Origin of the sequence: Thalassotalea loyana (genome assembly GCF_030161435.1) — a bacterium.
In the GTDB taxonomy this organism is placed as follows: domain Bacteria; phylum Pseudomonadota; class Gammaproteobacteria; order Enterobacterales; family Alteromonadaceae; genus Thalassotalea_G; species Thalassotalea_G loyana.
In genome coordinates, this window is the sequence record NZ_BSSV01000007.1 from 115,343 (window position 1) to 173,013 (window position 57,671).

54 protein-coding genes and 7 tRNA genes (1 of these 61 cut by a window edge) are annotated in these 57,671 nt (G+C 40.1%); 24 read left to right on the forward strand and 37 right to left on the reverse strand.

Annotation, left to right across the window (positions count from 1 at the left end):
• From QQK05_RS14880 to QQK05_RS14895, 4 genes are all read left to right on the forward strand, one after another.
• Positions 1-520, forward strand: the final stretch of a protein-coding gene (locus QQK05_RS14880) for a Lon protease family protein (protein ID WP_284299998.1). It extends 1,874 nt beyond the left edge of the window; only the last 520 of its 2,394 coding nucleotides appear in the window; its start codon lies off the left edge, out of view; it ends in the stop codon at positions 518-520.
• Positions 521-824: 304 nt separating this feature from the next.
• Positions 825-2,588 (forward strand): DEAD/DEAH box helicase, encoded by a 1,764-nt coding sequence (locus QQK05_RS14885; RefSeq protein WP_284300000.1) that lies wholly within the window; start codon positions 825-827, stop codon positions 2,586-2,588.
• 274 nt (positions 2,589-2,862) lie between these two features.
• Complete coding sequence (gene hppD / locus QQK05_RS14890; RefSeq protein ID WP_284300002.1) at positions 2,863-3,906, forward strand: 4-hydroxyphenylpyruvate dioxygenase; 1,044 nt, start codon at positions 2,863-2,865, stop codon at positions 3,904-3,906.
• Positions 3,907-4,040: 134 nt separating this feature from the next.
• Positions 4,041-4,319 carry a peptidylprolyl isomerase gene (locus QQK05_RS14895; protein WP_284300006.1) on the forward strand — a complete coding sequence of 93 codons (279 nt, stop codon included), beginning with the start codon at positions 4,041-4,043 and terminating at the stop codon, positions 4,317-4,319.
• Here QQK05_RS14895 and QQK05_RS14900 read toward each other — a convergent pair.
• The gene (locus tag QQK05_RS14900; protein WP_284300008.1) at positions 4,316-4,483 is read right to left on the reverse strand and encodes a DUF2897 family protein; all 168 of its coding nucleotides are present in this window, start codon (positions 4,481-4,483) and stop codon (positions 4,316-4,318) included. The two genes, QQK05_RS14895 and QQK05_RS14900, sit on opposite strands and share 4 nt — an antisense overlap.
• A gap of 195 nt (positions 4,484-4,678) precedes the next feature.
• On the opposite strand from QQK05_RS14900, the gene QQK05_RS14905 reads away from it, so the two are divergent.
• Entirely contained in the window at positions 4,679-5,839 is a 1,161-nt protein-coding gene (locus tag QQK05_RS14905) for a methyl-accepting chemotaxis protein (protein ID WP_284300010.1), read from the forward strand.
• A gap of 79 nt (positions 5,840-5,918) precedes the next feature.
• Here QQK05_RS14905 and QQK05_RS14910 read toward each other — a convergent pair whose 3' ends face one another.
• Together QQK05_RS14910 and QQK05_RS14915 are read right to left on the reverse strand one after the other, a co-directional pair.
• On the reverse strand, positions 5,919-6,965 hold the full coding sequence (locus QQK05_RS14910) for an agmatine deiminase family protein (RefSeq protein ID WP_284300012.1): 1,047 nt from the start codon (positions 6,963-6,965) through the stop codon (positions 5,919-5,921).
• A 12-nt stretch (positions 6,966-6,977) separates the two neighbouring features.
• Positions 6,978-7,574: a PilZ domain-containing protein gene (locus QQK05_RS14915; RefSeq protein WP_284300014.1), complete on the reverse strand. Its 597-nt coding sequence runs from the start codon at positions 7,572-7,574 to the stop codon at positions 6,978-6,980.
• A gap of 223 nt (positions 7,575-7,797) precedes the next feature.
• Here QQK05_RS14915 and QQK05_RS14920 point away from each other — a divergent pair, with 223 nt between their 5' ends.
• From QQK05_RS14920 to QQK05_RS14930, 3 genes are read left to right on the forward strand one after another with little or no spacing between them, the layout of a single operon-like run.
• A complete protein-coding gene (locus tag QQK05_RS14920) occupies positions 7,798-9,024 on the forward strand; it encodes a lipoprotein-releasing ABC transporter permease subunit (protein ID WP_284300016.1) in 1,227 nt (408 codons plus the stop codon).
• Positions 9,017-9,709: a lipoprotein-releasing ABC transporter ATP-binding protein LolD gene (gene lolD, locus QQK05_RS14925; RefSeq protein WP_284300018.1), complete on the forward strand. Its 693-nt coding sequence runs from the start codon at positions 9,017-9,019 to the stop codon at positions 9,707-9,709. The genes QQK05_RS14920 and lolD overlap by 8 nt, the downstream gene beginning before the upstream one ends.
• 5 nt (positions 9,710-9,714) lie before the next feature.
• On the forward strand, positions 9,715-10,971 hold the full coding sequence (locus tag QQK05_RS14930; protein ID WP_284300020.1) for a lipoprotein-releasing ABC transporter permease subunit: 1,257 nt from the start codon (positions 9,715-9,717) through the stop codon (positions 10,969-10,971).
• A gap of 45 nt (positions 10,972-11,016) precedes the next feature.
• Here QQK05_RS14930 and QQK05_RS14935 read toward each other — a convergent pair whose 3' ends face one another.
• On the reverse strand, positions 11,017-11,532 hold the full coding sequence (locus tag QQK05_RS14935; protein ID WP_284300022.1) for a DUF2062 domain-containing protein: 516 nt from the start codon (positions 11,530-11,532) through the stop codon (positions 11,017-11,019).
• Positions 11,533-11,555: 23 nt separating this feature from the next.
• Here QQK05_RS14935 and QQK05_RS14940 point away from each other — a divergent pair, with 23 nt between their 5' ends.
• The 8 genes from QQK05_RS14940 (at position 11,556) to QQK05_RS14975 (ending at position 21,301) form a co-directional block, all read left to right on the forward strand.
• Entirely contained in the window at positions 11,556-14,054 is a 2,499-nt protein-coding gene (locus tag QQK05_RS14940) for a DNA internalization-related competence protein ComEC/Rec2 (RefSeq protein ID WP_284300024.1), read from the forward strand.
• Between the two features lie 58 nt (positions 14,055-14,112).
• Positions 14,113-15,894 carry a lipid A export permease/ATP-binding protein MsbA gene (gene msbA / locus QQK05_RS14945; RefSeq protein ID WP_284300026.1) on the forward strand — a complete coding sequence of 594 codons (1,782 nt, stop codon included), beginning with the start codon at positions 14,113-14,115 and terminating at the stop codon, positions 15,892-15,894.
• 5 nt (positions 15,895-15,899) lie between these two features.
• Positions 15,900-16,922 carry a tetraacyldisaccharide 4'-kinase gene (gene lpxK, locus QQK05_RS14950; RefSeq protein ID WP_284300028.1) on the forward strand — a complete coding sequence of 341 codons (1,023 nt, stop codon included), beginning with the start codon at positions 15,900-15,902 and terminating at the stop codon, positions 16,920-16,922.
• Positions 16,923-16,954: 32 nt separating this feature from the next.
• The gene (locus tag QQK05_RS14955; RefSeq protein WP_284300030.1) at positions 16,955-17,134 is read left to right on the forward strand and encodes a Trm112 family protein; all 180 of its coding nucleotides are present in this window, start codon (positions 16,955-16,957) and stop codon (positions 17,132-17,134) included.
• A gap of 5 nt (positions 17,135-17,139) precedes the next feature.
• Complete coding sequence (kdsB, locus tag QQK05_RS14960; protein WP_284300032.1) at positions 17,140-17,910, forward strand: 3-deoxy-manno-octulosonate cytidylyltransferase; 771 nt, start codon at positions 17,140-17,142, stop codon at positions 17,908-17,910.
• Positions 17,911-17,920: 10 nt separating this feature from the next.
• Positions 17,921-18,586, forward strand: a complete 666-nt coding sequence (locus tag QQK05_RS14965; RefSeq protein ID WP_284300034.1) for an SDR family oxidoreductase — start codon at positions 17,921-17,923, stop codon at positions 18,584-18,586.
• A gap of 20 nt (positions 18,587-18,606) precedes the next feature.
• Complete coding sequence (locus tag QQK05_RS14970) at positions 18,607-18,957, forward strand: MGMT family protein (RefSeq protein ID WP_284300036.1); 351 nt, start codon at positions 18,607-18,609, stop codon at positions 18,955-18,957.
• A 166-nt stretch (positions 18,958-19,123) separates the two neighbouring features.
• Entirely contained in the window at positions 19,124-21,301 is a 2,178-nt protein-coding gene (locus QQK05_RS14975; protein ID WP_284300038.1) for a S46 family peptidase, read from the forward strand.
• Positions 21,302-21,352: 51 nt separating this feature from the next.
• On the opposite strand, the gene QQK05_RS14980 is transcribed toward QQK05_RS14975, so the two are convergent.
• Positions 21,353-22,246: a LysR family transcriptional regulator gene (locus QQK05_RS14980; RefSeq protein ID WP_284300040.1), complete on the reverse strand. Its 894-nt coding sequence runs from the start codon at positions 22,244-22,246 to the stop codon at positions 21,353-21,355.
• Between the two features lie 134 nt (positions 22,247-22,380).
• Between QQK05_RS14980 and QQK05_RS14985 the strand changes: the two genes are divergently transcribed.
• A complete protein-coding gene (locus QQK05_RS14985) occupies positions 22,381-23,364 on the forward strand; it encodes a quinone oxidoreductase family protein (protein ID WP_284300042.1) in 984 nt (327 codons plus the stop codon).
• 74 nt (positions 23,365-23,438) lie between these two features.
• Here the strand turns inward: QQK05_RS14985 and QQK05_RS14990 are convergent, their stop codons facing one another.
• From QQK05_RS14990 to QQK05_RS15020, 7 genes are all read right to left on the reverse strand, one after another.
• Complete coding sequence (locus QQK05_RS14990; RefSeq protein ID WP_284300044.1) at positions 23,439-24,794, reverse strand: FAD-dependent oxidoreductase; 1,356 nt, start codon at positions 24,792-24,794, stop codon at positions 23,439-23,441.
• 1 nt (position 24,795) lies between these two features.
• The gene (gene kynU, locus QQK05_RS14995; protein ID WP_284300046.1) at positions 24,796-26,067 is read right to left on the reverse strand and encodes a kynureninase; all 1,272 of its coding nucleotides are present in this window, start codon (positions 26,065-26,067) and stop codon (positions 24,796-24,798) included.
• Positions 26,068-26,070: 3 nt separating this feature from the next.
• The gene (locus tag QQK05_RS15000; RefSeq protein ID WP_284300048.1) at positions 26,071-26,934 is read right to left on the reverse strand and encodes a cyclase family protein; all 864 of its coding nucleotides are present in this window, start codon (positions 26,932-26,934) and stop codon (positions 26,071-26,073) included.
• A 5-nt stretch (positions 26,935-26,939) separates the two neighbouring features.
• On the reverse strand, positions 26,940-27,476 hold the full coding sequence (locus tag QQK05_RS15005) for a 3-hydroxyanthranilate 3,4-dioxygenase (protein WP_284300050.1): 537 nt from the start codon (positions 27,474-27,476) through the stop codon (positions 26,940-26,942).
• Positions 27,477-27,479: 3 nt separating this feature from the next.
• Positions 27,480-27,905 (reverse strand): RidA family protein, encoded by a 426-nt coding sequence (locus tag QQK05_RS15010; RefSeq protein WP_284300052.1) that lies wholly within the window; start codon positions 27,903-27,905, stop codon positions 27,480-27,482.
• A 208-nt stretch (positions 27,906-28,113) separates the two neighbouring features.
• A complete protein-coding gene (locus QQK05_RS15015) occupies positions 28,114-29,559 on the reverse strand; it encodes an aldehyde dehydrogenase (RefSeq protein WP_284300055.1) in 1,446 nt (481 codons plus the stop codon).
• A 7-nt stretch (positions 29,560-29,566) separates the two neighbouring features.
• A complete protein-coding gene (locus QQK05_RS15020) occupies positions 29,567-30,355 on the reverse strand; it encodes an SDR family oxidoreductase (RefSeq protein ID WP_284300057.1) in 789 nt (262 codons plus the stop codon).
• Positions 30,356-30,541: 186 nt separating this feature from the next.
• On the opposite strand from QQK05_RS15020, the gene QQK05_RS15025 reads away from it, so the two are divergent.
• Together QQK05_RS15025 and QQK05_RS15030 are read left to right on the forward strand one after the other, a co-directional pair.
• The gene (locus tag QQK05_RS15025) at positions 30,542-31,327 is read left to right on the forward strand and encodes an alpha/beta fold hydrolase (RefSeq protein ID WP_284300059.1); all 786 of its coding nucleotides are present in this window, start codon (positions 30,542-30,544) and stop codon (positions 31,325-31,327) included.
• 4 nt (positions 31,328-31,331) lie between these two features.
• Positions 31,332-32,270 (forward strand): tetratricopeptide repeat protein, encoded by a 939-nt coding sequence (locus QQK05_RS15030; RefSeq protein WP_284300061.1) that lies wholly within the window; start codon positions 31,332-31,334, stop codon positions 32,268-32,270.
• An 82-nt stretch (positions 32,271-32,352) separates the two neighbouring features.
• Here the strand turns inward: QQK05_RS15030 and QQK05_RS15035 are convergent, their stop codons facing one another.
• Both QQK05_RS15035 and tpx read right to left on the reverse strand, forming a co-directional pair.
• Positions 32,353-32,799 (reverse strand): Hsp20 family protein, encoded by a 447-nt coding sequence (locus QQK05_RS15035; protein ID WP_284300063.1) that lies wholly within the window; start codon positions 32,797-32,799, stop codon positions 32,353-32,355.
• Between the two features lie 272 nt (positions 32,800-33,071).
• Positions 33,072-33,737, reverse strand: coding sequence for a thiol peroxidase (gene tpx / locus QQK05_RS15040; RefSeq protein ID WP_284300065.1), 666 nt, complete (start codon positions 33,735-33,737; stop codon positions 33,072-33,074).
• Between the two features lie 156 nt (positions 33,738-33,893).
• Between tpx and QQK05_RS15045 the strand changes: the two genes are divergently transcribed.
• Positions 33,894-34,955, forward strand: a complete 1,062-nt coding sequence (locus QQK05_RS15045; protein WP_284300068.1) for a response regulator — start codon at positions 33,894-33,896, stop codon at positions 34,953-34,955.
• 33 nt (positions 34,956-34,988) lie between these two features.
• Positions 34,989-35,951, forward strand: coding sequence for a sensor domain-containing diguanylate cyclase (locus QQK05_RS15050; RefSeq protein WP_284300070.1), 963 nt, complete (start codon positions 34,989-34,991; stop codon positions 35,949-35,951).
• 67 nt (positions 35,952-36,018) lie between these two features.
• Here QQK05_RS15050 and QQK05_RS15055 read toward each other — a convergent pair whose 3' ends face one another.
• The 8 genes from QQK05_RS15055 to QQK05_RS15090 form a co-directional block, all read right to left on the reverse strand.
• On the reverse strand, positions 36,019-37,656 hold the full coding sequence (locus tag QQK05_RS15055) for an amidohydrolase (RefSeq protein ID WP_284300072.1): 1,638 nt from the start codon (positions 37,654-37,656) through the stop codon (positions 36,019-36,021).
• A gap of 88 nt (positions 37,657-37,744) precedes the next feature.
• Positions 37,745-39,271, reverse strand: coding sequence for an apolipoprotein N-acyltransferase (lnt, locus tag QQK05_RS15060; protein WP_284300074.1), 1,527 nt, complete (start codon positions 39,269-39,271; stop codon positions 37,745-37,747).
• A gap of 15 nt (positions 39,272-39,286) precedes the next feature.
• Positions 39,287-40,165, reverse strand: a complete 879-nt coding sequence (locus QQK05_RS15065) for an HlyC/CorC family transporter (RefSeq protein ID WP_284300077.1) — start codon at positions 40,163-40,165, stop codon at positions 39,287-39,289.
• Between the two features lie 30 nt (positions 40,166-40,195).
• Complete coding sequence (ybeY, locus tag QQK05_RS15070; RefSeq protein WP_284300079.1) at positions 40,196-40,654, reverse strand: rRNA maturation RNase YbeY; 459 nt, start codon at positions 40,652-40,654, stop codon at positions 40,196-40,198.
• Between the two features lie 4 nt (positions 40,655-40,658).
• Positions 40,659-41,762, reverse strand: a complete 1,104-nt coding sequence (locus QQK05_RS15075) for a PhoH family protein (protein ID WP_407704896.1) — start codon at positions 41,760-41,762, stop codon at positions 40,659-40,661.
• Positions 41,763-41,785: 23 nt separating this feature from the next.
• Complete coding sequence (gene miaB / locus QQK05_RS15080) at positions 41,786-43,231, reverse strand: tRNA (N6-isopentenyl adenosine(37)-C2)-methylthiotransferase MiaB (RefSeq protein ID WP_284300081.1); 1,446 nt, start codon at positions 43,229-43,231, stop codon at positions 41,786-41,788.
• A gap of 125 nt (positions 43,232-43,356) precedes the next feature.
• Positions 43,357-46,071 carry a ligand-binding sensor domain-containing protein gene (locus tag QQK05_RS15085; protein WP_284300083.1) on the reverse strand — a complete coding sequence of 905 codons (2,715 nt, stop codon included), beginning with the start codon at positions 46,069-46,071 and terminating at the stop codon, positions 43,357-43,359.
• Positions 46,072-46,111: 40 nt separating this feature from the next.
• On the reverse strand, positions 46,112-46,564 hold the full coding sequence (locus QQK05_RS15090) for a hypothetical protein (protein WP_284300085.1): 453 nt from the start codon (positions 46,562-46,564) through the stop codon (positions 46,112-46,114).
• 133 nt (positions 46,565-46,697) lie between these two features.
• Between QQK05_RS15090 and QQK05_RS15095 the strand changes: the two genes are divergently transcribed.
• Positions 46,698-47,390 carry a 2OG-Fe(II) oxygenase gene (locus QQK05_RS15095; RefSeq protein WP_284300087.1) on the forward strand — a complete coding sequence of 231 codons (693 nt, stop codon included), beginning with the start codon at positions 46,698-46,700 and terminating at the stop codon, positions 47,388-47,390.
• Between the two features lie 94 nt (positions 47,391-47,484).
• A complete protein-coding gene (locus QQK05_RS15100; protein WP_284300089.1) occupies positions 47,485-48,669 on the forward strand; it encodes an FAD-dependent oxidoreductase in 1,185 nt (394 codons plus the stop codon).
• Positions 48,670-48,685: 16 nt separating this feature from the next.
• Here the strand turns inward: QQK05_RS15100 and QQK05_RS15105 are convergent, their stop codons facing one another.
• The 13 genes from QQK05_RS15105 to QQK05_RS15165 all read right to left on the reverse strand — a co-directional run bounded on the left by QQK05_RS15105 (position 48,686) and on the right by QQK05_RS15165 (position 54,527).
• Positions 48,686-49,378, reverse strand: a complete 693-nt coding sequence (locus QQK05_RS15105; protein ID WP_284300091.1) for an aspartate/glutamate racemase family protein — start codon at positions 49,376-49,378, stop codon at positions 48,686-48,688.
• An 81-nt stretch (positions 49,379-49,459) separates the two neighbouring features.
• Positions 49,460-49,534, reverse strand: a tRNA-Gln gene (locus QQK05_RS15110).
• Between the two features lie 55 nt (positions 49,535-49,589).
• Positions 49,590-49,674: transfer RNA gene (locus QQK05_RS15115), tRNA-Leu, on the reverse strand.
• Positions 49,675-49,683: 9 nt separating this feature from the next.
• Positions 49,684-49,760: transfer RNA gene (locus QQK05_RS15120), tRNA-Met, on the reverse strand.
• A gap of 66 nt (positions 49,761-49,826) precedes the next feature.
• Positions 49,827-49,901 (reverse strand) — tRNA-Gln (locus tag QQK05_RS15125).
• A 52-nt stretch (positions 49,902-49,953) separates the two neighbouring features.
• Positions 49,954-50,028, reverse strand: a tRNA-Gln gene (locus QQK05_RS15130).
• A gap of 40 nt (positions 50,029-50,068) precedes the next feature.
• Positions 50,069-50,153: transfer RNA gene (locus QQK05_RS15135), tRNA-Leu, on the reverse strand.
• Between the two features lie 10 nt (positions 50,154-50,163).
• Positions 50,164-50,240, reverse strand: a tRNA-Met gene (locus QQK05_RS15140).
• A 239-nt stretch (positions 50,241-50,479) separates the two neighbouring features.
• Positions 50,480-50,827: a DUF3718 domain-containing protein gene (locus tag QQK05_RS15145; protein WP_284300094.1), complete on the reverse strand. Its 348-nt coding sequence runs from the start codon at positions 50,825-50,827 to the stop codon at positions 50,480-50,482.
• A 430-nt stretch (positions 50,828-51,257) separates the two neighbouring features.
• Complete coding sequence (gene ychF, locus QQK05_RS15150; protein WP_284300096.1) at positions 51,258-52,349, reverse strand: redox-regulated ATPase YchF; 1,092 nt, start codon at positions 52,347-52,349, stop codon at positions 51,258-51,260.
• Between the two features lie 20 nt (positions 52,350-52,369).
• Positions 52,370-52,960, reverse strand: a complete 591-nt coding sequence (pth, locus tag QQK05_RS15155; protein ID WP_284300098.1) for an aminoacyl-tRNA hydrolase — start codon at positions 52,958-52,960, stop codon at positions 52,370-52,372.
• Between the two features lie 17 nt (positions 52,961-52,977).
• Entirely contained in the window at positions 52,978-53,595 is a 618-nt protein-coding gene (locus QQK05_RS15160) for a 50S ribosomal protein L25/general stress protein Ctc (protein WP_284300100.1), read from the reverse strand.
• Between the two features lie 164 nt (positions 53,596-53,759).
• Positions 53,760-54,527, reverse strand: coding sequence for a substrate-binding periplasmic protein (locus QQK05_RS15165; RefSeq protein ID WP_284300103.1), 768 nt, complete (start codon positions 54,525-54,527; stop codon positions 53,760-53,762).
• 171 nt (positions 54,528-54,698) lie between these two features.
• On the opposite strand from QQK05_RS15165, the gene QQK05_RS15170 reads away from it, so the two are divergent.
• Complete coding sequence (locus tag QQK05_RS15170; protein WP_284300105.1) at positions 54,699-55,931, forward strand: sterol desaturase family protein; 1,233 nt, start codon at positions 54,699-54,701, stop codon at positions 55,929-55,931.
• Here the strand turns inward: QQK05_RS15170 and QQK05_RS15175 are convergent.
• Together QQK05_RS15175 and QQK05_RS15180 are read right to left on the reverse strand one after the other, a co-directional pair.
• The gene (locus tag QQK05_RS15175) at positions 55,928-56,944 is read right to left on the reverse strand and encodes an AraC family transcriptional regulator (protein WP_284300107.1); all 1,017 of its coding nucleotides are present in this window, start codon (positions 56,942-56,944) and stop codon (positions 55,928-55,930) included. The genes QQK05_RS15170 and QQK05_RS15175 overlap by 4 nt on opposite strands.
• A gap of 3 nt (positions 56,945-56,947) precedes the next feature.
• Positions 56,948-57,616, reverse strand: coding sequence for a lysoplasmalogenase (locus QQK05_RS15180; protein ID WP_284300109.1), 669 nt, complete (start codon positions 57,614-57,616; stop codon positions 56,948-56,950).
• Positions 57,617-57,671 lie beyond the last annotated feature (55 nt).

Here is a 57,671-nt window from a genome sequence, read left to right on the forward strand (position 1 = left end):
TTTAGGCCACAAATACGGTAAAGACTTTCCTGTTTCAATATCTGCCAATATTGCAATTGAGCAGTCTTATGGTCATATCGACGGTGATAGTGCGTCTATGGCTGAGCTTTGTGCTTTAATCTCTGCTATTACGCAATTACCGATAGAGCAGGGAATCGCAATTACGGGTTCGATTAACCAGCATGGTGAAGTCCAGTCAATTGGTGGAGTAAATGAGAAGATTGAAGGCTTTTTTCAGCTTTGTAACGATCGTGGTTTAACTGGCTCACAAGGGGTCATTATTCCAAGAACTAATATGATGAACTTGATGCTTAATAATGAGGTGATATCAGCCGTTGAACAGGGCAAGTTTAATATTTATGCCGTTGAAGATATTGATCAGGCTTTGGCTATCTTAATGTCTACTGCAGCTGGGGAAATGAACTCAACGCGTCGTTACCCACGTAAATCTATTCATGGTTTGGCTTTAGATAAATTAAAGCAATTTGCTGATATTCTAGAAGGTGGCGACGAAGAATAGCTCACTCAAGCGTTAAAGAATTTTGTAAAGCCAGTGTTAATACACTGGCTTTTTTGATGTTTTTCTCGCTAATTTGGCGAATTTACTTGCAATATTTTTAAATGTAAGTATGATTCGCGCTCCTAATTACCGGTCAGCAAATAATCAACTGGCGAAATAGGGTAATTAGAATTTTCATTGGGGTTATATCCGCCAAATAGACTGTTCCACTAATCAATTCCGTGATTAGTTATGATCCGCGAGGTCTTCAAGGTGGTTTCCTCTTAGGTTTACGCAGGAATATCCTGCCTTGAGAAGACAATTTATGACTGAATCAAACAATGCTCAAGTGAGCTTTGACGCTTTAGGCTTGCCTGAAGTTTTATCATCTGCTTTAAAAACGATGGGTTTCGAGAATCCTACACCGATTCAAGCGATGACAATTCCACCATTATTAACTGGTAAAGATGTACTTGGTGAAGCACAAACAGGTACTGGTAAAACAGCTGCATTCGGTTTACCAGCACTTGCTAATATTGATACGTCAATTCGCAAACCACAAATGTTAGTCATTGCACCAACACGTGAATTGGCGATCCAAGTATCAGAAGCGATTGAGCAGTTTGCTAAAAACATGAAAGGCTTGCGCGTTGCAACGGTGTACGGCGGTCAATCTTACGGCCCTCAATTTGCGCAAATCGAACGTGGTGCTCAAGTGATTGTTGGTACGCCAGGTCGTATGATGGATCATTTACGTCGTAAAAGCTTAAAGTTAGATAATGTTAAGTTCTGTGCTTTAGATGAAGCTGATGAAATGCTGAACATGGGCTTTTTAGAAGATATTGAGTGGATCTTAGATCACTTAAGCGAAGAGACTCAAATGGCATTATTCTCAGCAACTATGCCGCCACAAATTCGCAAAATCGCTAACCGTTTCTTAAAAGATCCTGAGCATTTACGCGTTGCACCAGTTAAGAAAGTAAAAGCTAACATCACTCAGTTAGTTTGGAAAGTGAGTGTATTAAACAAGAAAACAGCATTAGAGCGTGTTTCTGAAGTATTAGACTACAAAGCGATGATCGTATTCGTACGAACGCGTAACGATACGGTTGAAGTTGCAGAGCACCTTGAATCAAAAGGCTTTGCTGCTGCCGCTATCAATGGTGACATGAACCAAGCACAACGTGAACGTACCGTTGACCAATTACGTAACGGCACACTAAAAATCTTAGTTGCGACAGACGTTGTAGCGCGTGGTTTAGATATTCCGAGCATTGATCTTGTTGTTAACTACGATTTACCAGACGATAACGAAGTATATGTTCACCGTATCGGCCGTACAGGGCGTGCTGGTCGTGAAGGTACTTCTATTTCATTCATGCGTCCACGCGAAATGTTCCGTATTCGTCATTACGAGCGTTTAACGTCAGGCAAAGTTGAAGACTTTGAGTTACCTACAATTCAAGAAATTGGTAAGTCACGTATTGAACGTACAAAACAAGAGTTACTTGACGTTTTAGCCAATAATGACATTGCTCAGATGATGGAAATCGTTGAGAAAATGGCTGAAGAGTCAGAAATGTCGGTTGAGCATTTAGCTGCTGCGTTATTACACCTTAAGCAAGTTAAATTACCACTTTGCCCGAAAGAAGATCCTAAACCACGTCGTGAAGCGCGTGATAGAGATGATAGAGGTGGACGTCGTGACGCGCGTCGTGGTGACAGAGATAATCGTGGCGATCGTGGTGAACGCGGTCAGCGCAAGCCTAAAGCAGTGCGAAGCGATGTCGATTGGCAGGCATACCGCCTAGAAGTAGGTAAAGAGCATGGTGCTAAGCCAGGTGATATTGTTGGTGCAATTGCGAACGAAATTTCACTTGATAGTAGCTACATCGGTCAAATTAACTTATTTGAGCGTCATAGCATCGTTCAATTGCCGAAGAACATGCCAAGTAATATCTACAAGAAATTGAAAGGTGTTCGTGTTCGTCGTCAGCAAATAGATATTTCATTATCTGATGCACCTGTGGTAACACAAAAACGTAAGCCACGCGGTGAACGCGGTGATAGACAACGCCGATACAACTAATTTCTTGTAATAGTCACAAGTTTAAAAAGGAGCTGCAAGGCTCCTTTTTTGATCTTAACTCTTGGCTTTTTCTAGTGCCTTTAGATTGGTGTATAAATAAGTTTACAACCCTGTTGTAGGCATTGTAGTGCCTAGCGAGGACTTGTTTAAAATTTAGTAGAGATACATGTAAATTTTGTTATACAAATCAGGTTTTAGGGCTCTGCCGCCTAAGGCTTTTGCTTCTCGGCAATCCTGTTAATAATGCAACTATAATTATTATTAGGAAAAAGATATGACGACAGTGAATAACCCTTTAAAACTTTGTGGTATTGAATTTACCGAGTATGCGACTCCAGACAGCGATTACATGGAGAAGGTATTTTATGGTTTTGGTTTCTCTAAAACGAAAAAGTTAAAAGGCCGTGATGTTGAGTACTTCAGTCAAAACGACATTCACTTCTTACTAAATAAAGAACAAAAAGGCTTTTCACAAGAGTTTGCTAAGTCACATGGCCCTGCTATTTGTTCTATGGGCTGGCGCGTAGAAGATGCTCAGTTTGCGTTTGAGCAAGCGATTGAGCGTGGTGCTAAGTCAGCAATGGAAGCAGAAAATAAATTACCTTACCCAGCAATCTACGGTATTGGCGATAGTTTAATTTACTTTGTTGACAAGTTTGGTGACAAAGGTTCGATTTACAACGATGATTTTGAAGACTTAGCTGAACCTGTTGTTAACAAGGACAAAGGCTTCTTGCGTGTTGACCACCTGACTAACAATGTTTACCAAGGCACAATGGAGAAGTGGGCAAACTTCTATAAAGATGTATTTGGTTTTTCAGAAGTTCGATACTTTGATATCAAAGGTGAGAAAACTGCATTAGTTTCTTATGCACTTCAGTCTCCTTGTGGCTTATTCTCTATTCCAATTAATGAAGGTAAAGGTACGAACAATAACCAAATCGATGAGTACTTAGATGAATACAATGGCCCAGGTGTTCAGCATTTAGCGTTCATTACTGACGACTTAGTGGGGTCGTTAGATCAAATCGATAAAGATATTATCGATACGTTAAACATCGTGCCAGAGTACTACGACGATGTATTCGACCGTATCCCTTGGGTTAAAGAAGATAAAAAACGTATCCAAGATCACCAAATCCTGGTTGATAGCCAAAAAGAAAATAGTTATCTACTACAGATTTTCACGAAAAACATCTTTGGCCCAATCTTCATTGAGATGATCCAACGTGTAGACGACAAAGGCTTTGGTGAAGGTAACTTTACTGCATTATTCAAGTCTATTGAGTTAAACCAAATGGAGCGTGGTGTTTTATAACAAAATACCCACATTGCTTTATAAAAGGGTCAGCGTTATTAAACGCTGACCCTTTTTTGTTATTTTATATTGTTGGTTTGGGACATAAAGGTTTGATAAAATTGACGCATTAAGTGGATTTTAGGTAAATAGTTATGGCGACAGCATGTGCACGACATATTTTGGTTAAAACGCAACAGCAAGCGTTAGATATAAAAAAACAACTAGATAAAGGTGCTGATTTCGGTACGTTAGCTAAGAAATTCTCAACATGCCCATCAAAGAAGAAAGGGGGAGACTTGGGAGAATTTCGTCGAGGTCAAATGGTCAAAGCGTTTGACGATGTTGTATTTAAAAAAGAGGTTTTAAAAGTGCATGGCCCCGTAAAAACAAAATTTGGCTTTCACTTAATTCAAACGATCTATCGTAATTAATCGTCTTTACTCTCTTCGGCTTCAAGTGCCTTTTTACGTGCTTCAACTTTGGCTTTCTGCTCATCAGTTAAATGAAACTTAGTCGCTGACTGTTTGAGCAGTAGAACCCCACTCACGACGGTTCCCAGTACAATAACGATTAGTATTATTTCTTGCCAACTCATTTTGCTCTCTCGTTTAGGTTACTTTTTATGCGTTTGTGATACGTAAGTTTGAAAATTAAAAAAAACACGAACTCAATGATAATTATTGATAGCAATATCGATATATTGCGTGTAACGTATTTCCCATAACGATAATAAAATCTGATTATATGTCTAAATCAGGTTACAAAACTATATCTTTCAGCAGGGTGAACTATGTTAGAACGCTTGAATCTTAAGCTTCTTCTACCACAAGTAATTGTCGGTATTCTACTTATCTTTGTTTTAGCCGTATTTACAGACGCTTCAGTGCTTACCTTAGGGTTAGTATTAGTGCTATTAGCTGTGCAATTTGTTGCAAGTTATATTTGCTCAAACATGTGGCTGGCAGTCCGTTTAGAGCGTCTTAGAAGTTATTTAAATTTAGTAACAAGCACGGAAGAGGCACCAAAAACGCCGCTACGTGATGGTATTGATGACGAACTCGGTCGAATTATTAATCAACTAAGTGCATTTATTGGTAATCTTTCCGATGTGATCAAGGAGATTCGCCGCGAGTCAGAATTATTAAGTTCAGGTTCAACTAAGCTAGCTGAGCAAATGAGTACGTCAACAGACTCTCTAAGCACTACAAGTAATCAAATTGAACAGATGGCAGATTCAATCAATCAAGTGGCAAGTACATCGTCAATTTTGTCAGAAAGTGCTTCACAAGTGAGTGAAACAACCAGTCAAGTGATGGATATCTTAATGCAAGGTACTCAGTCATCAAACACTAGCCAGCACACCATTGAATCTTTCGCTTCAGAAGTTAATGGGATGGCAAATGATATTGCGTTGTTACAAGAAGAGAGTGCCCGCATCGGCTCTGTATTAGACGTTATTCGTGGTATTGCCGAGCAAACTAACTTATTAGCACTGAACGCGGCAATTGAAGCTGCGAGGGCAGGTGAGCAAGGAAGAGGCTTCGCTGTTGTAGCGGACGAGGTTCGAGCGTTAGCTCATAGAACACAAGAATCTACTGTAGAAATTCAATCTATGGTAGAGGGACTACAAGAAAAGTCTACAAATGCAGTAGATGCGATTTCTCGAGGGCAGTCATTGACACAAGAAAGTCTTACGCACTCTCAAGAAGTTGTTAATGCGCTAACTCAAATCGGTGATGTTTTTGCTGAAGTTGATAACCTAACATCGCAAATAGCAAGTGGTACGGAAGAGCAACAACGCTCAACGGCTTCTATCAACGATAATATGGCAGCGATTGTTGATCTGTCACGTGAGATAAATCAAGGCCTGATGTCTGTTAGTGAACACGCTGAAATGCAACAAACAACGGCGAATGAAGTTGATCATACATTAAATCGAATTTGTGTATAAACGCTCTTCGCCAATAAAAAAAGGTCGCTTTACGCGACCTTTTTTTATTGGCAATGATCTATCAAAATCTTCAGAACGATTAATTAAGGTAACCTTTGGGCAATTGCATTGTTAAACAGTGAAGACTACCAAACTGCTCAATGATAGCTAAGCAGTCGATCCCGATGATTTGGCGATCAGGAAACGCTATGGCGATTTTTTCTAAAGCTTTCCTATCATTTTCATCTTGATAAGTTGGGACTAAAACCGCGTTGTTAATGATTAAAAAGTTAGCATAGGTCGCAGGGAGCCGATCTCCTTCACTATTATACTTTGCAGCAGGTAATGGCAAAGGCACGAGGTTAAATTTTTCGCCGTGCTTAGTTTCAAATTGCGTTAATTCTCGCTCCATTAATGTTAGCTCAGGAAAGTGTTCGTCTTCCTCTCGGTAACACTTGGTATACAAAATCGTGTTATTTGGCGCAAAACGACACAGTGTATCGATATGAGCGTCCGTATCATCACCTATTATATCTCCATGGTTTAGCACTAATGCCTGATCTAAACCTAATGTTGTTAAGAGATGTTTGGAAATTTGCTCATGCGTGTAGTTAGGATTTCTGTTTGGGTTAAATATACATTTGGCCGTAGTGAGTAAATGGCCTTGGCCATCGCTTTCAATAGCGCCGCCTTCTAATACAAAATCGATGACTTGATGTGAGTCGAGTTTGATATCTTGATGTTTAAAAAGAGCTTGATTAATTTGGTTATCGAGCGACGAAGCAAACTTATTTCCCCAACCATTGAAAGTAAAATCAAGAGCTTTGATGTCATCAGATGACACTAGAGTAATTGGGCCATGATCTCTTGCCCAGGTGTCATTGGATGGACTGATTATGAAAAGCACGTTGTTACTAACTAAAACATTTGCCTGCGCAAGCAAATGAGTAACATGGTGTTTGATTGAGTCATCATGACAAACAATCACAAGTTTTTGATGTTTAGTAATGGCGATACAAATATCGACAAAAACGGGTTCAACTTTTTCTAGAATAGGTTGCCAATCGGTTTCCTTGTGAGGCCAAGTGAGCATGATCGCATCCTGCTCAATCCATTCAGCAGGCAATGAATACTTATTTTTTGTCATGACTGGTGTTTATTAATCTTGTGGCGATTGTCTTCGCTGCTTTGCTAACGATTGTAACTCTTTTGCCTGGATGTGAAGGCTAGCCCGCACGAGGATGTCCTGATCGACTTCTCTTATCTGTTGAAAAATGACGGTATAAATCGTTCCTGTTTCACTTTGTTCAGCGTCAATTATTTCAGCATGGCTATAGATAGCGACATTCTCTACATCGAGAAATATTTTCAGCTCAATGAGTTGACCCAATTCAAATGACGATTCACTTGTAAACTTGATTCCCGAACCTCCAAATAGCACACCTTTTGCGCGAGCGTCGATATCATCATGTTGCTGCAAAATATAACCAACAAGTAAATCAATTTTACGAGATTGATGTTGAAGGTAGTCGGTTAATTGATTTGAGACGCCACGCATCGATTGAATTGAACGTAAAGCGCTTTGGTCAATTGATGCGTTGTCTGAAGAGAGAAGAAAAGGTACTGGGATTAAGCTTTCAAAGGTTTCTTCACTTACAGGTGATACCAGTGGATTAACGTTAACATTAAACGAATGGGCAATTGAAAAAAACTCTTCAAATTGTGCTAATTTTTCTGATTGGCTTAATTGGCTCATAACTATCCTAATCGCTTTTTCTAACATTATATGTAGATACCACATATCTAGGCTAGTATTTGTTAGCGAATAATAGGTAATTTGCAAGAAACTTCACCACTAAGGGAACTGAGCTAACATTTGGTTATCTAAGCAGAAAATCTATGGTAAGCTCTTTCAAAAATGATCTTGGTTAACCATAGCCAATCAACCACTTTTAACTGACCCGAGCCATTTTAGTTTCATGTTACAACCTGTCAGCCTATTTATCGGTTTACGATACAGTAAAGCGCGCTCAAAAAGTGGCTTTGTATCATTCATTACGTTTTTTTCTATTATTGGTATTTTACTTGGTGTTAGTGCGCTAATCACGGTTGTTTCTGTGATGAATGGCTTTGAGAGTGAACTAAAAAAGCGAGTGCTTGGCATTGTTCCTCACATCGTTTTAAGTAGTGATAAACCAATAGAAAACTATTCAGACCTTATCGAAAAGGCAGTGCAACACCCACATGTTGTCGGGGTTTCTCCTATTATTGAGTCAGAAGCCATAATTCAATCTTCATCGAGTCTAAAAGGCGTGTTGCTAACGGGGGTTTTACCTGTTTACGAAACGAAAAGTATGGTGAAATTAAGTACCGAGTTTGGAGAATTTGAAGCGCTTAATGAACCCGGTTATAACCTGGTTATCGGTCGCTCGTTAGCTCGTCAGCTTAGTGTTAACGTTGGTGATGATGTGCGAATTGTTCTCCCTAATCAAACTCGTTTCACTCCGATGGGAAGAGTGCCAGTACAACGAATTTTCAAAATAGCTGGTCTATTTAATGTGGGCTCTCAAATAGATGACTCCGTTGCCTATGTTCATTTAACGAAAGCAAACCGACTTTTACGAACTCCTATAGATGATGTTACGCAACTTCGATTCTACCTAGACGATGCGTTTGTAGCTCAACAGGTCGTTGACGACTTTGCTAGCGAATTGATGCACTACGAGGTGAAAGTCTGGCAGGAGTCACAAGGTGCTTTGTTTAGCGCAGTAAAAATGGAAAAGCGCATGATGTGGCTGATGCTGAGTCTAATCATAGCAGTAGCGGCGTTTAATATTGTCTCTGCGCTTGTTATGGTGGTTGTTGATAAACAAGGTGAAATTAGCATACTGCAAACTTTAGGCTTGAATCGCTTTGCCATATTAAAAATCTTTATTACCCAAGGCATGGTCAATGGCTTATGGGGTACGGCACTCGGCACAGTATTAGGGGTAATGATTACTTTTAATATTAATGATCTACTTGCATTAATGAACATCAACCTATTTGGTGCCGCATATGGTAGTCAACAGCTTCCTATTTTATTTCAACTCAACGACTTAGCATTCATTGTTATTGGAGCACTTACATTGACGTTGCTTGCAACCTTGTATCCAGCATACCGTGCCTCTAAAACAATGCCTGCGCAGGTATTAAAACATGAATAACGTATTATCTTGTCAGTCTTTACATAAAGAGTACGTGCAAGGACAGAACGCAACAAGCGTGTTGCAAGATCTCAATTTGACAGTGTCTGAGGGCGAGCTGGTTGCCATTGTTGGGCGTTCGGGTTGTGGTAAAAGTACCTTTTTGCATATTGCGGGGGCACTTGATAAACCATCTAGCGGCCAAGTATTGATTAATAACATCGATATTCATCAGCTAAGTGAAAAACAACAGGCAAAATTTAGAAATGAACACCTGGGTTTTATCTACCAGTTTCATCATTTGATGATGGAGTTTAGTGCTGAGGAAAATGTTGCCATGCCGCTATTGATTGCCGGCGTTTCACCTAAACTCGCAAGAGAGAAGGCACAAGATATGTTAACCAAAGTAGGGCTTTCACATCGATTTGAGCATCGACCAGCTCAGCTTTCAGGTGGTGAACGACAGCGTGTTGCGATTGCTCGTGCGCTTGTTAATGAACCTTCATTAGTGCTTGCTGATGAGCCGACAGGGAATTTAGATTCTGACAGCGCAGAACAGATTTACCAATTATTGCTCAGTTTAAATGAAACATTAAAAACGAGCTTTGTGATTGTCACGCATGATTTATCGCTAGCGAGCAAAATGCATCGTCAGTTGAGTTTAAAACACGGCCAGCTAACTCCGTTGACACTCGAGAAAGGTTAACCTTGATGGCGAATTCTTTTAGTTATTTTCTTGCTAAGCGCTATTTGTTTAACCGTCATCAAAGTGGGTTTGCCTCCTTTATTTCAGCGTCTTCAACACTTGGCATTATGCTCGGCGTTTGTGTACTGATTGTCGCCTTATCGGCAATGAATGGCTTTGAACGTGTACTTGCACAAAAACTTCTGTCTATCGTCCCTCATGGTGAGCTGATTAATGTGGAAAGTCCGATGAGTCGATGGCAAGACAACATTAATACTATGGTTGAACACCCAAATGTTGTTGCTGGCGCTCCTGTTATTAAGTCGCAAGCTATGCTTCAGAAAAAAGGCGAGTTAAAAGGTGTTGAGTTGCGCGGTGTCGATATCATGCTTGAACAACAAGTTTCAGACATTGCTGAGTATATCAATGCAGGGGAGTGGCAAAAGTTATCGCAAGAAAACGGTATCGTTATCGGACAAGGTATTGCGGATAAACTAAATTTGTCTGTAGGTGACAATGTTCAATTGCTGCTTTCTAAGGTTAATTCAGGCAAACTTTCACATAAGTTTCCTGCACCAGCAGTTTTCAATTTAACGGTAGTAGGAACATTTAGATTTGGTGGTGTTATTGATGATAGTTTGGCATATATTAATCTTGCCCAAGCTCAGTCATTTTTAGATCTCCAATTAACTCAAGTTCATGGTTTACGTTTAAAAGTAGATAGTATATTTAATGCGCCGGGTATTATGCGCCAAGCGGCAAACCAGTTGACACGAGATTATGTGTATATTTATGACTGGACACGAACGCAAGGCCATTTGTTCGCAGACATACAATTAGTTAGGGCAGTGATGTATTTGGCACTTTCTATGGTTATCGCTGTGGCGAGTTTTAATATTGTCTCAACACTGATTATGGTGGTGAACGAAAAACGAAGCGATATTGCGATCTTGATTACCATGGGAGCTAGTGCTCGAACAATTATGAGTTGCTTTATTTTACAAGGATTGAGTAACGGTATCATTGGCACATTGCTTGGCACTGGTTTAGGTATATATTTAGCTGATAATCTAACAAATATTGTGCGTTACTTCGAATCGTTATTCGATACTCAGTTTTTATCTGGCGATGTGTATTTTATTAATTACATTCCAAGTTACATCCAATCGCAAGATGTTATTTGGACGGTGTTGATTGCCCTGACAATGAGTTTAGTTGCTACTATTTACCCAGCCTGGAGAGCGACAAAAGTCTCCCCTGCACAGGTACTTGGTCAATCGTAAACGTATAAAAAAGCCTAACGTGATGTTAGGCTTTTTTGTTTTAAGCTATCTGCGTGCGTCTTGTCGCTTCTTCCATTCCTTTGCGACTGAGTAGCGCCAAAGGCCATGAATACCAAAATAACCAATAATGCTAAAAACGATGGCTAGTACGCCACAGCCAACTAAAAAGGCAGGCCCAATGGTTGATAAGCTATCAATGACCCATTGCCATGATGCCTCGAATTTAAACTCTTGTTTAGGCGCATTCATGATGACCGCACCTACCACATAACATGCATAAAATATTGCTGGCATTGTTATCGGGTTGGTTATCCAAACAATAGCAACCGATAATGGTAAATTGGCATGTACTATAATGGCTGTACCAGCCGCTAAAATCATCTGAAATGGAACAGGGATAAACGCGAAGAATAAGCCAATAGCAAAAGCTCTGGCTACACTGCGACGATTTAAGTGCCATAGATTAGGGTTGTGTAAGAAGTCACCAAATACCTGCAAATGCTTATTGTTGCGAATGGTATTATGGTCTGGCATGAAGCGCTTAATTGTCTTTTTAGGCATAAATAAAACGGATTTAAATCACTATGGATAGGTGGTTAATTAGTTTCATACAGGGAGCATTATTGTCCCTATTTTTCACTTCACAACCAAGTGTTTTTTACATTAACGTGTTTATTATACTTGGTTTATTGTGTTTGTGTTTAAAAAAACTGCGTTTCATTGGCGCAATTTTATTAGGTGTGAGTTGGGTTCATTATCATGGTGTAGTGTATAACGACATATATCAGGTGAACCAGATGGAGAAACAGTCTGTTTCGCAGGCTGCAAAGCTTATTGAGTTCGAGGTTGTTGATATCCCACAAATCAAAGCTGCAAGCATTAAATTTGCCGCTGAAATTACTGTGATGGATGGTCAAACATTAAAGGAGCCGATATTCGCTCGATTGACATTCAGTCATAAATATTTACCTCAATCTTCTGTCAGAGAATTTTCATTTCAGCAAGGACAACATTGGCGAGTAAAAGCAAAGCTTAAGCCAGCACATGGTGTAGCAAATCCAGATAGCTTTTCGTATCAGCGCTGGCTTAGAGAAAAGGGTTATCACGTTACCGGGTATATATACTCAAAGCCGCAAGCGTTACCGCTTTTGTTGGATTCCGATATTAGTTTTCGCCAACAACTTTTCAACCAAGTCAATCGTTCTCTTGAGCACAATAACTATCGAGGACTGGTTTTAGCACTAGGGTTTGGCGAGCGGTACGCAATTTCAAAACAGCAATGGAGCGTATTGCAGGCGACGAATACGAGTCATTTGATCGCAATATCAGGTCTACATATAGGTTTGATTTTTGGTTTTTCTCTTTTGTTATTGTCTTTACTCGCGCGAGTATGTGTCATTTTGTTGGGAATAGGCCTTAAGACTAGCAGTTTATCCTTGTTGACCCATGCCAATATCAGAATACTATTACTGTCATCCGCTTTGTGTTGTGCGGCGTTTTATGCCTATTTAGCAAACTTTTCAATGCCAACAATCAGAGCGTTGATTATGTTATGCCTATATGTCAGCTCGGTAATATTTGCCTATCAAATGACGAGAACTCGTCTGCTTTTATTAACGGTAAGTATTATTCTATTGATTGAGCCGTTAGCTTTTATTAGTCCTAGTTTTTGGCTCTCGTTTATCGCTGTTAGTACAATATTTCTAGTGCTTTGGCGATCTGAAAACTGGCGCATTACTTTTAGTGAAACCATCTCAAGTCAATTAATGACGCGTTATCCACATCAATCAACAAGTGGCAGACATGTGAAGATAAAGCAGTGGACCTATGCACTGAGTAGCGCGTTGTTTATTCAACTCGGTCTCAGTGTGCTGCTGATGCCTGTGACTGCTTTACTCTATCAGCAGGTCTCGTTAAGCAGTATTCCAGCAAATTTAGTTGCCGTGCCATGGATGAGCATTTTTACCATCCCTTTGGTGCTATTAAGTATTGTCGAGGCTGTCGCCAGTGGTTATTTGAACGCTGACTCAATTCGAATTTTAGAGTGGTTAAGCACAGTGTCTCTAAAGCACATTTTTTCATATCTTAGCTGGCTCGCATCTTATGAATATATGCGCTGGCCAATAAGTGAAACGACATGGCTTATACTCACAGTTTGCATCGTCATAATTTTAGGCCTTTGTCTCTCTAAAAGGGTTACAGGCACATTATCTGTTGGTGCCTTAGCGATGGTGGTGTGGGTTGGAGGCCTATTATTAGCGAACGTGAATCAAGGGAGTTGGCAGGTACGAGTGTTCGATGTTGGTCATGGGTTAAGTGTATTGATAGAGCGAAATGGCAAGGTCATTCTCTACGATACAGGAGCAGGATTTCCTAATGGCTTTAGTTTTGCTCAAGCGGCTATCCTCCCACATTTAACAGCAAAAAAGATTCAAACAATTGATTATTTGGTGTTAAGTCATAACGATAATGATCATCAAGGTGGCTATGCGGAGTTAGCCAATCGTGTTGAGTTAACCCGAGTATTGTCCTCCTATCCGGTACCGCTTTTGAAATCACAGAAGCCAAGACCCAAATTACTATCGTGCAATCACTCTTTCCAGGCTGCTTGGCAAGGGTTGTCGATTGAGATTCTATCGATTAAATCGGAGCAATCAGGTCATAAATCACCAATGAGCGACAACGATATGTCATGTGTAATTCGAATCGGAGATGGTAAACAATTTATTTTGCTACCAGGAGATGTGACACATAAAGTTGAGTCTATGCTAGTGCGTACTCATGAAAACAAAATAAACGCAGATGTGCTTATTGCACCCCATCACGGATCAAAAACGTCATCTACAGTGAAATTTATTGATGCCGTATCGCCGCAGATTGTAATTTTTAGCACTGGCCATTTAAATCGCTGGAATATGCCCCATAAACAAGTTAAGGAACGCTATCAAAAGCAAGGTATTTCTATGCTAAATACAGCTGATGTAGGAAGTATCTTGATAACGTTTAGTCAGAAACATGGTAGCAATCCGATCTCTATTGAGACGCAACGCCAAGATGAAAGACCATTTTGGATTTTTAATTAGTTGGTATCACCATAATTTAGCGTTAAAATAATCGCTTATCGAAAAATTGAGACAATAAATGCGAACAACTCAGAAAGCTGCGCCTGATGCGGTAAAGCAATTAGAAAAAACAAACCAGCATTCAGAAGACACTTTTAAACGCCTCTTAGGGTATATGAAGTCCTATAAAAAGGGCTTCATCGCTGCTATTTTGGGCATGTTAGGGTATGCGGCCGTCGATAGTTTTGTTTTCGCTCAATTACAGCCGTTAATTGATGAAGGTTTAATGGGCAAAAGCCCAGGTTTTATGAAGTGGGCGCCAATATTCGTGGTGGTTATGTTTATCCTGCGTGGTGCATTTCATTTTATTGGTAACTATTGTTTAGCCTGGGTTGGTAACCATGTTGTTACTGACTTACGTCAAGAGCTGTTTCAGCACATAATTTCTATGCCAGTGAGTTATCACGACAAAAACTCTGCGGGCACGTTAATTTCAAAGATTACCTACGATACCGAACAAGTGCTGACAGCGTCGAGTAAAGCGTTGTTAACCTTGGTTCAACAAGGCGCGTTTGTGACCGGTTTGTTGATTGTCATGTTTTATAATTCGTGGCAACTTTCTGCTATTTTTCTAGTGTTAACGCCTGTTATTGCTGTTGTTGTAAGCGCAGTTTCTAAACGATTTCGAGCAATTAGTAAAAATATGCAAGACACGATGGGAGAAGTTACCACAGCGTCTGAACAAACAATCAATGGACATAAAGTCGTTTTAACATTCGATGGCCACAAACGAGAGAGTGAACGTTTTTCAGCGGTGAATAGACGAAATCGTCAGCAGCGTATGAAGATGGTTGCAACGAAATCAGCAAGTGTGCCCGTTATTCAAATTATTGCCTCTTTTGCATTAGCATTCGTTCTTTATTTTGCCAATACAGAATCGATGAGAGAGTCGCTAACGCCCGGCAGTTTCACTACTGTTATTACCTGTATGGCAATGTTATTACGTCCATTAAAGCTGTTAACAACGGTAAATAGTGAGTTTCAACGCGGTATCGCGGCATGTGCCAGCATTTTTCAGGTGTTAGACGAAGAGACAGAAAAAGATTCAGGCACAAAATCTATCGAGCGTGCAAAGGGTAACGTGAGTTTTGACCGTGTTAACTTTACCTACGATGGGGAAGATAAACCTGCGTTAAAAGATATTTCCTTTGACGTATCTCCAGGGCAAACCATTGCATTGGTTGGGCGTTCTGGGTCAGGTAAATCGACACTGAGCTCTTTATTACTTCGCTTTTATCAAGCTGATCAAGGTAACGTGCTAATAGATGGCGTTGATATCAATGAATATCGCTTACATGATTTACGTCATCAGTTTGCTTACGTGTCTCAACAAGTTGTTTTGTTTAACGATTCAATAGCTAATAACATTGCCTATGGTAAGCCTAATGCGACTGAAGAAGAGATCATCGCTGCAGCAAAAAGTGCCCATGTGTGGGAGTTTGCTGAAACCTTGCCAGATGGTATTCACAGTAATGTAGGCGAAAATGGGGCGCTGTTATCAGGTGGTCAAAGACAACGTGTGGCGATTGCTCGGGCAATTTTATGTGACGCACCGTTTTTAATCTTAGATGAGGCGACGTCTGCACTCGATACTGAATCGGAAAGACATATTCAGGATGCGTTAAATACGTTGCAACAAAACAGAACATGTTTGGTGATTGCACACCGCTTATCAACAATTGAAAATGCAGACAGTATCTTGGTGCTTGAGCAAGGTGAAATTATTGAACAAGGTAATCATCAAGAGTTAATTGCGCAAGATGGTGCCTATGCTCAGTTACATAAGTTGCAGTTTGGTTGATCTCAATGCGATTAATTGAGCGCGTATGGTTTGAAAAGCACCCAGCACGTTTTGTATTGGTGCCATTGTTGTTTCCCTTGTCGGTATTATTTTATGTTATCACTAGCGTAAGAAAATATGCTTACAAAACAGGGCTTGTGTCACACTTTCGAGCAAATGTGCCTGTTATCATTGTTGGAAATATTGGTGTAGGTGGTAATGGCAAAACGCCAATAGTGCTTTGGTTGGTTGAACTACTCAGAAAAAGAGGTTTTAAACCAGGTGTAATCTCGCGCGGCTATGGGGGTAAAGCGCCTTATTATCCTTATTTGCTTGATGATAACTCACAAGTTCAGTTTAGTGGCGATGAGCCATTTTTAATCTTTCAACGCACAAAAGTGCCTGTTTGTGTTGGTGCGAATCGCCAGCAAAGCATTGAGAAACTGCAAGCGAGTGGTTGCGATATTATTATTGCTGATGACGGGATGCAACATTATAAGCTAGGGCGTGATATTGAAATAGCCGTTGTTGATGGTAAAAGACGTTTCGGTAATGGTTTATTGTTGCCAGCTGGCCCGTTACGAGAGCTACCTAAGCGGTTAGCAACAACAGACTTTGTTATTTGTAATTCTGGAGAATCACATATAAATGAAGTCCCAATGTCTCTTGCGCCAGGCTATTTTGTTAATTTAATGACGAACGAAAAGCTATCAATCAAAGCGTTCAACGAAAAATACCAGACGGTTAATGCAATCGCAGGGATTGGCGCACCAAAGCGATTTTTTGACACCTTGACGTCAATTGGCGTACAAATAAACGAGAGCAAAGGCTTCGTTGATCATCACCAATTTCAAGCTGAGGATTTTAGTCAATTACCAGAGCCACAGTTACCATTACTGATGACAGAAAAAGATGCTGTTAAATGCAAAGATTTTAATCTAGCGCATGCATGGTACTTAACTGTTGATGCAAAATTACCTGATTCATTTAGTCAATCGCTGCTTGAACAAATAGCGCAAATAAATACGCACAGCAGTGATATACTTTAACCAAATAAATAGACCGATATAAAGAGATTATTATGGCGTTTGATACACAACTTATGGATATTCTTGCTTGCCCTGTTTGTAAAGGGAAACTTGATTATGACAAAGAAAACCAAGAGCTAATTTGTAAGTTTGACCGACTGGCTTATCCAATTGAAAAAGATATTCCGGTATTACTAGAGAATGAAGCTCGTCGATTAACGCAAGAGGCATAATAATCATGTCGTTTATCGTAGTCGTTCCAGCGCGTTATCAATCAAGTCGATTACCAGGAAAGGTACTGGCTGAAATCGCCGGCAAACCAATGATCCAATGGGTTGTAGAAAAAGCAAAAGCAAGTGGTGCAAAACAAGTTATTGTTGCAACGGACAATGAGCAAGTCGCAAAGGTAGTCGAAGGTTTTGGTGCTGAGGTATGCAGAACACGTGAGGATCATCAGTCAGGGACCGAGCGTTTAGCAGAGGTCGTTGAAACATATAACTTCGATGATGATCAAGTGATTGTGAATGTTCAAGGTGATGAGCCTTTTATTCCGATTGAAAATATTGCGCAAGTAGCGAGTAATTTAGCTAACCAAACGCAAGCTCGAATGGCGACGCTGGCGATGCCGATTGACGCCGTTGACGAAGCCTTTAATCCTAACGCAGTTAAAGTTGTCACTGATAAAGATGGCTATGCGTTGTATTTTTCTCGCTCCACTATCCCATATGATCGCAATGCGTTTCTTGGTAAAGATACTGTTGATAGTATTGGCGATTTTTATTTACGACATATTGGTATATATGCATACCGTGCCGGGTTTATTAAAGATTATGTGAGTTGGCCTGCGAGTGAGCTTGAACAAGTGGAGTCATTAGAGCAGCTAAGAGTGTTGTGGCAAGGTGAGAAAATTCATGTTGCGCCAGCCAAAAAACGCTTGCCTGTTGAAGGTGTTGATACACCAGAAGACCTAGAAAAAGCACGTACTTTTGCCAAAACACTTAACTTATAAGGGCTCAGACATGACAAAACATGTAGTAATTACAGGTGCAAATCGTGGCATTGGATTGGCAATGGCAAGTTGCTTTAAGTCACTAGGTTACAAGGTAACTGGCGTTTGTCGACAGTCGAGCGAAGCATTAAATACTATTGCTGATAACGTTATTGCCACGATCGATGTTGCAAATGATGCTGATGTTAGCCGTTTATCTCAGTCGTTGAGTGGACAGCCTATCGATGTGCTTGTCTGTAATGCAGGGGTATTGCGAGATGAAGGTTTAGGTGATTTAAACCTATCTACAATTCGAGAGCAATTTGAAGTTAACGCGCTAGCACCGATTAATATCGTTGATAAGTTATCATCGTCGCTTGCTGATGGGGGCAAGGTCGCTATGATCACCTCCAGAATGGGGTCAATTGCTGATAATGGTTCTGGTGGGCGTTATGGCTATCGCATGAGTAAAGCCGCGTTAAATGCTGCTTCAATGTCTTTAGCTCGCGATCTCGCTGAGCGTCAAATCGCCGTAGGTATATATCATCCAGGTTATGTGCAAACGGATATGGTTGGAGGTCGTGGCGATATACCTGCAAGTGAGGCTGCGAGTAGGCTCACTGGGTTAATTGACAATTTAACTATGTCAGAGTCCGGAGTGTTTAAACACTCAAACGGTCAGACGCTTCCTTGGTAGTTAGCTAATCTATATTTACGATGAAAGAGAGTTATCAGCGAATTTGGCAAACAATCCAAGCGATACCCGCGGGAAAAGTTGCAAGTTATGGCCAGATTGCTGATTTAGCTGGGTTGCCAGGCCGGGCTCGACTTGTCGGCAAAGCGTTGAAGTCAACAGATGATGGACTATTCAATGGCTTGCCAATTCCTTGGTATCGTGTTGTTAATTCTCAAGGTCGTATCTCGTTGCCAGCTGGATCTCCTGAGTATGATAGGCAAGTTACAGCGTTACAGGATGAACAGGTTGTCGTACTTAATGGCAAAATCAAACTTAATGAGTTTGGTTGGCAACCTGACTTATCTGAATTACTTTTCTCACTCAAATTCTAAATTTAATCAAATTTTACAAAAAAGTGCTGTTAACAATATTTTAACGTGCTGATTTGTTATATTATCTCAAGCGTTTTTACATTCTAATTAAATTACGTTATTAAAACGCGTGATAAAAATAAGAAGACCAAATCTTTAAATGGATTTACATTCAGGAAAATTTACTATGTTAAACAAAAGATTGATTAAGGCGTTGTCGGTAACGTCCTTGCTATTTGCTGGCGCAGTGCAAGCTGACGAAGGCATGTGGCAACCACATCAACTACAAGAAATAAGTGGCAAACTAAAAAAAGCTGGGCTTGATTTAGATCCAACGCAAATGGAAAACCTAAATCAGTTTCCAATGAATGCAATCATCAGTCTAGGTGGCTGTACTGCATCATTTCTTTCTGACGAAGGCTTAGTGGTAACAAACCACCACTGTGCTTATGGCTCGATTCAATATAACTCTACCGAGAAAGATAATTTATTAGAGCAAGGTTTTGTTGCTAAAACTAAAGCTGACGAACTTCAAGCGGCTCCTGGCTCACGAGTTTATGTGACTGAGTCACTGACGAACGTTACTGATAAGATTACTGGTTCAATTCCAAGTAACGTGGAAGGACAAGCATACTTCAGTGCAATTGAAAAAAATGAAAAAGCGTTAGTTGCAGCGTGTGAAACGTCTCAAGACTATCGTTGTGAAGTCTATAGCTTTCATGGTGGTTTGGAGTATTTCTTAATTAAACAACTAGCGATTCGCGATGTTCGTTTAGTTTATGCTCCACCAAACAGCATTGGTAAATTCGGTGGTGATACAGACAACTGGATGTGGCCACGTCACACTGGTGATTGGGCATTTTACCGTGCGTATGTAAACAAAGATGGTCAGCCTGCTGATTACTCAAAAGACAATGTTCCTTTCAAACCAAAAGCATTTTTAAAAGTTAATGCAAGTGGTGTTGAAGAAAACGATTACGTGATGGTACTTGGTTACCCAGGTCGCACAAATCGTTACCGTATTGCGCAAGAGGTGGAGAACCAATTCAATTGGGTGTACCCAACAGCAAAACGCTACCGTGAAGAGTACATTGACATCATCAAGACAACTGCACCTGCGGGCAGTGAAGCAAGAATTAAGTATGAAAGCACGTTAGCAGGTTTGGCTAACTACGCTAAAAACTACGGCTCGATGATTGAAAGTTTCCACAAAGGTAACATGCTTGAGCGCAAGCAAGCTGAATTAAAAGATTTACAAGCGTGGATCAATGCATCTAAAAAGCGTAAGAAAAAATACGGCAAAGCGTTAACTGAGTTAAATGAATTAATTGCTCAGAGCCAAGAAAATCAGCAGCGTGATTTAATTTTAGCTTACATTGGCCGTACTAGCATGATGGGTGTTTCAAAGCGCCTATTACGTTTAGCACATGAAAAAGCGAAACCAGATGCAGAGCGTAAGCAGGGCTACCAGGAACGTGACATGAATCGTTTCACTCAAGGAATGAAACGTGTAAACCGTCGTTATGATGCTGAGGTTGATAAAGCGGTACTTAATCACTTTTTAGCACAATATGCCCAATTCCCTAAATCTGAACGTAATGAAACATTTGATAAGTTCTTCGGTTTAGATAAAGCATTTGACGCTAAAGCACTTGCTGCCAAGCTTGATATGATGCACAGCAAAACTTCGTTAGATGAAGAAGCGGTTCGTTTAGCGTGGATGGACAAGTCAGTTGAAGAGTTCAAACAAAGTGATGACCCATACATTCAGTTTGCTGTTTCTCAATATGAGAATGATCGTAAGCGTGAAAAAGCGGCAGAAGAGTTAGCAGGTAAATTAGCTCAAGCGCGCCCGCAGTTTATGGCTGCTATGATTGCCTACAAGAAAAGTAAGGGTGAGCCAGTATACGCGGACGCTAATAGCTCGTTACGTATTACCTACGGTAACGTTAAGGGCTACTCTCCACAAGATGGTTTAACTGCGACTCCGTTTACCACATTAGAGGGTATGTTAGCTAAGTATGTTGCTGGTGACGATGAGTTTGATTTATTCGAGAACATTCGTACAGCTATCGCTAACAAAGACTATGGTAAGTATAAGCGTGAGAGCCTAGGCTCAGTTCCTGTTAACTACCTATCAACGTTAGATATCACGGGTGGTAACTCTGGTTCACCAACGTTAAACAGCAAAGGCGAATTCGTTGGTCTTGTATTCGATGGTGTATATGAGTCGATTATCGGTGACTGGGATTACGATACTAAGTTAAACCGTGCGATACACACTAGCGTACCGTTTATGCTTTGGACAATGGAAAATATCGACGGTGCTCAAAACATTGTTGATGAAATGACGATTGTTAAATAAAGTGAATTAACACGAATATTAATAAAAGAGCAGCTTGTTAGCTGCTCTTTTTTATTTAGTATTTTCTTTGTAATAACGGTCTTTGATGTAGGCGATAACATGTTTTATTTGACTCTGTGCGTGCCTCTTACCTAAGTAATATGCGTACATTTTTCTGGTTCTAGGTGCAAAACCTTCAATTGTTAATTCTATTACATCTTCATTGTTGACCATTACTTTGGGCAACATTGCAATACATTGTCCTTTCTCGACACTATGAAGTGCTAGCCCTAAATCATCAACGGTTAACTTTTTATTAGGACTTATGAGTTGTTCTCTATTGGTAACATCATGTACAGCCCAATGCGTTATAGGGTTGGATACCACTGCGGGTAAATTTGCAATTTCTTCGATAGAGAGTGCTGTTGATTGCAAATCATGTTTTTCAAAGAGAGATTGATGGCAATAAAAGCCATAAGGAATGTCCCAAAGCGGTATAGCTATTGCGCTAGAGTCTATTAGCGGGCCCACCCTAAATGCTAAATCAATATCATCTTTTATTAAGTTTTTATTGTCATTAGATAGTGATATATCAAGTTCAAGCTGTTGATGAGTAGAAACAAAATCAATTAACCATGCCCCCAGAAAGTCGATACCAGCCCTCACTGGCATTGAAACGCTTAACTTCCCTTTGAATGTCACTTCATCATCAATAGCAATAACAATAGATGCTTTAATGTTATCGATATGCAGCACCGTTTCTTCATATAGCGCTTGCCCTCGAGAAGACACTTGGACATCTCTTGTTGTGCGGTGCAATAACGTTAATCCTAAATTATTCTCAAGTGCTTCTATTCTTCTACTCACCGTGCTGTGAGGTACTGAAAGTTTCTCCGATGCTTTCTTTAAACTTCCTGTTTCAACAACAGCACAAAAGATAACAATATCATCGAGTATTCTTTTCATAAGCAACCATCAATTTTTTCTTTATTATTCCAATTATGGGATTGTGTTGTCCAGTATTGCTCATTTTTTCTTATTTATCACAGCGCTATGATTACCTCGTTGAAGTTAAAAATTAAACGTGTATGGAGCGTATTATGAAAGCAGTTTTGTTAGAGCAAACCGGTGGGGTGGAACAGCTAAAGTGGACAGATGTTGAATTACCCAAGCCTAGGCTAGGTCAGGTTTTAGTAAAGGTTGAAGCTGCACCAGTAAATTTTATCGATACCATTATTCGAGAAGGAAATATGCCGCCAGGTATGATGCCTAACTTACCATTCATATCCGGTGTTGAAGGAAGTGGCATTGTTGTAGATAGTAATGGAACGGATTTACAAGAAGGTGAAAAGATTGCATTTTTGGGACCTATTGGCGCGTCTATGTACGCACAATATACGGTTGTTGATGCAAACAAACTGATTGTTCTTGATAAATCTACAGATTTGATCGAAGCCGGCGCTATGCCAGTGACTTATTTTACTGCTTATCATATGTTGCATAATGTGGTTCGCGCTGAAGCCGATAAGTATGCTCTGGTATATGCGTCCACAGGTGGCGTTGGTACGGCTCTCATCCAATTAGCGAAAGCGGCTGGTGTGAAAGTTATCGCGCTAGACAGGAAGGATGAAAAAGTTAAACAAGCGTTAGACCTTGGTGCCGATTATGCGTTTAATTCTACAAAAAATTGGGTTGATAAAGTTAAGGAAGTCACGAATGGAAAAGGCGTCAATTATATTTTTAACCCTGTCGCGGGCGATACCATAAAACAGGACTTAGACGTGTTAGCAACACTTGGTCATATTGTAATTTTTGGCTTTCTCGCAGGGGTGGGCGAATCTAATTTACAAGCAGAAGCTGTCAACCATTTTGGCAAGTCGCCTACCATTACGTACTCAGAAATTTATGCAACGTACTTTAATCAATTCAGTACAGTTAAATCATCATTAGAACGTGTATATCAGCTGTTAGCGCAAGGCAAAGTTTCACCTGTTTATTCGACAATGCCAATTGCCGATGCAAGTGAAGCTCATGAGCTATTACAGTCGGGGAAGGTCATGGGTAAAATTGTACTTGTTCCATAATATCGACAAAATAGAGCAACACTAGTTGCTCTTTTTGATCTGACATATATTAACGAAAGAACAAGTTAACATAATTACAAAAGGCCATGCGTTGACAGATATTGGCTTGCCAAATCCTTTGTAAGTGTTACACCTTGCTGTTGAGCTTCGTCAATTTTAGCAAGCATAATCTTGTGGGTTTCACCTAACTCTTGTGCTGTAGAGTAGGGCATAGCACCAAACATAACCATCGCATATCGAGGCGTAAATTGTTCAGGAAACCATGATTGGAGTTGATGTGCGATCGCTTTTTGCCGGATAAAACTCTCCTTTGCAACGCTCGAACGCATCTCGATATAGTTTTCTAACGCCATATCGGCAATTGCATTAGCATTCGGTTTACGAAGAGATTCTGTATTGCTGAAAATCGTTTGCCAATCGGCGTTATTTTCTGAAGATGGGACTTGTATGAGTAAATCAAAGCAGTCTTCAAAACCACAATTCATTCCTTGACCATGGAATGGAACGATTGCATGCGCCGCATCACCCAGTAATAAAGCTTTGTCTTGGTAATGCCATTGTTGGCAACGAACAGTAGCCAGATTTCCCGTTGGGTTGGATTCGAAATCTCCTTCTAAATTATTGATAAGTGGATAGACATCAGGGAATTGTTGTTTGAAAAAATCGTGAATTTTCGCCGGTGTCGTAAGCGCTTCAAAGCTTTGTTCACCGATTTTTGATAAAAATAATGTTAGCGTGAAACTACCATCTAAATTAGGCAATGCAATTAACATGAAGTCTTCGCGAGGCCAAATGTGCAAAGCGTTGACTGCCAGCTTGTGTTGTCCTGAACTGTTTGGCATAACACATAGTTCTTTATAACCATGACCCAGCTGCTCGACATTGACGTTCTCTCGATTCGTTGTTTTTTCGGCTATTGCCTCTCTAAGTACCGAGTTTGCACCATCGGTCCCGATAATTCTTTCAAACCTCTGATTTGGTTGGCTTGATGAGTTAAAGGTAATAATGCCGGTATCTAAATCAACTTGCTTAACTCTATGCTCGAAATGCAATGCCACATTAGGTAATTTTTCTGCTTCATCAAGTAATAACGCATTTAGTTGGCCGCGAGAAACAGAGTAAATTACATCGGCATCTTTAATGCCATAGGGCTGGAATTGCTCTTGCTCTCCAATGATATGAACCATGCGGCCTTTCATTTCGATCAGTAGTGGCATAACTAAATCAAGCACACCTTGCTGTTCGAGTGCTTTCATGCCGCGATTAGCAAGAGCCAAGTTAATTGACCTTCCTGCTGATATATCGCTTTTTCGTAAATCTGAACGAGACTCGTAAACGGTTACTTGATAGCCTTTTTTTGCCATTCCCAATGCGAGTAGCGAACCAACGAGGCCAGCACCTATGATTGTAATTGACTGATTGTTTGACATCTTAATTCTCCAAACAACGTTTTAAAATCTGCACAAAATGGTAGACATCACAAAAACTGTTATACAACGGCACAGGGGCAAAGCGCATAACATTTGGTTCTCGCCAGTCTAATGTGACACCGTTCTTTTCCAAGGCATTAAATAACGCTTTACCATCGAGGCCTGTTTTAGTCACCATCAACGATAATTGACAGCCTCGCTGTTGTGGATCCATTGGCGTGATAATTTTCATGTCATTACTTAGCTCGTGTGTGAGCAAGTCAACCGCATATTGCGTTAGCTTTATCGATTTTTCACGAAGTGGTCTTAGCCCTCCGGCCATTGCAAATGTTTCAAGTGATCCTCTAATAGCAGCTAGCGACAAAATCGGTGGGTTGGATAGTTGCCAACCTTCTGCCGTAGGAATAGGGATGAATTTATTCTCCATTTTGAAACGGCTTTGCTTGTCATGTCCCCACCAGCCGGCAAAGCGGTTTATTGCCGGATTTTGGCAATGTTTTTGATGAATAAAGCAACCTGCAACTGAGCCAGCACCAGAATTAAGGTATTTGTAGCTGCACCAACAGGCAAAATCTACTTGCCAGTCGTGCAGTGATAACTCGATATTGCCAGCTGCGTGAGCCAAATCAAAACCAATCGTTATGCCGTAACTGTGGGCAATTTTTGTGAGTTTTTCGATGTCTAATACTTGCCCCGTGTAATACTGAACGCCAGGCAATAAGATTAACGTAATGTCTTGATGGTTTGTCTCAAGTAGCGCTTCAAAGTCTTCGATATGAAGCAATTCGTCTTCTCTTGGTTGCCACAGAATTAAGTCGCTCTCGTTAAAACCATGATGTTTCAATTGAGAGCATACAGCATAGTGATCTGACGGGAATGCATGATCCTCAATCAATATTTTACGTTTATGTTGGTTTGGTTGATAGAAACTTACCATCATCAAATGTAAGTTCGCCGTTAGTGAGTTCATCATGACGACTTCTTCTTCAAGCCCTCCCACTAACTCTGCACTATGTTTAGTGAGAAACTCATGATACGGCAACCAAGGGTAATCACCTTCAAAGTGACCTTTGACACCGTACGACTGCCACGCATCGAGCATTTGGATCACGTTCTCTCTAGCTCTTTGGGGCTGAAGCCCCAACGAATTTCCGGTGAAGTAATACTCTGGCTCACCATTGGCTTGTTTAGGAATACTAAATTGAGCGCGCATGTGTTTAAGGGGGTCTTGGTTATCAAGCGCCTGTGCAAAAGTTAACGTTGGTTCAAACATGCATTACTCCTTAAATACTGCAGTAGAAGATTGGGCTGAGGCTTCGGGTTTAAACAAAGTGGGGCGAGAGGGTGCAGCATCATTAACAAACGCAGGGGTTTGAAGAGAGATGAAGTAAAAGCCATCGGTAATAGAACTCTCGATGTAGGCGAGTTCTGTAATTGTGCAGTTTGCGCGGGTTTTGTTGTTTACTACACGCATGCCTTGTTCGACTTGCCAAAAAATATGATGGTTATTTAAAAGACCATTGTCATGCATTTTGTCAATAGATGGCATATCAACCACCAGATGTTCGACACCACGCGCAAGGATATACTCGATTGCAGACGTTGTTAAAAATGCATTTGGAGCATCTTCACTGTATCGCTGATAACGTTTGGCTGCATTGTTTGGTAACGTTCGAATGATCAATGAGGTTAGTTCACTATCATGTATATGATCAAGGTGATGCGCCAATTGCGATTTTGTTATCACCACGTCATTTTCTGCATAATCGACAACGTAGGGCTCTGACTGTAAGAGCGCGTTTTGTGGTGCTATTGTGACTAACGATACAGGGATCAAAAGCGGGGGGGCTAATTGGTCGATTGTGGTTGTTTGGTTATCGTCTATATGACAGATATGACCAACCGTTTCGGTATGAGTGCCATTGCAGTGTGGGTTAAACGATAGCACATTGACATTGCAACTACCTGATTGTCTAGTGTCGCCGATAAAACCGTCAACTGACATTGGCGTTCTTAGTGCAGGTTCAGCATCAAAATGGTTTGGTTGATGCTGATTGAAGTCAAGCGTTATCGCAATACTCTTACCCTGATTTAGATCCACCTTATAATATTTGTCATTATGCGTAATATTAATTTTCATGAGGATCACTTACGGAATTTATCGGGTGTTTCAAAACTATAACCACATTGTTTACAGGTTGCGTGATCGTGATAGAAACGCTGGAATACTTTAGGTAAGTCTTCTTCTATGTTCGCCAGCGCAAAGCTTTCTCGATACATTTGGGAAGCACAATCTGGACAATACCAATGAAGTTCATCAAGTTGATTCGCCAAACGCTTTTGTTCGACAACCATACCGATTGAGCCTTCAAAACGTTGTGGTGAATGTAAAACTTTTGGCGGTAAAAGAAATAGCTCACCTTGCTTAATAGCAATGTCTTTAAACAAAGCTTCGTTATTGGCATCGCGCTCAATGACTTTCAATATCATTTCACCCTCTAGTTGATAAAACAGCTCTGGCGTTTCGTTGTAATGATAATCGGTACGGTTATTCGGGCCACCGACGATCATTACAATAAAGTCATCCTGCTCAAAAACTTGTTTATTACATACTGGGGGCTTCAAATATTCACGATGTTCGTCTATCCACTGATTGAGATTTAATGGCATGACATAGGACATGAGCTACTCCTTAATATGAGCGATACACTTAAGTTCAATCGCAATGGGGGTTGGGAGTTTATTAATTTCGATTGTTGTCCGGCAAGGCTGATTGTCGCTAAAATATTGCGCATAAACCTTATTGTAGGTCGCAAAATCCTCATCCATATTCGTTAGAAATACCGTGACATCAACAAGGTCCATCCAACTTGCATTTGAGGCTTCCAAAATTGTTCTAACGTTTTGAAATACACTATGGCATTGCGTTTCAATGTCGTAATTAATGATGTTGCCATTGGTGTCTAACTCAACACCAGGAATGTCCGAAGATGTTGCACTTCTCGGTCCTACACCTGATAAAAATAGTAGGTTGCCCACTTGCTTAGCATGTGGATAAAGCCCAACAGGCTTAGGTGCCTTATTGGTATTGAAGGTTTTGCTGTTTGTCATAATTGTACTCGTTATTTGAAAACGATGAGAGTCACACCCAACAGGGTGATAAATTTTTATGTTTATTCGAATTAATCAATAGGCAAGGGCGGTGTTAAGCGGGGCTCCACTTACAACCAAGGGGGCTAGCGAAAATAGCCCCAGAAGATTTAAATTTATAACAAGTAACACTCATAATAAGTTAGTACTGTCGTCTTTTTTTTATACGTTATGTGTATTTTATACACACGTTTTTGGTTTCCGTAAAGAACCTCATTGCTTCTTCACCACCTTCTCGCCCTAATCCGGAGTTTTTCATACCACCAAATGGTGTTCTGAGATCACGATGAAGCCAGCAGTTTATCCAAACAATACCTGTTTTTAACTGCTCTGCCGCGATATGGGCTGTATTAATGTTGGTCGTCCAGACTGTTGATGCCAGTCCATAATCATTATCGTTAGCAAGAGATATTGCTTCTTCTAGTGTGTCGAAAGGCGTCAACGTGACAACGGGGCCAAAAATTTCTTGCTGATTACACGCGTGTTTCGCCGACAGTCCTTCTATCACTGTTGGTTGCATAAAGTAACCATTTTTTAGTGAACCGCTCAGTGTGGCTTGTTCGCCACCTGCAAGTATTTTGGCACCATCATGTTTGGCAAGCTGGACAAAACTCAGTATTTTTTCAAGATGGACTTTTGATACGATGGCACCCATCATTGTGGTCGGGTTTAACGGATCCCCAGGAACGAGTAGCTTGGCTTTTTCTATAAGTGCAGATTTAAACTTTTCATATAGATCACGCTGTATATAAAGCCTTGATGCGCATAAACAGATTTGCCCTTGATTGGCAAAAGAGGCACGAAATACTTCATTTAATGTCTGCTCAAAATCACAGTCGTTCATAATTATTGCGGGATTTTTGCCACCTAATTCTAACGAGAGCTTTTTGAATGTTGGTGCTAGCGAAGTAGCGATTTGAGCTCCAGTTTGCGTGCCTCCAGTAAAAGATATTGCACTAATGTCGGGATGTTCACAGATTAGTTTGCCGATATCTTGCCCTTTACCATGTAATATCGATAAAACGCCATCAGGCAGCCCTGCTTGCTGACATAGCATGGCAAAAAGGCTTGCGGTTTTTGGAGTCACTTCGGAAGGCTTGGCAATCACACAATTACCCGCCGCAAGTGCAGGGGCAATTTTCCACGTAAATAAATATAAAGGTAGATTCCAAGGGCTAATACAACCGACAATCCCCAAGGGTTGTCTGAGGGTGTAATTTATTGCATTACCAGCCATTTGATGTGACTGGCTTGCAAATTGGCTGGAAGCTGAAGCAAAAAACTTGAAATTACTTGCTGCGCGAGGAATATCAACAGCACGGGCAACACTGATAGGTTTGCCATTATCAATAGATTCCGCCTCAGCCAGTTGCTCAAGATTTTTTTCAATCAGTTGCGCAATCTTGTTTAGGATGTCACTCCTTTGCTCACTGGCCATATTTGCCCAGTCGGCTTGAGCCTCTTTGGCTGCAGCGATGGCTATTGATAGGTCATTTTCATCACTGTTCGGTATTTTCCCGTAAACTTCTCCCGTTGCTGGCGATATATTATCTATGTAGTGTGCGGAAATTGGTGGGCATAATTGACCGTTAATAAAGTTATCAATTTTATCCATTTAGCACCTATAAACAGCTTGTTCGACCACCATCTACTGGCAGGTTTATTCCGGTAATATACCCAGCACTCGGTGATGCTAGAAAAGTTACCGCATTCGCAAACTCTTCGGGGTCGGCAAATCTATTCATTGGGATTGTTGCTTTTTCGTTTAAGGTTGCTTGCTCAATAGTGATATTTTGTTTTTTCGCTTTTCCAGCAATAATGGCATCGAGTCGAGCAGTCGCAGTTGCACCTGGCAATACGTTGTTCACAGTAATATTGAATTGACCCAGCTCGTTAGCTAGAGTTTTAGCCCAACTAGCGACTGCACCGCGAATAGTGTTGGAAACACCTAGGCCGTTTATTGGTTGCTTTACAGAGGTTGAAATAACATTGATTATTCGACCATAACCTTTTTCTTTCATTGCTGGGGTAACAAGTTGCGCAATATTTTGATTATTGATGACATGCTGCTCAAATGCTTGCGCAAACAAATCAGGTGCGCTTTGAGTCGCTAGTCCGGGAGCTGGCCCGCCAGTGTTATTGACTACGATATCAAATGATGAAATGAGATTTAAATGCTCAGCCAGTACTTGTTTCACTTGCTCTGGATTTGAAAAGTCAGCAACAATTACATGATGTTGTTGCATGAAGGTAGTGTCTAACTCTGCTTTGACTTGTTGAAGTGATTCTTCGTTCCTAGCAAATAAAGTAACGTTGGCTCCATGCTTTGCTAATGTAATTGCGCATGCTTTACCTATTCCTTGACTCGCACCGCACACTAGCGCGTTTTGTTGTGTCATGTTTAAATTCATACAGTCTACTTTTTATAGTTATTTTTATTGAGTTAGGACCTTTTTAGCATAGCTGTTTAAAAAATGTCAGCATTTTGTTGTATTAATGTTCGAATGTTACACAGGAATAAATAACTCTGTTTTTGTTTTGACATTGTCTAGATTCTGAGTAAATTGTTAGCTGGTTTTTAGTGTCAATTGTGATCTATGAGTAAGTTTCCTGGTGTTCAGTTAGTTGGTGATTTTGAAAGTGACTTGCCCGTTATTGTGCTTTTTCACAGCTCTCTTAGCTCATCTAAACAATGGTGGGCATTAACTTCGTTGGCTAAGGCTTCTTACAGAATTATTAATATCGACTTGCTAGGTTATGGTGAAGCAGCCGAAGTAGAAGACCCTATGTCTTACGATTTTGCTGTCGAAAAAAAACGCTTCGTATCTGTTTTGCAGCAGCTATCAATTGAAAAGTATCACCTTGTTGGTCACTCCTTTGGCGGTGCTTTGGCACTAAAATTAGCTGTAGAAAGCCCCAATAATGTCTTATCACTTAGCTTATTCGAACCTGTAGCTTTTCATTTATTCGAGCCACAAAGTGAAGAATATCGAGAGGCGGTGACATTTTCGACAACCGTGCTCAATAACACACCACATAAGGCTGCTGAAGTTTTTACCAATTATTGGAACAAACCCGGGTTTTTTGTTGGTTTGCCACATAAGATGAAAACACTAATGGCTGCTGATATGCCCAAAGTAAATCTTGATTTTCAAGCGTTAATGGCTGAGCGATATGCAGTTGATGATATCTCAATAATAAATGCGCCTGTTTTATTAATGTCTGGTATAAAGAGCACGCATTTAGCGCATCAGATTATAAAAATGCTTTCAGGTGCTTTTAAGCATGTTACACTTAAATCGTTCAACGCAGGTCACATGGCGCCCGTGAGTCATGCACAAGAAGTGCAAGCTGAAATTTATCAATTTATTGAGAATAGTTAATTTGATGAAAAAGTTACTTCTTACCTCTGTAATATCCGCGTCTATTATTGCGGGAATTTTTAGCCCCAAAATAGATGCTGCTCAGGAGCAAACCATCCAAGATGTTTGTCTTTTGTCTCAGTTAAAATGTTTATCTGAAATTGAGCGTCGTCAGCCTAATGAGAAAACTCGCTCGTTTGAGTGGTATCAAATGGAAATGTTGAGGCATCAAAGCTTGTTTGAATTAGAAAGATTCGATGAGTTAATAACAACATTAGAGCCTTGGCAGTCTTATGACAATTTACCGCATTCATTCGCGTTATCGGTTGCTATTCACAAAGCAAAAATGTTGTTAATGCTAGGGGACAAACCAGCAGCTACCCGAGAACTGAATTTTGCCGTAAATCTGTTGGGCGAAATAACTAACTTTAACGGCAATCCAATGCTGATTGTGATGATGGCTAATGCTTTGCTTGTGATGGGCGACCTAGAACGAGGTTATCAAGCGTTAATTACTTTAGAAGAAAAATATCAACGCTCACCTGATCCTTTATTACGACGCGAAATGTACGCTAATCTTGGGCATTTCGCGACGCGATTGATAAAAAGGGAAGAGAGCATTCACTATCGAAAACTGTCTTTGGTTGCCGCGATTGAAGTTGATAATACTCAGCAGATTGGTGTGGCTTTCTATAACTTGGCATCTGCATACTCGGATAATGAACAATATTTTGAAGCTGTGACAAATTATCAAAATGCCATTAAATCTGCTCGTCAGTCCTTAGATCGAGCTACAGGGACTAAGGCGAGATTAAGAATAACCGAGTGCTATTTGAAAATAGGCAACTACGTGAATGCCAGAGAAGTGCTTCAAACAGTTAACTTATATAACATCCCTACACTTGACGAAGAGAGATATCACAAATTATTAGCTGAGCTCAATGAAAAGAATCCAGTGAATTAATCTCAATTGTGATGTTCCAAAAAAAAGCCCTGCAAAATTGCAGGGCAAAAATAACAATAAACACGTTGGGAGGTATAAACGATTAACTCTCTATCAAGCTTTTTCCGTTAATCGCTATTTTTCTTGGCTTAAGTGCTTCTGGGATTTCTCTTTCTAACTCTATATGCAATAAACCATTTTCCAAATTTGCACCGATAACTTTAACGTGATCTCCTAATTGGAATTTTCGCTCAAAGTTACGCTCTGCTATGCCTTGATGAAGGAAAGTTCGTGCTTTTTTATCATCCGAGGTAACTTTTGTGCCAGTCACAATTAATGTATTTTGTTTAGACTCGATATCTAACTCATCTTCAACAAAACCAGCAATTGCCATGGTAATTCTGTACTTATCTTCTGCAATCAATTCGATATTGTATGGAGGGTAAGAAGATTGTTTTTCTTGACGAGATGCTTTGTCAATTAAACCCGCTAAGTGGTCAAAACCGATAAATGAACGGTATAAAGGGCTTAAGTCTGTGTTTGTACGCATAATCATATCCTATTTATTTAGCAATATGTAAAACATCGAATTACTTCTGTCGTGCATGCTTTGCAACAACTGAAAAAGTAACGTCGACAAATGTGCCTTTCATAAAGAACAGGCGGTTAATTGAGTCCCATTACGGCGACTACAATTAATATATGTGTATCAGGTGAAAGCTTTTCAAGGAAAATATTATAATTTTTTTGATTTTTTTATTAAGTTTTTGATTTTAAATGTAAAAAAAGGCAGTTCGTCCTGCCTTTTTTATATCAAGGTGATTAACTGTCACTAACGTTTTCTGACGAAGATGTACTTTCTTCTCCCGCAGGAGAAACAGCTTTAGGGGTTGTTAGTGCTTTTAATGTTGATAACGCCATATCGTAATTAGGATGACTTGAAATATTCTCGACAAGTTCTTTATACGCAATCGTACCATTTGGCTCAATGATAAAAATAGCGCGAGTTAACAAGCCCATATCTTTGATGAGTAAACCGTATTTTTGACCAAAATCACGCCAAACAGCGTCAGATAAAACTTTAACCTTATCAATGTTTTCCGCTTTGCAGAATCGTTTCTGTGCAAACGGCAAGTCGTTGCTCACAGTCAACATAACGATATCGTTAGGCAGGTTTGCAACTTCTTCGTTGAAACGTTTAGTTTGAATAGAGCAGACACCAGTATCTAAGCTTGGGACGACAGAAATTAATACAGTTTTGTCACTGAAGCTAGTTAATTCAACTGGTGAAAAGCTTTCATTAACTACTTTAAAGTTTGGCGCCTTTTCACCGACGCTTACTTGGTTACCTAGTAGGGTTACGAATTTAGTACCAGCTTTAACTAAGTCAGTAGTTTCCATTAGGCTTGTTTGCTCTTGTGCTAAGCTGTAACTATGGGTGCTAAATCCCAGCAAGGTAAATAAAACGGCTTTAGTAACATTTTTCATAAAATTCTCACAGTTAATTGTTAGATTGTTGAAAGCAACTTGTTAAATATCTGTTCATTTTATTAACAAGCTATTTTTTAAGGCTTTTTTAACTTTACCTTGTTCAACTTATGTTATTATTATTGTAATAAATTTGTCCATTTGGAAGCTAGTAAAATGACAACCCAATTATTAATTTGTGATGATTCAAATATGGCTCGCAAACAGGTAGCGAGAAGTTTACCTGATGGTTGGGAGGTTAACATTAGCTTTGCAACGAATGGTCAAGAAGCTTTAGAGGCGATTAAAGAAGGTAAAGGCGACGTATTGCTGCTTGACCTAAATATGCCTGTATTAGATGGCTATGGCGTGCTAGAAGAGATTGTTAAACAAGACTTACCAACCTTAACAGTTGTTATTTCTGGTGATATTCAACCTGAAGCACATGAGCGTGTTAAGAAACTCGGCGCATTAGACTTTATTCAAAAACCAGTAAACAAGAAAATATTAACGAAATTACTGGCAGACTATGGCATCTTCTCGCAAGACGATACGCCTTCAGAACCTGCTCCACAGCCTTCGCCAACACCGGTTGTTGCACCTGTTGTAGAGCCAGTGAAGGAAGAAAGGCCACAAATCGTTCTGTCACAAGACCAGCGTGATTGTTATCAAGAAATTGCTAATGTCGCCATGGGGCGCGCTGGTGATTTACTTGCTCGTTTACTGAATGTATTCGTTGAGTTACCAATTCCAAATGTAAACCTTATCGAAGTTAGTGAATTAAGTATGGCGTTATCTGCCGTTGAGAGAGAAGAGAGTACTTCAGGTATTTGCCAAGGGTTTATTAGTGCAGGGATCTCAGGTGAAGCACTACTCATTTTAAATGATTCTAGTTTTCAGGATATAGCTCGGTTAATGAAGTATGACTCATCAATAGATCAAGATGCAGAATTGGAATTATTGATGGATATGGCTAATGTGTTGATTGGTGCCTGTTTAAAAGGTCTATCTGAACAGCTCGACTTATCGTTTAGCCAGGGTCATCCTGTCGTACTTGGTCAACACAGAAAAATATCTGATCTCATCGCGTCAAACTCGGATCGCTGGCAAAGAACTTTAGCCATTGAGATTAGCTATGGTATTGAGAATTATCCTATTAAGTGTGACTTGTTGTTACTTTTCACTGAAGAGTCGATGGTTACACTGAACAACAAGCTCGCCTACTTACTCGAAGACTAAGCACAAGCGTACACAGAATTACTGGAAGAAGTTATGTCACTAGAAACTGAGCAAATAAATGAAATCCATTGGTTAATGGAAATGCTTCACACCATTGATGTGGGCTTAGTCGTACTCGATAGAGATTATAATGTACAAATCTGGAATGGTTTTATGGAGCATCATTCAGGATTGTTGCCAAGGCAAGTGAAAAATAAAAATCTATTCGCTTTATTCGATGAGCTCGATGAGCAATGGTTTACACGCAAGGCCGAGGCTGTTTTTCTATTAAAAAACAAAGCGTTTACGATTTGGGAGCAGCGCCCATATTTATTTAAGTTTCAAAACTATCGACCGATTACCGGCTCGGCAGATTTTATGTATCAAAACACGACGTTTATCCCTCTGCTATCGGCTTCAGGTGAAGTCACGCATTTATGTGTTTTGGTCTACGATGTTACTGATACTGCGATAAACAAACTCACATTAGAACAGTTAAATGAAAAATTGGCGCGTATTAGTCAAATAGATGGACTAACAAACTTATTCAACCGAAGCCATTGGGAGCGTTGCTTTCAACTTGAATATAAGCGCTGGATTCGAAGTCAGCACAAGAGTTGTCTTGTCATGCTAGACATCGATCATTTTAAACGTATTAATGACAGTTATGGGCATGTTGTTGGCGACGAAGTGATTCGAGATTTAGCAGTGAATGTCATCAATGAAGTTCGTGAAACAGACGTCACTGGTCGTTATGGTGGTGAAGAGTTTGCTATTTTACTGGTTGATACGCCACTAGAGAGCGCTTTAGTTTTCGCTGAGCGTTTGCGTAAAAAGATTAGCGAGAAGACGGTTGAGTACAAAGGTAACACTATCCAATACTCAATTAGTGTTGGTATCGCGGAAGTAAGTGAAGAAATGAAAACTTATGAAAGCTGGATTGAAGCGGCGGATAGTGCGCTTTATAAATCAAAAGAGAATGGTCGAAATCAAGTGAGCTTATACAAGCAACCTTAGTTTAAAACGAACAACATTAAAAAAAACGGGGCATAAAGCCCCGTTTTTTTTGCATCGAGAGTAGCGATTAATGTATTTGCTTACCACCAACCCAAGTTTTTAATACTTTAGTTTGCCAAAGCGTCGTTTCGTCTGCATTAAAGTAATCTTTATCTACTAAAATAAAGTCAGCCATTTTACCTACCTCAATTGAACCAAGCGTTTGTTCTTGATGAGCAGCATAGGCTGCATCAATGGTAAAGCTAACTAACGCTTCATCTCGGGTCATTTTTTCTTTTTCGAGCCAACCGCCGAGAGGTTGGTTTTTATGGTCTTGTCGAGTGACTGCTGCATGTAATCCGTAGAAAGGATTAGCGTACTCTACTGGAAAATCTGAACCATTTGCTATCTTAACCCCGGTATTGAGTAACTTTCTCCACGCGTAAGCGCCCGCTAATCTCTCTTTACCTAATCTATCTTCAGCCATATTCTTGTCGCTGGTAGCATGGGTTGCTTGCATTGATGGAATAACGCCTAATTCGGCAAATCGAGGAATATCCTCAAGGCGCAGTATCTGAGCATGCTCAACACGGTGACGTAAATGTTGTGTTTTGGTTTCTGGCATCAGTAATTCATAGTTGTCGAGTACTAGGGTATTTGCCTTATCGCCAATTGCATGGGTATTAACCTGGAAGCCAGCTTTCATTGACTTTTCAATCAGTGTTCTTAGCTCTTGTGGGTTATGCAATAGTAAACCTTTGTGGTTATGTTGGTCACTGTAGCTTTGATGCAGTGCTGCACCTCGAGAACCTAAGGCGCCGTCCGCCGAAATCTTAACACTACGTAAAACAAACTTTTCATTTTTATCCGTAATGATTCCGGTTGCTAGCGTATTTCCAAAACCTTTGTCTGTTGCATCAGCCATTGCATATATGCGGATCGGCATTTCATCCTTATTTGCTAATAATTTGTATGCTGCGATAGTTTGATTGGAAATGCCTGCATCGTGAACACTAGTCAGTCCTTGAGACGCGAGTGATTTCATTGCTTTTTTCAATACACTGGCTTCTTGTTCAACCGTTAAGGGGCTAATCGCTTTATCAATTAAATACATCGCGTTATCAATAAATACGCCTGTTGGCTCACCTGAAGCTGTTTTAATAATTTCGCCTCCTTCAGGTGACGGCGTTTTATCATTAATACCGGCAATTTCTAGGGCTTTAGAGTTAGCCCAGCCAGCGTGGCCATCTACACGTTTTAACCAGACTGGTTGATTTGGGAATGCTTTATCTAAACTTTCTCTTGTTGGAAAACTGTTACTTGGCCAAATAACTTGATTCCAGCCACGGCCAAGAATCCAGCCTTGAGTGTTATTCTCGTCAGTAAAGCGCTTTACTTTATCCACGGCTGCTTTTTCTGACTCGATACCCATCAAATTCACTCTTGATATCCCGAGCCCGTATCCTAAAACATGTCCATGAGCATCGATTAATCCAGGTAACAATGTTTTTCCTTGACCGTCAATTAACTTGATATCTTTTCCTGAGGGGATACTTGCGCCTACAGGGAAAACTTTTGTTATTTTACTATCTTTGAAGGCTACTGCAGAAAACGGTTGGACATTATCGCCAGACGGAGTATATCCCTTAACATTGTAGATAATTTGTGTATTTGCCAGCACAAGGCTTGGAAGCATAGCCAGCAATGATAGACCTATTCTTTTCATTATTAACGCTCTTTAATCAGATACTTACCCTCATATTAAAGGGAAAGCGATTACCAAGGCAACGATTTGTGGTCTATTTGTTTGTTAATTATCTTCGTTGCCAGATACTGATAGCAATAAAGCCCAGCAATGCCAATATGAAAGTAGGGTAGTTGCCAAACCGACTATATGGAGTGTCGCCTTTAACAAGTGCAACATCCGTTTTTAACACGGCTTTTTCAAATTGTGGTAATTGGTCTGTAAATTGGCCATTATGATCAACGGCCGCTGTTACGCCTGTGTTCGTTGAACGAACGAGCGGTCGACCAAATTCTAAAGCACGCATTCTAGCTATTTCCATATGCTGATGAGGTCCATGTGATGTACCGAACCAGGCATCATTACTCACCGTTAGTAACACTTGAGTTTTTGGTGTCAAATTAGCGGCCAGTTGATTAGGGAAAGCGATTTCAAAACAAATTAGAGGTAATATATGAATGCCTTTTGCTATCAAATTCTGTTGGACATAATCGCCTCTAGAGAATGATGACATAGGTAGGTTAAAAAATGGCGCTAATGGACGCAATAGATCGCCAAATGGGACAAATTCACCGATAGGTAACAAATGATGCTTATAAAAACGGTTGCTGTGATTGTAATGATAATCACCCGTTGTTTTGCTCGTTGATTGGCTATTACCTAATGTAATTAGCGCGTTGTAGTAGGATTTTGATTCGAAGCTATAATCTAAAATCCCGGTAATTATAGCGGAGTCATTTATGCCAGCAGATTGGTTTACAAGATCTAAATAGTCCTGTGCCATAGGCTCTAATGTTGGAATTGCTGATTCTGGCCATACGATAATATCCGAATCATAATTGTCACGAGCCATGTCCAAATACATCAGCATTGTCGGCCATTCTTGCTCGTCATCCCACTTAATTGATTGCTCAATATTGCCTTGAGCTAGCGCGAATTTAACTGTTTTTCCCGTTGGGCTTACCCACTTGATGCTACTCGCAATAACAATGCTTGAAGACAGAATGATGAGTGACAAAGCCCAAAGGAGCTTTTTCTCAACTTTAAGCAGCCTGATAAAAACATAACTGACAGTTAACAAATATGCAGTAATTCCTATTTCGCCAATGATTGGCGCTAACACTGATAGTGGTGAGTCAATTTGACTATATCCCAATGAAAGCCAAGGAAATCCTGTTAGAACAACACTGCGTAAGTACTCGCATAACAACCAAGTTGAGACAAATAGCCCAAGATGCAGCGTTTTGTTTTTAGCAAGCTTACTTGCAAGATATCCTGCAAGCATAGGGTAGATAGCAAGGTATAAACATAACAGGAACATCAACAGTAACGAGGCAATTAGCGGCATACCACCAAATTGATCTATTGATACATGAACCCAACTGATTCCAGTCGTAAACCAGCCGAGGCCAAAGCAAAAACTTGCTTGAGTTGCTTTAGTTACAGATTTTCCATCGATTAATAAAAAAAATAATGGAAGAATTACAAGTGTTAACCACCAGTGGCCAAATGGCGCGTAGGCAAAAACCAAAAGGAGCCCAGCAATAAAGCTAAGCCCATTTGTTTTATTAAAGAAAGGTTTTATCGTTGATAACATCCGATGTATATCGATTTAGTCGATTACTTTTCCTGTGACTTCATGATCTTTAGGCACAGTGAGCTGAATTGTTTGAATACGTCGGTTATCTGCCGATACAATTTTAAAGCCAAAGTCGCCGATTGAAATTTCTTCACCTTTTTGCGGCATATGACCAAATTCATGTAACACAATGCCACCGATGGTATCGGCGTCTTCTTCATCAAATTCACAATTGAAATAGTCGTTGAAGTCAGCAAGCTCAGTGAGTGCCTTTAGTTGGTATACTTGACCAGCTAGATGCTTGATGTCTTCTTCGATTTCTTCATCAGTTTCATCTTCGATTTCACCAACGATTAATTCGAGAATATCTTCAATTGTGACTAGACCAGATACGCCACCGTACTCATCAACAACGATCGCCATGTGATAGCGTTCAGAGCGGAATTCTTTAAGCAAAGGTTCAACTTTTTTACTTTCAGGGATAATAATGGCAGGACGTATTACATCAGACAGTGAGAATTCTTCGTCAGTGCGATTAAAGCCATAAGACAAAAGGTCTTTTGCTAATAAAATACCTTCTACATGGTCTTTGTCGTCGTTTACTACAGGAAAACGTGAGTGGGCAGACTCTAGAATTTTAGGTAAAAATTCTTCTAATGACATGTTGATGTCTAATGTAACCATTTGCGAGCGAGGAATCATAATATCTCTTACGCGCATCTCGGATACACCTAACACACCTTCAATCATGAGTTTAGTCTCAGGATTGATCAGTTCACGGTCTTCAGCATCATTTAATACTTCAACCAATTCTTCTTTATTTTGCGGCTCTCCGGTAAATGCTTGGACTATTTTATCCAAAAACGATTTGTTCGAGGAGCCGTTGGTAGAGTGGGGGTTGTCATCGCTCATAGAGCTGTGTGTTTCCTGTGTTATTTAAAATTAGTTTTCAATGTATGGGTTAGGAAAACCTAATTGCGCTAAAATGTCAATTTCAAGGCTCTCCATTTCCACAGCTTCATCATCACTTATATGATCAAAGCCCAATAAATGCAAGCAGCCATGGATAACCATATGCGCCCAATGTGCATTTAATGTTTTATCTTGTTCTATCGCTTCGCGCTCAACTACTTGTCTGCAAATAATTAAATCACCAAGCAAATCTAGTTCGACACCTTCTGGTACCTCAAATGGAAAAGATAGCACATTAGTTGGCTTGTCTTTACCTCTATACTGGAGGTTTAGCTCATTTGACTCTTCTGTATCGACAATACGAATCGTCAGCTCAAACGGTTTGTCATAACGCATTAAAGCGGCATCCACCCATTGCTGAAACTCACCAACAGTAGGTAAGTTGTCTGTATTCTGGGAGGCAATTTGTAAATCAAGGGTGATAGCCATTGTTTTACTTTTTATCTTCCGAAGTTACAGACAAAACTTGTGGTGATGTCTGTTGAGCTAATTCAAGCTGAGCTTTCTCTAGTGCAAGCTTTTCTTGCTTTTTTTGTTCTTTGATTTTATTTACTTTTGCATCATGCTTTTCGTACGCGTCGACAATGCGCGCAACAACAGGGTGACGCACAACATCCTTTGACTGGAAGAAGTTAAAACTAACGCCTGGAATGTCATCAAGTACTTCAATAGCGTGGCGTAAGCCCGATTTTTGTCCTCTTGGCAAATCAACCTGAGTCACATCACCTGTAATGACTGCACGGGAGTTAAAACCTATACGCGTTAAAAACATTTTCATTTGCTCAACCGTCGTATTTTGGCTTTCATCTAATATAATAAATGCATCGTTTAATGTACGGCCACGCATGTAAGCTAAAGGTGCAATTTCAATGACACTGCGCTCAATAAGCTTCTCAACTTTTTCAAAACCGAGCATTTCAAACAAGGCGTCATATAATGGACGAAGGTAAGGATCGACTTTTTGAGACAAATCACCAGGTAAGAAGCCAAGCTTTTCACCTGCTTCAACGGCTGGACGAGTTAACAAAATTCGACGCACTTCTTGGCGTTCTAATGCTTCTACCGCACAAGCAACGGCTAAATACGTTTTACCTGTACCAGCAGGGCCAATACCAAAACTAATATCGTTTGTTAGCACGTTTTGCACGTAAACCGATTGATTACCATTACGCGGCTTAACTAAGCCTCGCTTGGTTTTAATCGTGATCATTTTCGCAAAATCGGCGTCGTGCTCGGTAGGCTCTTGCTCTAAAACATCCGCTTCAAGAATCTCGATATGGACCATTTCAGGCGTAATAGCTTGCTGTTTACCCTTGACTGTTTGCGTTTCGATATAAAGGCTTTTCAGCATCTTTTCGACAGCCAAACAGTTAAGCTCTTGGCCAACAATCTTAAACTCATGTCCTCGATAACTTATTTCTACACCTAATCGGCGTTCAATTGTTTTCAAGTTATCGTCCATTGGACCGCATAAATTAGCTTGCCTGCTGTTATCAACAGGCGCTAATTCAAAAGTAATACTATGTTGTTTGCTCAAAGATTAATTCCGTTAAATTTCGGTTACGGTGTAAAAGTACCAACGCCTAAGTCATCAACATTTGCTGGCGCTGCACCGTGGTGGTTATTCGCTAAAATATCAGCAGGTGAGTGGGCGATACGTAGGCCCATATCTTTTTCTTCACGTACTAGTTCACCGCGTAATGAGTTCGCATATACGTCAGTGATTTTAACATCAACAAATTGACCAATTACGTGATGTGGCGCAACAAAGTTCACTATTCGGTTATTCTCTGTTCGGCCACGGAGTTCCATAGGGTTCTTCTTCGAAGGACCTTCAACAAGAATTCGTTGCTCTGTATCTAACATTTGGCGTGCGATACGTAATGCTTGTTGATTTACTCTGTCTTGTAAAATCTGTAAACGTTGCTTCTTAACGCTTTCATCAATGTCATCAACGATATCTGCAGCTGGCGTACCAGGGCGTGCTGAGTAAATAAAGCTGAAGCTCAAATCGAAATCAATTGCTTGAATTAAATCCATGGTCGCTTCAAAGTCAGCATCTGTTTCGCCTGGGAAACCAACGATAAAATCAGAAGACATACATAAATCTGGGCGTGCTTTTTTAAGCCTACGGATTTTAGATTTGTACTCTAATGCCGTGTGACCACGTTTCATCATGGTTAAAATACGGTCTGAACCACTTTGAACTGGCAAGTGTAAGTGGCTAACTAATTCAGGAACGTCTTTGTATACTTCGATGATATCGTCAGTAAATTCAACTGGGTGTGACGTGGTGTAACGAATACGGTCGATACCATCTATGGTTGCCACTAAACGCAATAACTCTGAGAAGCGACAAATATCACCGTCGTGGGTTTCACCGCGGTAGGCATTTACGTTTTGACCTAATAGGTTTACTTCACGCACGCCTTGCTCTGCTAATTGCGCAATTTCGTATAACACGTCATCTAATGGGCGAGAAACTTCTTCACCTCGGGTGTAAGGTACAACACAGAAAGTACAGTATTTGCTACAGCCTTCCATGATTGAAACGAATGCGGTTGCGCCTTCAGCTTTTGGCTCTGGTAAGCGGTCAAATTTTTCAATTTCAGGGAAGCTAACATCAACGACAGCTTCTTTATTCTCACCGCTAGCCTTTTTGATCATTTCAGGTAAACGGTGTAACGTTTGCGGACCAAATACCATATCCACGTAAGGTGCACGTTGACGAATCGCGTCACCTTCTTGTGATGCAACACAACCACCGACACCAATAATCAAATCAGGGTTATCATTTTTTAGGTTTTTCCAGCGACCTAATTGATGGAAAACTTTTTCTTGAGCTTTTTCACGAATAGAACATGTGTTGAGTAAGATCACGTCAGCTTCTTCAGCTTCTTGCGCTAACTCTAATCCATGTGTTGTGTCGAGAAGTTCTGCCATTTTTTGCGAGTCATACTCGTTCATTTGACAGCCCCAAGTTTTAATATACAGCTTTTTGGTCATTGATTACTTGCCTAAAATTTAATCAAAATATACGTATTGGTATAAAAAGGACACGCATTTTACTCTTTCTTTACGCAATGTTCTACTGCCCAGCGTATTAGATTTAGTAAATAGCTGTATTCAGGCTAAATATTATTGTTGATATGCTCGTCTAAATTGAAGCTAACGGTCAATTGACTGTTGTTGTCACCTGTTTTATATGCGTTGACTTTAGCATCATGCTGCGTCGCTATTTTTCTGATGGTGTACATAGCAATGTTAAAATCTACTTTGCTATCAAAGTCACTGAAATAATCATTGTCATCTTCGATCTTTAACCATAGTTTTTGGTTAAATGGTTGAATAGATACCATGAAGGTATCGCTTCGTGAATGAGACAATGCACTATCGATAGCATGGTAAATTATTCGATAAATACTTTGTTGAATAGATTGCGTTAGCGTATCTACAGGGTAGTCTGTTTTCACACGAACTTTGATGGCGTAATTAACTTGCCAAAAGTCGACAAGATACTCTAGACCGCCCGAGAGCGATTGATTATTTAAACTACGCGGTTCGTCTTTAATTTTGTTATTTGAGATTAGCTGTGCAGAATCAGTTAACAGCTTTATTGCTTTCTCGTGGTCGCCTTCGTGCAACATTCTAAGTGAAACGTTGATATTACGTTCAAGGTTGTTAGAAAGTAAACCACGTGTCTTTAAGTCTTCATCGAGGACCTTGTATACCGAACTAATTGAACGTGCTCGAAGTAAGATTAACCAGATCGATAAAATGACAAAGATCACGACAAGTAGCAGGTAAATCACTCTAACTTGAGGGGTCCAATACCAAGGGTAGGCGACTGCAATATTAGTGTATGCGACATAACTGCTCCATTGGCCTTGGCTGTTGGTTCCTTTAACTTCAACGACATACTCACCTGATGATAAACCTGCGAGTGTTATTTGATTACCTTGAATCGGCGTCCAGATGCTGTCATCTATACGGTATTTAAATTTTTTGTTGGCGTTAGAACGGTAGTCAAGACTTGCAACATTCAAGCTGACAACGTCTTTTGCTGAGCTTAACAAGATACGTTCATTGTTTAATTGCTCTTTACCAGATACAGACGTTTTACTAATGCGGATTGGTGCGTTAAAAACTGCATTCTCTGCATGATCAATTTCCACATAGCCTCTGGTGTGCCAGCCATAGACTTTGTTGTTGTGATAAACAGGAAGTCCACTGAAGCTATAACTCTCTGTTCCTAATACTACCGCTAATGAATCACTTTTTGTGTCAATTCGGTAAATGCCAGAGGTTGTTGTTGTCCATATATCATCACCAATGATCAAACTTCGAGAGAAGTTAATCCCTTTGCCCATAATAGACAGTACGTCACCTCGCTTATTAAATACGTATACCCCTCCACCCGTACTAAAAGCGTAAATTTTATTATTGGCTTCAGCCAGCGATATAAACTTAATCCCTAGATTGACACTAAGTTGTCGAACGTCATTTGTGCCTTTTTGGTAGATTTCTAGGCCATTGGCCGTAGCAAACCATATATCTCCGTTGGTTTGAGGGAGTACGTCAATAACTTCTAAATTGTATAGGCCGTGTTGTTTATTGATACGCTGAGTCACTTGTTGAGACTGCCAGTTATATATTTTTAGTCCCTTGAAGTTAGTACCTATGTATAGATTGTCTTCGTCTGCTCGCAGAGCAAGCACTATGTCCTCATTTTTTGGTAATGGTAGGCGGCTGGCAGCGCTATCACCTAACTGGTATTGCCATACACCGTCGAGTGTACCGAAAATTATGGTGTCTTTGTGGCGTAGCATGCCCGTTGTATATCTAGCCCTTGGCGATAAAGAGTTATTCATCTTAGGGTCAAACCAAGGCTGCGGTGTCAATGTTTGTATGCCGTTGCCATAGCTTCCAATCAAAAGCTCACCGTTGACTAACATAAGCTCATTTGAATTGTCTTTGATGTCAAAAATATATTCTGTATTGGATATGGTTTTCTCATAATGACGGCTAAGGCCTAAATTAGAATAAATCCAAAGAGCGCCGCTTCTGTCGTAAAAAGTTTTGGTAATTAGTTGTTTGCCAATATTTGTGAATTGGCTTGGTACTACACTCAGATCTGTCGAACTAAATTTAAGAACATCGCCATTGCTTGTGATGGCTAAGACGGAAGAGTTACTCGCTCCGGATGCTAACGATTGAATATCGCTTACATCTGTTTTAGCTACAACCCTGGTATCTATCATCGAAAGTAATTGGCCTTCGTGTTGGAAAATTAGATTGTTATTGACGCTAGTAAAGGTATCTACTTGATTAGGAAATATATTGTTGAATTTATCATTGGCTAAATGACAAATGCCGATTCTCGATAAGATATACAAATTATCGTTTGTTGCCTGCATACCAAACAAATCTACATCATCTTTGATGAGTGTGGTTTCGAGGCTAGTTAAATTATAACGATAGATTGCGTCACGGTTCTCAAAATAAATATAGCCCTTAAAGTAAGTCGCATGATCTGGGTTTTGAATGTATTCGGGTAATTCAATTTCTGAAGAGGTACCGGTTTGAGGATCAAATAAAAACAACCCATTAACCGCACTTGATACGATTATTTTGCTTTGAAAAGGCTCTATGCTGTTAACCCACGAAAAGGGAGTTTTCCATGTTATTTCGTTGGTAGAAAACTTAAGAAGTTCCTTTCCATCATATCGGCTAAGGCCATCTATCGTGCTTAGCCATATATAGCTTTCGTTATCTTGATGAATATCGGTGATGTTACCAATAGTGTTGAGTTCATTGAATTCATGGCTATTGGCGGAAACGCTCAAAAGCAGGGATAAGCATAGTAATTTGCTTATCCCAACAGTTTTAAATGATACTTTGTGGAGCATCTTTAGGAGGGTGGACCTTACTTCCACACACCATGTAGATTTTCGGTAGCTCACCATCTTCCTTTGGTTTCTGCACCAAGATGTACGTCGGTTTTCTCGGATCATTTTGTTCTTGTTTTTCTTGCCACGCTTTGCTTATCGAATCAGCGTATTCTTGTCCATATTTTGTAGCAAACGCCGTTGTTAACATTTCAACGCCAAAGTCATCCATGATCATCATGGTGTTGCCATGGTAGCCACTTGTCGTATCAAAATCTATATCTACTGTTAAAATCTTGTCATTTGGCAAAATTAGGTCTGCACGTAGTTTGGCAATAACAGCTCTATCGGGTGCTGACTTTAAGTTCGTTAAGTTAGGCTTTTCGGTAAAATCGTATACGAGATTAATATCGTTAGCGATACGGTTACTTTCTTTTAATTGAGCCGACATAATGTCTCCTTGCATTTATTATTTTTACAGCTAGGTTCAACCACTTTCTGTTTTTTGCCTTCAGGCATTTAATTAGTAACACAAAAGTGTTAACAATAAAACTAGTTGATTTTTATATGGAAAGTCAGATTTGTTGGAAGACCCAAAAAGATTAAAGCCAATTCAGCTCGATTCTCGTGAAATTGAGCAGCTTGCTAAAAAAGGATATATCGAAATTAAGAATTTCTTGCCTTATGGCGTAGCGAGTCAATTACGGCGTAGTATCATTCACCAAAATCATCATAGAGCTTGGTGTTTGCTTACGCGTCCTTATCAGCCAAGTCAGTCAATTAAGGATAGAATCGATAAACCGGTCATCGATGTGAACCGTCATAAGCAAGCAAAGCGCGCGCACACTAGAAGAAAATTTGCATTTTCGTTTTACCGAAGCGCTAATAAGCATGAAAATAGCCACCAAAATAAACGCATTACAAGTCAATTCACGGATATTTTAGTGAAACATGTTTGCCCAAGTTTACAATTGTCAGGCGAAATTACAGACGCGTTTTTTGCATCTTTTATTAATCAGCAATTTATTGGTTATCACACCCACGGTAGTGCGGGAAAGTATGCCTTTATATACCAGTTATCTAAAGGGTGGCGTAAAAGGTATGGTGGGCAGCTCGTGTTGTATCCAAAGCATTCACGGTTTCATAGAAAGGTCATTGAACCTAGGTTTAACTCTCTGATCTTGTTGGATTTATCACATCCGATGCCACATCATGTTAATTGTTTGAACACTTTGCCTTATCAGCATCGTATTACTATATCTGGTTGGCTAAAATAATGATAAGACAAAAACACTAAAACCTTGATTTTAACCAACCTTATTATTAACTCTCGTGGTACCATAATAGAAAAAGAAAACAGTGAGATGATACGTGACGATACATGATTGCGCTATTGTTGGTGGTGGTATGATAGGTGCGGCAACGGCAGTTGCACTGGCTGATTTAGGCTTAAAAGTAGCACTGATCGAAAAGTTTACCCCAAAAGCACTTGATAGCAGTGTAGCAAAACAGCCGGAACCGTTTGATTTGCGGATTTCTGCTATCTCTTTAAATTCACAAGCCTTATTGGATACTTTAGGTGCATGGCGTTTTATTGAACAAAGTCGTATTTGCCAGTATAAGCGTTTGGGTGTTTGGGAAGATGAGTTTGCATACACAGAATTTAATGCACAAGAAATCGATCGAAGTCATTTGGGCTATATGGTTGAAAACCGCCAAATTCAATTGGCGTTATGGCAGGTTGTCAGTGAACATAACAGTATTGATTTGCTTTGCCCGGAACAGGTAAAACAATTTACTCAGCAGGCTGATTTTGTCGATATTGAGTTAAGTAGTAAGCACATTAAGGCTAAATTACTGATCGCGGCTGACGGTGCAAACTCTCAAATTCGCCAGTTAGCTAACATTGGTTTGACCGGGTGGGATTACGCGCAGTCTGCGATGTTAATTAACGTTGAAACATCAATTGAGCAACAAGACATAACGTGGCAAAAGTTTCATTCGACGGGCCCTGTTGCCTTTTTACCAATGCCAGGCAAAAATGCGTCATTAGTTTGGTATCACAATAAAGCAGAAATTAAGCGCTTAGCAGCTTTGTCAAATGAGCAATTAGCACAAGAAGTATTACAGGCATTTCCCGAAAAACTAGGCGCCGTTAAGGTGGTAGGTAAGGGGGCCTTTGATTTGACCCGTCGTCATGCAAATCAATATGTTAATGGCCGAGTTGTCCTAGTAGGAGATGCTGCACATACCATTAACCCATTAGCCGGTCAGGGGGTTAACCTTGGTTTCAAAGATGTAAAGGCGCTACAAATGGCAATGGCTAAGGCAATAGGAGAGGGGCGCGATTTCGATGCTCCTTCGACGTTATCTAGCTATGAAAAAGCAAGGAGAACAGACAACCTTATGATGATGTCAGGCATGGATGCAATCTATCAAACGTTCACCCACCAATCACCTCTAGTAAAAATTGTTCGTAATATCGGCCTATTCGCAGCTCAACGGGCAGGAAAGTTAAAAAGCAAAGCTCTTGCCTATGCTTGTGGCGTGGCTTAGCTCTAGTGCCTGTTGGCTACTTCAATGCCGCAGAAGTGGCCGCTTTACAATGAATTTCTGTCGTGTCGTATAAAGGAACATTCGTGTGACACGCTTGGATAAGTAAGCCAATTTCAGTACAGCCGAGTATAATTGCTTGCGCGCCATTAATAACTAAGTTTTCAATGGCCTCTAGGTATACCTGTCTAGAATGATCATTAATTTTGCCGTGACAAAGTTCCTGATAAATGATGTCATGGACTTTTTGTCTTTCATGCGCTTCAGGGATGAATACATCAATGCCAAAATTGTCAATAAGGCGTTGTTTATAAAAATCTTGCTCCATTGTGAACTTTGTCGCTAATAAACCCACGCGAGTCACGCCATCGTTTAATAACTGCCGAGCAGTCGCATCGGCTATATGCAGTATAGGTATAGAGATTGAACTAGCTACTTCGTCAGCAACTTTATGCATTGTATTTGTACAGATAAGTACGAAGTCAGCACCACACGCTTCGACTGATTGTGCGGCGTGAATAAGAATGTCTGCAGTGGCTTGCCAGTCGCCTTTGTGTTGTAGCTCTGCAATTTCATTGAAATCAACGCTATATAAGCATAGTTTTGCGCTGTGGAGCTTGCCTAACGACTCTCTTACTTGCTTATTTAGTAATTGATAATAACTGGTTGTTGATTCCCAGCTCATTCCACCGATTAGTCCAATCGTTTTCATAACGTGGCAAACCCTTTCGTAGATTAGAATCCTAGAAAGACGATAGAGTAGATAAATATATAAGAGATAACAAGGAAGAAGTGGCTGGGGTATGAGGATTTGAACCTCAGAATGACGGGATCAAAACCCGCTGCCTTACCGCTTGGCTATACCCCAACTAAGGTATGATACTTCTAAACAAACTGAAGCGATCACTTCTTTTTAAATTGAATGGTACGGGAGGAGAGACTTGAACTCTCACATCTTGCGATACTGGAACCTAAATCCAGCGCGTCTACCAATTCCGCCACTCCCGCGTAATTCAATGGTGGCTACACCGGGATTTGAACCTGGGACCCCATCATTATGAGTGATGTGCTCTAACCAGCTGAGCTATGTAGCCATATACTTTATTCAAAGTACGTACTTGCGTCACTCATAAAAAGCTTAGAGGAGAATAAGTAAGAAGTGGCTGGGGTATGAGGATTTGAACCTCAGAATGACGGGATCAAAACCCGCTGCCTTACCGCTTGGCTATACCCCAACAAGGTAACTTCTTAAACAAACATTTGCCAGTATCATTATGAGGAATGAAGTGGCTGGGGTATGAGGATTTGAACCTCAGAATGACGGGATCAAAACCCGCTGCCTTACCGCTTGGCTATACCCCAGCAATGTTCATTTTTTGCAATATAAAATTGCTTTGAATAATGGTACGGGAAGAGAGACTTGAACTCTCACGCCTCGCGGCACTGGAACCTAAATCCAGCGCGTCTACCAATTCCGCCATTCCCGCATTATTCAAATGGTGGCTACACCGGGATTTGAACCTGGGACCCCATCATTATGAGTGATGTGCTCTAACCAGCTGAGCTATGTAGCCATTCCAATTCTTGCCTCTGAGCAAGTGGAGCGTATTTTGCAGATATCGTGGTCTTACGTCAACCGTTTTTTAATAAAAAATTGTAGTTTTTCTACTGTTAGGTTAAAAACTCGGCAAACATTGCGTTTGCTTTGCTAAAACGGTGAAACAGTAGACAATATTTTGCTGGATTATCACCAATAAAAAAGCCAGAAAGCCAAACAACAATTGTTGGATTTCTGGCTTGTTAGATAACTTTACTAGTTTACGCGTTTATTCGCGGCTTCACCTAAATGAGCAGAAGCTGCTTTAATTGCATCTAAGCTTGCTTTGACATGCTTTTTAGGTGTTTTACCAATTAAAAACTCGCCAACTTCGAGCGATTGGCTTTTTGCAGCAAAGACTAATATGTTGTCTCCATCACATCCTACACTTTCAAAGATAACTTTGACCTTGATTTTTTGATCTTTTAAATAAGATCTTAAGCGTTTTTTGTCATTTGCTTGAACATATTCACAAACACGCACTGAAACATCGCTGGCCGACGCTTTTGGTGCACTAACTAAAACAAAAGTTGCTGCTATTAGAGTTATTAATACTTGTTTCATGTTTACCTCATGAGTTGGTTTTCCATAGTAATACCAAGTGAAACGATGATTTACTCTCTCAGCGAGAATTAAAAGGCTTAGAGGCAAGGCCCTGAATGAAAAGAATGGTTATTCCCTTGTTCATTTCAGCACCGAAGCATATAAGCCTATTAAACTCGTCCGTCGGGAGCTTGTCAGAGGTTAGTTAACTGCGGCAGATTTACTCAATGTAGAATAACTATATTGTCATAAATCTTTCTTGTTCTCTCACCTTTGACATAGCTCTGAGATGACTAAAGCATTGTTCCAATTGGTATAAGTATGGTAGAAAATCGAGATTTTTATACTTATGTAAGAAATTATTTTTTGTAATAAAAAAGGTCAGTATAAAAAATATACTGACCTTCTTATTTTTTAAGGTTTATAAGGCTATTTTTACGCCAATAATAAACTAAACGTTAAATCTAAAGTGAACAACGTCACCGTCTTTAACAATGTAATCTTTACCTTCTAATCGCCATTTACCGGCTTCTTTTGCACCAGACTCACCATTGAACTCTACAAAATCATCGTAACCTACAACTTCAGCGCGGATAAAGCCTTTTTCAAAGTCAGTGTGAATAACACCTGCAGCTTGTGGAGCAGTAGCGTTTTGACGAACTGTCCAAGCTCGAACTTCTTTTACACCTGCCGTAAAGTACGTATGTAAGTGAAGTAGTGAGTAACCTGCGTTGATTACACGGTTTAAGCCAGGTTCTTCTAAGCCCATTTCTTCCATAAAGATTTCGCGATCTTCATCGTCCATCTCAGAAAGTTCACCTTCAATTTCTGCACATACAGCCACAACAACGGCATCTTCTTGAGCGGCGATTTCTTTTACTTGATCTAGGTATGGGTTGTTCTCAAAGCCATCGTCGTTAACATTGGCAATGTACATGGTCGGTTTGATGGTTAAGAAGTTTAAGTATCTTACTGCCGCTTTTTCTTCTTTAGACAAGTCTAAAGAGCGAATCATGTTGCCATCTTCAACGTGCGCTAAGATTTTCTCTAGCACAGGTAATTCAAATTTAGCGTCTTTATCGCCACCTTTGGCTTTCTTTTGTTGACGAACAATAGCGCGCTCAGCTGTATCCATATCGGCTAATGCTAGCTCTGTATTAATGACATCGATATCATCTGCAGGGTTTACACCACCAGCAACGTGAACGATGTTGTCGTTTTCAAAACAACGAACAACGTGACCAATTGCGTCTGTTTCACGAATGTTAGCTAAGAATTTATTACCTAGACCTTCACCTTTGGAAGCGCCAGCAACTAGACCCGCGATGTCTACAAATTCCATCGTTGTTGCAATTACACGCTCTGGGCCAACAATTTCAGCAAGTTTGTCTAAGCGCGGATCTGGTACAGGCACAACACCTGTATTTGGTTCGATAGTACAAAACGGGAAGTTAGCCGCTTCGATACCAGCTTTAGTTAGTGCGTTGAAAAGAGTTGATTTACCAACGTTTGGTAAGCCAACGATACCACATTTAAATCCCATGTTTGTATCCTATAAATCTGTTATTGTGCTTTGAATGAGTGTAAACGGTTTTGCGCTTTTTTGAGACCGTCTTTTTGCCAAATCTCAAAACAACGACTAGCTTCATCAACACACTGTTCAATTAAGTTTTGTTCTGAAGCAGGTGCTTTACCCAGCACGTGCCCGGTTACGCGATCTTTATGGCCTGGGTGACCAATACCAATGCGTAAACGATAGAAATCTTTGTTATTTGCCATGCGAGCGATAATGTCGCGCAAACCATTGTGACCACCGTGGCCACCACCTTTTTTAACCTTGATGATTCCCGGGTCCATGTCGAGTTCGTCATGGGCAACTAAGATATTTTCAACCGGAATACGATAAAAGTTTGCAAGAGGGGCAACCGCTTGACCGCTTTTATTCATAAAGGTTGTAGGGATCAGAAGATGAACAAGTTCTTCGCCGATATAGCCCTTGCCATATAAGCCGAAGTATTTTTTTTCAGGTCGTAAGGAAATGTTGTAGCGCGAGGCGAGTTCTTCTACGAACCAGACACCTGCATTGTGGCGTGTTTTAGCGTATTCGGGGCCAGGATTTCCCAGCCCCACAACTAGCTGAATGTTAGTCGTCAAGGAGTGTTCCTCGTCGATTATTCTTCAGTAGCTTCTTCTTCAGCTGCTTCGTCATCGCTGCCGCCCTTAGGAGCGTTAGCAGTAACAACAGCTTGGTCGTGGTCTGCACCTTTCGCTAACTCATCAGAAGTTACGCCTTCTGGTAATTTAACGTCAGATAAGTGAAGAGTTTGACCAACTTCTAAGTCTGCACAGTCAACTTCGATGAACTCTGGTAAGTTACCTGGTAAACAAGTAACAGCGATTTCATTGATGTGGTGAGCAACAGTTGCACCTTTCTTCGCTACAGCGTCTTCATTGATGAAGTGAACTGGAACGTTTGTGTGAACAGCGTGAGTAGCGTCAACACGTAAGAAGTCTAAGTGCATTACTAATGGCTTGTACGGGTGACGTTGCATGTCTTTTAATAAACACTCAACTTTCTCACCGTCAACATTTAATGTTAAAACGTGTGAGTAGAACGCTTCTTCTTCTTGTGCACGGAACACGTGGCGGTGCTCTAAAGTTAAAGAAACAGGATCTTTGCCTTCACCGTAAAGGATAGCTGGAACTTTGTTCGCGTGACGTAGGCGGCGGCTCGCACCTTTCCCTAGATCTGTACGTACTTCAGCATCCAAAGTAAAAATATCAGTCATGATTTTGTACTCAAATAAATAGTTTAAAATAACGTTGCTTTTTGCGACCAAAAACAACTATGTACCTTTATTACCGGCGAAATTTCTCTCGCTTGAGGTAAAAAAGGCGCGCAATAATAACACTTAGCAACGGATAATGCCAAGTGTTTCAAGATATTCTTTATTTACAGCCCGTATTTGGCTGCAATTTCTTGGTATTGCTGGGAGGACTTTAACTGTTTAATGCATAAGTCAACGCTATCAAGAAAAGCCTGCTTATCTTCTATTGCCTGGCCTTTTTTAGAGACAGTTAGAAAGTATGCTTTTTCAGTCACTGTCAATGGATGAACCGTCACCTGATCCGTAATCCCTAGCTGCTTTGCACGCCACTTAAACGTTTCTTTTGAATTTGCCATCACTTGAAAGCGGGGGGGCTTTGTCAGCATTTGCCCAAACATCGAATCGATATCATAGCCTTCTGTAACTTCATCATGTAATCGTTTCTCTTCGATGATCTTCAATATTTCAGGTGTATGTGAAATACCCGCAAGGTTTCCAAACTGATACAGATAAAGGTCTGCAATTCTATTAAGTTTAATATCCTGATCTTTAACTGAGACAAAGCCATACTCACTCATAAAAATGGGTTCTTTGCCGTAGATAACAAACTGTTCTCTCGATGTTTTATGTGAATATACAGCGATATCAAGCTGACCTGACTTCATGTAAAGGTGAGTTCTCTTGACCGGTAAGGTGGTGTAGTTCAATTGATATTTTTCATTGTTTACACAGAGAGTTAATAGCTCTTTACCCAACCCTTTATATTTACCTTCTAGGTTTGGGAAGAAAAAAGGTGGCCATTTTATATCATTAATCGTGACAGGGATTGGTGTTGCCTGAAGAGATAAGCTGAGATTAACCAAAATAACGAAAGCAATACATGATAAACGCATAACACCACCTGACGTTGCATATCCTACTTTTTATATTAGCCTAGAATAGTAGAACTGTCGTCTGATGCCGCTATATGTGTGTCTGCTGTCAATTGATGTCGTTATTAAGTCAATATTTGTCGACTATGCTTATTCTATAGTGGGTGTCTAGAGAATTTATAGAGTTGAATTATGGCGATAATAATAGCGGCAATCCCTTTGTTTTTGATTTTAATAGCAATTGAAATGTGGTGTGATTACAAGCGCCAAACGGGCTACTATCGTTTTAATGACGCAATCAACTCATTGAGTATTGGCATACTTAGTCGATTTACTGGCGTGCTAAAGTCACTACTACCACTGTCTATTTACTTTGTTATTTATAACGAATTCGCTCTTTTTAATTTATCTAAGGATAGTATTTGGGTTTGGCTTTTTGCTTTTGTTGTGTATGACTTAGCTTATTATTGGGCTCACCGTTTAAATCATCGAGTACATGTCATGTGGGGCTCTCACGTAGTCCATCATTCCAGTGAAGAGTACAATCTTACAACGGCATTGAGACAAACTAGTACCCCGAGTTTACTTGCTTGGCTCGTATATTTGCCATTGGCTTTTATTGGGGTTGATCCTGTTGTATTTATTGCATGCGCCTCGTTAAATTTGGTGTATCAATTTTGGGTTCATACCCGTCACGTTAATAAGATGCCGAATTGGTTTGAAGCTATTATGGTGACGCCAAGTCACCACCGTGTGCATCATGCCCTAAATCGTGACTATATAGATAAGAATTATGCGGGTGTTTTTATTATATGGGACAAGATTTTTAAGTCGTTCCAAGAAGAAAAAGATGATGTCGAAATTGTTTATGGCGTAAGCCATCAACTACATAGCTGGAATCCATTTTGGGCAAACCTGCAAGTGTATTGGAATTTAATTAAAGATGCCTATTATGCCAGTTCTTGGCGCGATAGATTCAAAGTGTTTTTTATGCCGCCTGGCTGGCGTCCTGATGATGTAAATAAAGCGCATCCGAGAAAATACGCGACAACAAAAACAATGAAAAAATATGATGTGGTGTTAAACACGTCGATGAAAGCCTACATACTCGTGCAGTTTATTATCATGATGATATTAACTATTGTGTTTCTTCTAACGATGCAACAATTGCCATTATTTCACTTGGCAATAGTATGTTTATTCGCGAGTCTCAGCTTGGTACTGATAGGTGGTCTACAAGAACTCAAGTCTTGGATTGTATGGGCAGAACCGATGCGTTTAATGTCGGTTTCTATCATGTTTTACATTTTATTGGCGCCGATGATTAATTGGCACTTTGAAGGATATCTCATCGTATTTACCTTGCTCGAGTTAGCTCTCTTTTATAAAACGATAAAGCGTAACTTGAATTTAGCGGGTACTTAGCTGATTTTATTTGAAATCAATGGCACGGGAGCTTGGCGATAGGCTTGCGGTGTTATACCAAACCAACGTTTGAATGCACGCTGAAAAGCACTTTGTTCAGAGTAACCTAAAATCGTCGAAATATAGATAAGTTTATGATTGGTTTGTGTTAGATAGCTAATTGCTAATTGTTGCCTGATGGCCTCAATTAGTTGGCTCAAATTTGTCTGTTCTTGTTGAAATTTTCGTTGGAGTTGGCGACTGCTTAACTCTAAATGTTGAGAAACGTCTTCCAAACTTGGAACTCCCGTAGGCAACTGCTCGATAATAAACTCGCGAATGATATCCATTGAGGCTTTTTGACGTTTTATTGTCAGCTGGTGTTCAGCTTGGCTCAATAGTACATTCAATATTTCATCGTTAGCGCTGATGATTGGATGTAATAACGACGATTGATTTATTTTTACGCCGTTAAAATTATCGCCGAATATAACGGGGCAACGAAAGAAAGCCTGGTACTCGTCGATATTCGTAGGACATCTATGTGTAAAATGGACACTAATAGGCGTATCGTTACTTCTGGTATAGGAAAAAGCAAATGTGAGCCAAGCAGTGATCACATGTTCTATATTGCTATCACTTGCCTGTGGATGTGCTATGTATCGCATGATAAATTGCTCATCTTTAATTTCGTGCTCTGCTTGACCAACATTACCTATTAAACATTGATAACGCTTTTGATAGTTTAAAGCAGCTAAAAGGTTGGGTGCGGCAACAACGATATGCCCTAAAATCCCCCATATACCTAATTCAAAAGCCTGACCAAATTTAAAGCCAATATTGGATTGTTGGAGCACATCCTTTCCGTAATCGAGTAATGCTTCATATTGTTCTAATGAATAAACACTTTGTGTTTGCGAAAATTCTAAGTCACTGGTGTTGATTAATTCAAGCAGCACACGCTTTTCAACATCATGCTGCATTAGGTACTGAACGAGAGATTTAACGCTATATTGGGGAACTAGATATTGCATTTTCTATCGACGATTAAATTGCATAGCGCCGCTGAAAATAAAAAATTGAGCGCTGTAATAAGTGAGCATAACCCACAAACTTGCCAATGGAATAGGGCTGACAAACATGTTTATTGCTAGCAGGGTGTCTGAGAGTAAAAAACAAATCACACCAAAAAGCAGTTTACGGTTAATGCTTTTATAAAATGCGATAACAGCCATTAGCGTAATAACGATTAAGTATACAGCAACGGGTACCATAAGCGCGTTAGCTGCCGGTATGATAATGCTCGCAGCAATCACACTAAATGCACAAATAGCAATAATTGAAATGAGTTTGTATTTATTGGTTTTGTTTGGGAGTTTGATAAAGTAAATACTGTAAAATATGTGCGCGATTAAAAAGCTAAGAAGCCCATACTGAAAGCTCATAGTAAATTCGATTGCTAAAAAAATATCGCCAATAAAGCTAAAAAGCAGTGCTATGCTCATCAACCATTTGTGTTTACCATCAAGTAGAGTGAAACAAGATAAAGCTAAAATAAATATCGGGAGTGCTTTAACACTGTACTGATAAGGGTAGGGAGTAAACGGCAAACTGATCAAATAAATCACAGCAGTTATAAAAAATATGCGCGAGATAGGGCTGCTTATTGAAGATAAGTCTGTGGTAGTAGCTGAATTATTAGTCATAGTGTGTTGTTATTATCGTGATACCAATTTTATTAAATATTTAGCCAATTCGGAG

What these genes read in the sequence shown, in the direction of transcription:
- QQK05_RS14885 (WP_284300000.1), top strand. Translation starts at nt 825, where the DNA reads ATGACTGAATCAAACAATGCTCAAGTGAGCTTTGACGCTTTAGGCTTG.
- hppD (WP_284300002.1), top strand. Translation starts at nt 2,863, where the DNA reads ATGACGACAGTGAATAACCCTTTAAAACTTTGTGGTATTGAATTTACC.
- QQK05_RS14895 (WP_284300006.1), top strand. Translation starts at nt 4,041, where the DNA reads ATGGCGACAGCATGTGCACGACATATTTTGGTTAAAACGCAACAGCAA.
- QQK05_RS14900 (WP_284300008.1), bottom strand. Translation starts at nt 4,483, where the DNA reads ATGAGTTGGCAAGAAATAATACTAATCGTTATTGTACTGGGAACCGTC.
- QQK05_RS14905 (WP_284300010.1), top strand. Translation starts at nt 4,679, where the DNA reads ATGTTAGAACGCTTGAATCTTAAGCTTCTTCTACCACAAGTAATTGTC.
- QQK05_RS14910 (WP_284300012.1), bottom strand. Translation starts at nt 6,965, where the DNA reads ATGACAAAAAATAAGTATTCATTGCCTGCTGAATGGATTGAGCAGGAT.
- QQK05_RS14915 (WP_284300014.1), bottom strand. Translation starts at nt 7,574, where the DNA reads ATGAGCCAATTAAGCCAATCAGAAAAATTAGCACAATTTGAAGAGTTT.
- QQK05_RS14920 (WP_284300016.1), top strand. Translation starts at nt 7,798, where the DNA reads ATGTTACAACCTGTCAGCCTATTTATCGGTTTACGATACAGTAAAGCG.
- lolD (WP_284300018.1), top strand. Translation starts at nt 9,017, where the DNA reads ATGAATAACGTATTATCTTGTCAGTCTTTACATAAAGAGTACGTGCAA.
- QQK05_RS14930 (WP_284300020.1), top strand. Translation starts at nt 9,715, where the DNA reads ATGGCGAATTCTTTTAGTTATTTTCTTGCTAAGCGCTATTTGTTTAAC.
- QQK05_RS14935 (WP_284300022.1), bottom strand. Translation starts at nt 11,532, where the DNA reads ATGCCTAAAAAGACAATTAAGCGCTTCATGCCAGACCATAATACCATT.
- QQK05_RS14940 (WP_284300024.1), top strand. Translation starts at nt 11,556, where the DNA reads ATGGATAGGTGGTTAATTAGTTTCATACAGGGAGCATTATTGTCCCTA.
- msbA (WP_284300026.1), top strand. Translation starts at nt 14,113, where the DNA reads ATGCGAACAACTCAGAAAGCTGCGCCTGATGCGGTAAAGCAATTAGAA.
- lpxK (WP_284300028.1), top strand. Translation starts at nt 15,900, where the DNA reads ATGCGATTAATTGAGCGCGTATGGTTTGAAAAGCACCCAGCACGTTTT.
- QQK05_RS14955 (WP_284300030.1), top strand. Translation starts at nt 16,955, where the DNA reads ATGGCGTTTGATACACAACTTATGGATATTCTTGCTTGCCCTGTTTGT.
- kdsB (WP_284300032.1), top strand. Translation starts at nt 17,140, where the DNA reads ATGTCGTTTATCGTAGTCGTTCCAGCGCGTTATCAATCAAGTCGATTA.
- QQK05_RS14965 (WP_284300034.1), top strand. Translation starts at nt 17,921, where the DNA reads ATGACAAAACATGTAGTAATTACAGGTGCAAATCGTGGCATTGGATTG.
- QQK05_RS14970 (WP_284300036.1), top strand. Translation starts at nt 18,607, where the DNA reads ATGAAAGAGAGTTATCAGCGAATTTGGCAAACAATCCAAGCGATACCC.
- QQK05_RS14975 (WP_284300038.1), top strand. Translation starts at nt 19,124, where the DNA reads ATGTTAAACAAAAGATTGATTAAGGCGTTGTCGGTAACGTCCTTGCTA.
- QQK05_RS14980 (WP_284300040.1), bottom strand. Translation starts at nt 22,246, where the DNA reads ATGAAAAGAATACTCGATGATATTGTTATCTTTTGTGCTGTTGTTGAA.
- QQK05_RS14985 (WP_284300042.1), top strand. Translation starts at nt 22,381, where the DNA reads ATGAAAGCAGTTTTGTTAGAGCAAACCGGTGGGGTGGAACAGCTAAAG.
- QQK05_RS14990 (WP_284300044.1), bottom strand. Translation starts at nt 24,794, where the DNA reads ATGTCAAACAATCAGTCAATTACAATCATAGGTGCTGGCCTCGTTGGT.
- kynU (WP_284300046.1), bottom strand. Translation starts at nt 26,067, where the DNA reads ATGTTTGAACCAACGTTAACTTTTGCACAGGCGCTTGATAACCAAGAC.
- QQK05_RS15000 (WP_284300048.1), bottom strand. Translation starts at nt 26,934, where the DNA reads ATGAAAATTAATATTACGCATAATGACAAATATTATAAGGTGGATCTA.
- QQK05_RS15005 (WP_284300050.1), bottom strand. Translation starts at nt 27,476, where the DNA reads ATGTCCTATGTCATGCCATTAAATCTCAATCAGTGGATAGACGAACAT.
- QQK05_RS15010 (WP_284300052.1), bottom strand. Translation starts at nt 27,905, where the DNA reads ATGACAAACAGCAAAACCTTCAATACCAATAAGGCACCTAAGCCTGTT.
- QQK05_RS15015 (WP_284300055.1), bottom strand. Translation starts at nt 29,559, where the DNA reads ATGGATAAAATTGATAACTTTATTAACGGTCAATTATGCCCACCAATT.
- QQK05_RS15020 (WP_284300057.1), bottom strand. Translation starts at nt 30,355, where the DNA reads ATGAATTTAAACATGACACAACAAAACGCGCTAGTGTGCGGTGCGAGT.
- QQK05_RS15025 (WP_284300059.1), top strand. Translation starts at nt 30,542, where the DNA reads ATGAGTAAGTTTCCTGGTGTTCAGTTAGTTGGTGATTTTGAAAGTGAC.
- QQK05_RS15030 (WP_284300061.1), top strand. Translation starts at nt 31,332, where the DNA reads ATGAAAAAGTTACTTCTTACCTCTGTAATATCCGCGTCTATTATTGCG.
- QQK05_RS15035 (WP_284300063.1), bottom strand. Translation starts at nt 32,799, where the DNA reads ATGCGTACAAACACAGACTTAAGCCCTTTATACCGTTCATTTATCGGT.
- tpx (WP_284300065.1), bottom strand. Translation starts at nt 33,737, where the DNA reads ATGAAAAATGTTACTAAAGCCGTTTTATTTACCTTGCTGGGATTTAGC.
- QQK05_RS15045 (WP_284300068.1), top strand. Translation starts at nt 33,894, where the DNA reads ATGACAACCCAATTATTAATTTGTGATGATTCAAATATGGCTCGCAAA.
- QQK05_RS15050 (WP_284300070.1), top strand. Translation starts at nt 34,989, where the DNA reads ATGTCACTAGAAACTGAGCAAATAAATGAAATCCATTGGTTAATGGAA.
- QQK05_RS15055 (WP_284300072.1), bottom strand. Translation starts at nt 37,656, where the DNA reads ATGAAAAGAATAGGTCTATCATTGCTGGCTATGCTTCCAAGCCTTGTG.
- lnt (WP_284300074.1), bottom strand. Translation starts at nt 39,271, where the DNA reads ATGTTATCAACGATAAAACCTTTCTTTAATAAAACAAATGGGCTTAGC.
- QQK05_RS15065 (WP_284300077.1), bottom strand. Translation starts at nt 40,165, where the DNA reads ATGAGCGATGACAACCCCCACTCTACCAACGGCTCCTCGAACAAATCG.
- ybeY (WP_284300079.1), bottom strand. Translation starts at nt 40,654, where the DNA reads ATGGCTATCACCCTTGATTTACAAATTGCCTCCCAGAATACAGACAAC.
- miaB (WP_284300081.1), bottom strand. Translation starts at nt 43,231, where the DNA reads ATGACCAAAAAGCTGTATATTAAAACTTGGGGCTGTCAAATGAACGAG.
- QQK05_RS15090 (WP_284300085.1), bottom strand. Translation starts at nt 46,564, where the DNA reads ATGTCGGCTCAATTAAAAGAAAGTAACCGTATCGCTAACGATATTAAT.
- QQK05_RS15105 (WP_284300091.1), bottom strand. Translation starts at nt 49,378, where the DNA reads ATGAAAACGATTGGACTAATCGGTGGAATGAGCTGGGAATCAACAACC.
- QQK05_RS15145 (WP_284300094.1), bottom strand. Translation starts at nt 50,827, where the DNA reads ATGAAACAAGTATTAATAACTCTAATAGCAGCAACTTTTGTTTTAGTT.
- ychF (WP_284300096.1), bottom strand. Translation starts at nt 52,349, where the DNA reads ATGGGATTTAAATGTGGTATCGTTGGCTTACCAAACGTTGGTAAATCA.
- QQK05_RS15160 (WP_284300100.1), bottom strand. Translation starts at nt 53,595, where the DNA reads ATGACTGATATTTTTACTTTGGATGCTGAAGTACGTACAGATCTAGGG.
- QQK05_RS15165 (WP_284300103.1), bottom strand. Translation starts at nt 54,527, where the DNA reads ATGCGTTTATCATGTATTGCTTTCGTTATTTTGGTTAATCTCAGCTTA.
- QQK05_RS15170 (WP_284300105.1), top strand. Translation starts at nt 54,699, where the DNA reads ATGGCGATAATAATAGCGGCAATCCCTTTGTTTTTGATTTTAATAGCA.
- QQK05_RS15175 (WP_284300107.1), bottom strand. Translation starts at nt 56,944, where the DNA reads ATGCAATATCTAGTTCCCCAATATAGCGTTAAATCTCTCGTTCAGTAC.
- QQK05_RS15180 (WP_284300109.1), bottom strand. Translation starts at nt 57,616, where the DNA reads ATGACTAATAATTCAGCTACTACCACAGACTTATCTTCAATAAGCAGC.